The organism is Rhizobium sp. CF142 (genome assembly GCF_000281145.1).
Taxonomy (GTDB): domain Bacteria; phylum Pseudomonadota; class Alphaproteobacteria; order Rhizobiales; family Rhizobiaceae; genus Rhizobium.
Window position 1 is genome coordinate 57,672 of the sequence record NZ_AJWE01000010.1, and the last position, 57,671, is coordinate 115,342.

Below are 57,671 nucleotides of genomic sequence, written 5' to 3' on the forward strand. Positions count from 1 at the left end.
ATATGGGGTTTGAGATAGGGCTTCCACGTCTCGGCCTGGCCGTAACCGGAAACGCCTTCATCGGTGACGATACGCACGATTGGGCTCTTGCCGATGATGGCGCATTTGAGGTCCACGATCTTCATATCCGCTCCTCCCTTTATTGCCTTGTCTGATGTTCGCGGCGTTGCGCCTGATTGGCTCCAACGGCGATTGACAAGCCTCCGGTTATTCTATTATCATTCATTAGAGAACTTTTTAAGTTCAAATAAGAAACAATTGAAGAGAGCGATTGTTTCTTAACGTGCTTGCAAAGTGGGCTTAGCTGGAGGAGGCAGGCCATGGTTACGCAGCATGCGGAGATCGCAGGCAAGGCCGAGCGATTCAGAGAGCTTTATACTGCCGCAGTCTACGACATACTGGACGAGATGGGGCTGCCCAATCAATGCATGGATCTCGGCATTCATGCGCTCGACCGCTCGATGCGTATTGCCGGCCCTGCCTTCACGGTCGCCGTGACAGCCGACATGCGCAACGACGATGAGTATGATCTCGAAGAGGTCAAAACCTTCACCTTTTTCCGCCGCATGTATCCGGGCTGTGTCGTGTTGATCTCGGCCGCTGGCGAGCGCAAGGCCGGCCATTGGGGCGAACTGATGAGCACCGCATCGAAAGCGCGCGGGGCCGCCGGTGTCGTCATTGACGGCGGAATCCGGGATGGCAATATCCTCATGGGAATGGAGGACTGGCCGGTCTTTACTCGCTATCTTTCGCCGATCGAGTCACGCGGCAGAACCCGCATCAGCGGTATCGAAGTCCCTGTCGCGGTGACCGGCACCCTGACGTCGCAGATCCGGGTCAATTCCGGCGACTGGCTGTTCGGCGACATGGATGGCGTGATGGTCATCCCCGCCGATAAGGTCGATGCCGTTCTTATGCGTGCAGAAGAAATTCTGACGATCGAGAACCGCTCGCGCAATGAAATCCGTGCCGGCGGCGATGTCGCCGATATCTATGCGAAATACGGACGGCTTTGAGCCGTTCGCACCATTTGAACGACTGTCAGAACAAGAAGAAAAGCGGCGCGTGCAATCTGCTGCCGGGAGGAAAACATGAAAATCACGGCGCAGAAGGTCTTCGTCGCCAATGTTTCGCGGACCAACTTCGTCTTTGTGAAGCTCTACACAGACGATGGCCTCGAAGGCGTCGGCGAGGCGACGCTCGAATGGAAGACCAAGACGGTCGTTTCCGCCCTGGAGGAACTGGAGCGTGTGCTGATCGGGCGCGACCCGTTTGCCGTCGATGCGATCATCGAGCAGCTGCACCGCGATTCCTATTGGCGGACCGGCGCGGTTTTCCGCACCGCCCTCGGCGCGATCGAGGCGGCACTTCTCGATATCAAGGGCAAGGCTCTCGGTGTTCCGGTCTTCGAGCTGCTCGGCGGCAAATATCGCGACCGGGTCGAATGCTACGCCAATCACTGGTTCTTCGGCGCGGCTACGCCTGAACAATATGCGCAAAAGGCCCGCGAGGCGGTTGCCATGGGATACCGCGCCCTCAAATGGGATCCTTTCGATGTCGCCGATCTTGAAATGAACGGCAAGCAGCGCCGCCAGACGATCGATATCGTCGCAGCCGTGCGCGATGCGGTCGGGCCGGATGTCGATTTGATGCTCGATGTGCACGGCCGGCTGAACGTGCCGACGGCGATCGCCATGTGCCGCGAGCTTTCTCGGTTTGATCTCCGCTGGATCGAGGAGCCGACGCCGCCGGAAAGCATTGATGCCTTGGCCGAGGTGCGCGCCGCAAGCTCCATGCCGATCGCAGCAGGCGAACGCTGGTATGAACCTACGCGCTTCCTTGAAGCGCTGGCCAAGAAGGCGGTGGACGTGTTGCAGCCGGATGTCTCCCATGCCGGCGGCCTCGGGGAGACGAAGCGGATCGCGCATATGGCGCATTATCATCTCATTCCGGTCGCCCCGCACAACCCGGTCGGCCCGATCATGAATGCGATGACCCTGCATATGTCGGTTGCTATTCCGAATTTCTCGGTGTTCGAAACCGTGTCGATCGACGTGCCCTGGCGCAAGGAACTGGTTCGCGAGACGCTGCAATTCGAAGACGGCGCGATCCTTGCACCGACGGCACCGGGGCTGGGCGTCGAGCTGAACGAGGAGGCCTGCGCGCGCTATCCGTACGCGCCATCTGACGTGCCGTTGTTCGACGGCAGTATGAACACGAGCGGTGTCGCGACAGGGGCTGCGACCTTCACGCAGGCCGAAAGAGGCGGACGCGATTGACAGCTAGTGCCTCGCACCACAAAGTTATATAATGAAATGGTGGAAGTTCACATTTGAATAGATCGATGTCTGCATAGGTCGCAAGAAAAGTGTGGCCGGGGGGGGGAGAGGAGCCACCTTGGCGGATACCGGTAACAAAAGAGGTCTGAGGAGACGGGCGCGACTGACATGTCGCACGAAGGAGGAGGCAATGGACAAGGTGAAGATGACGGTCATGACGACCGTTGCAGTCTCGGCACTTTTATTCGCATGCAGCAGCGCATCGGCCGGTGAGGTGGTCTGGTGGACGCCGAACTGGGGCCAGGCGCGAGCGGAGAAGCTGGCTGCCGATTTCCAGAAGGCAAATCCCGATATTACGATCAAGATGGAGATCACGACGGCAAACGGTCTGCCGCAGCGTATCCTGACCGCGCTGCAATCGGGTGCTACGCCAGATATCATAGAGGTGCAGCATCCCTGGGTTCAGGGCTATGCGCATAACGGTCTGGTACTGCCGGTTGACGATGTCATTGAGGACAAGGACGATTACAACAAGGCCGCGATCAACTACGACACCTATGAAGGCAAGCTCTACGGCATCCCCTACCGCATTGAATGCGTTGGCGTGCTTTACAATATCGGCGACTTTCAAGCTGCCGGTCTCGACCCTGCCAACCCGCCACAGACCTGGGATCAGTGGACAGATGCAGCGAAGAAGCTGACGTCGGGCGGCAAGTTCGGCATGGCGATCACCGGCGGCGGGGAGGTTGGCAACACGGTCACCCGCCTGCTTCCGCTGATCTGGATGAACGGTGGCAACGTCATCAGCGCCGATGGAAAGACCGCCCTGGTCAATTCGCCGGAGGCCGTTGCCGCCGTCAAATTCTATACGGATTTCTACAAGAACAAATACTCGCCGGACTCGACGCTGCAGAACGATGGCATCGCCAACCGCCAGCTCTTCATCGCCAACAAGGTATCGATGTATCAGGCGGGCCAGTTCGACATAGCCCCGATCATGCAGGCGAAACCCGACATGAAGCTTGGGGCGATGGCAACGCCGCATCCGGAGGGAAAGCAGACCGCCGGCATCATCGGCGGCTGGAGCTATGTGATACCGAAGGACACCAAGAACCCTGACGATGCCAGGAAGTTCATCAAGTTCCTCGCTACATCAGACAATCAGGGCTTCTTCACCGACACGTTCCCGGCCCGCGCTTCGGCGCTGTCTCAGCAACGATTCCAGGATCCGATGCTGAAACAGTTCGCGGCGATGCTTCCCTTTGGCCGACCTGCGCCGAATACGCCCCGCTGGGTGGAAATTTCGCAAGCTCTGTTCGACGGCGTGCAGCGTGTGCTCTCGGGTGATCAGGATCCACAAGCGTCCATGGATCAGGCGAAAGACGAAATTCAAGCTCTGCTCGACAGCTGAGCGAGCAGAGGCGGAGCGATATGGTTTCAAAGCGGGCGGCATGAACTGCCGCCCGCGCCGCTCACACAAACCTTGTGACAGTCCCGCTGCACCACAGGAAAGGTCGACCCATGGGCCGCCCATCTACAGGTCTTCTGTTTGTCATGCCCGCCATGATCGTGCTGGCCATGCTGATCGCCTATCCGATCGCCTACACAGTCCTGCTTAGCGCTACCAATGCGCAGGGCGCCTTCACGGGCAGGAATTTCGTCAATGTGCTGCGACCGCCGGTCACGCGGCAGGCCTTCGTCAACCTGATCTATTTCGTCGGCGGCTCTATCGTCTTTCAGGTCGTGCTCGGCACAGCTACCGCTATCCTGCTCAACCAGCATTTTACCGGACGCGCGATCCTGCGCTCCATAACGCTCATTCCTTGGGTCGTTCCCGGCATCGTTGCGGCGACCACCTGGGCATGGATGTTCCACACCGAATTCGGCATCATCAATTATATGATGACCGGCGCCGGCATCATCCCGGCACCAATCAGCTGGCTGACGGATAGCGGTACCGTCATGCCCGTGCTGATCGCCATCAATGTCTGGAAACTATTCCCCTTCGTAGCCATCATGGTTCTGGCCGGCCTGCAGGCGATCCCGAAGGAGCTTTACGAGGCTGCCAAGGTCGATGGCGCCAACTTCTGGGAAGAGGTCTGGTATGTGACGTTACCGCAGGTGCGTCCGGTCATCACGGCAGTGACACTGCTGCTGGTGATCTGGGGTCTCAACTCGATCACGCTGATCTATGCGATCACCAAGGGCGGGCCTGCCAACAAGACGCTGATCACGCCGATCCAGATTTTCCGGCTTGCCTTCGAAAGCTTCCAGTTCAATCAGGCGGCGGCGCTCTCTGTCATCTTCTTCCTGGTGGCTGCGGTTCTCGTGGCAATCTACCTGAAGGTGCTGGCGGCAAGGCCAGGAGAGGCTTGATGGTGAGAAGAAGCCGGCTTGGAACGCTGATGATTGCAGTCTGCTCGCTGATCCTGGTGGCCGTCTGCCTCTTTCCGTTCGCCTGGATGGCGCTGTCCTCGATCAAGACGCTTCCGGAACTCTACACGGTGCCGCCGCATTGGCTGCCGTCCGCGCCGACGATCGGCAACTATATCAACGTCATCTTCAGCTCGAATATTCCGCGCTATTTCCTGAACAGCGTCATCATCTCGGTCGGTTCCACGGGGCTTGCGCTGATCCTGGCGATCTTTGCCTCCTATGGCTTTGCCAGGTTCGAATTCCGCGGCAGGCGTTTTCTGCAATCGCTCGTGCTGATCGGCCAATTGCTGCCGACCGCGGCAATCATCGTGCCGCTCTTCATCACGCTGCGCTATCTGCACCTGGTCAACACCTACTGGGGCCTGATCCTGGTCTACATGATCATCACCCTGCCGCTCAGCGTCTGGATGCTGACCAGCTATTTCCGGGCGATACCCGTCGAACTGGAGGAGGCGGCGACGATCGACGGCGCCTCTCGCCTCGGCGTGCTCTTCCGCATCACGCTTCCGCTGTCGACGCCGGGCCTGGTGGCTGTCGTGGTCTATGCTTTCGTAACCACTTGGAACGAGTTCATCTTCGCGCTCTGCTTTGCGACGGATTCCTCGGTCAAAACCCTGCCGATCGGACTTGCGGAATTCTCGACCGAGTTCAACACCGATTGGGGAGCGGTGATGGCCGCCTCCATGGTGATGACGGTGCCGATCGCTCTCCTGTTCCTCTTCTTCCAGAACCTTTTCGTCGGTGGGCTGACGGCGGGGGCGACCAAGGGCTAAATTGACCTTCCGCTCAGAGTGAGGACTGTGCACGCTCGGCAGGTTCGGCTTCAACCGAAAGCGCTTCGCCAATCGCGTAGAAATGGCCGCCCGCGACGTGATGCAGACTGCGCCATTCAGGGCCGGCCGTTTCAAAGTGCCAGCGTCCATCGCGGAACACACGATCGTCTGCCCATGCTGCCGTTACTTCACCGATGAACAGGTCGTAGGCAGCCTCGATGTGAGGCTCATTGATCAGTTTGCAGGCGAGCCAAGCCGAGCAGCCTTCCACGAAGGGCAGGTCCTGTCCCGGCACATCGAAAATCGTTACTCCTGACTTCTGCAATTTGTCCGGCTCCTCAAACAGGCTGCGGTTCCCGACCTCGTGTGTCATCGAGAGCTGGGCAACCGTTGGCACCTGTATGACGAAACGTCCGCTTGCCTCGAGCAGCGTGCGCGTTTGGGCAATCTTGTCGACGACGACGGTCAGCTTCGGCGGATCGATATCGAGCGCGCAGCACCATGCAGCAGCCATGACATTGTCGATGCCGTTGTGGCGGGCCGACACCAGGATCGTTGGCCCGTAGTTGATCAGGCGAAAGGCCTTTTTGAGTTCAACAGCCTTCATATGTTCGTTCATTTGAAGCCCATAGTGGCGAAATTGCAGTCCCGGATATGTCTCCACGCCTTAAGACGAAGTGAGGCGCTGCGAAAGTGCGTGATTTCTAATGACGCCCGGAGAATCTGATCGCAGCGTATCATAGCTGGTTTGCATGGGTAGGAGATCAGGTCGCACCGCGACCCTGTGTTAGAAAGCGAGCGCAGCGCTCGCGAAGAATAAATCTCTCATGCTGGTGTCAGCCGTGCTTCTGAAGATGTGCGAATAGCCGAGATCCGCGTTGATCGTCCCGCCTGTCAGACGACTTCCAACTGTCCAGCTGGCAATGTCGCCGCTTTCGATACTGAAGCGCTCCTGCCCGAAAACATGGCCGTAATCGATTCCGGCATAGGGCCGCAATTCACCCAGCCTGTTGACGAGAAGCGCATTGCTTGCCCATGGCTGCGTGCGCCATACGATCTCGTTGCGCATGAAGACGCCATTATTGCCAAACAGCACGCTGTCGCGGGTGCCGCGTATGTTGCTGTAGCCGCCAAGAGAGATTTGCTCGGCCCCGAACAGATTGTCCGGCGAATATTGCCCGTTGATAACAGTGGCATACTGCAAGTGCTGACCGGAGATTTCGAAGGGTGTCGTGACATTGAGCGTAGCGGAAAATTTTGAGAATTCCGGCTCGGCATCAGCGGCTGCCGGCTCGCCACGCTTGACCGCGTCGAAGATATCGAGCCCTTGGCTATAGCCGAGATCGAAAACCCAGACCCCACCGAGCATCCGGCGAGAATGGGAGATGCCGAGACTGCCGACGCTATATTGGCGGCTGCCGACCTCGATGCGGCTGCCCATCAGGAAATTGTCGGTCTGTTTGTAGTTGAGAGCGGTATTCAGCGTCGTGATGGAGTCCTTATCGCGCATCAGCACGCGATCAAGGCTGAAACCGAACTGGCCTGAATCGCCCGAAGTTTCGATATCGGTGAAGTTGCCGGGAATCGTGCTATTGTAGCGATACCAGGAACCGTTTAGGCTCAGCGTCCAATAGCCGTAAGGCACGCTGAACGAGCCGGAAATGCTATTGCTTCGGCCCACCCCGTCATTCGGCCAAGGATAGTCCGGTCCGGTGTGCTGATAGGAAAGCGAGAGAAGATCGTTCAGGTCGAACAGGTCGTCCATGCTGAATGATAGCGACGTTTGGGAATAGCCCGTCGAAGCCTGACCGAGATTGTTGTTTGCGGCCGAGAGATGCCATGGCTTGTCCGGCTTGTTCTGGACGTTGAGGATTGACTCGCCCGGATGCGCGCCCGGCAACATCGCTGTCTTTGCGTTGTTGGAGGAGAGCCGGTTGATCTGGTCAAGGCCTTGTTCGACGTCCCGAATATTGACCGGCCTGCCTCGCATTCCCGGAAAAGCTGTTGCCAGCGCGCCACCGGCGGTGACCGGCTTGCCATTCAAGTAAATATCCGAAAGCGATCCTTCCGTTGCGACAAGACGCAGTGTCTTCGTCGCGGCGATGTCCTGCTCGGGAACATAGAAGCGTGAGGTGATGTAGCCCTTGTCTACATAGAGAAAGGTCAGGCCCTTCAGCAGGGTGTTGATGTCGGCAAGGCCTATGCAGCTGTTTTTATAGCGTTCGAGAACTGGCGCGAGTGCTGTCTGCGGCAGCAGTGTAACGCCTTGCACCTCGACATGCGAAATACCGAAGCACGGTCCCTCGCTCTTATCGACCTGCGGTGGTGCTTCTGCCACGGAATCCTCAGGCGTGGCAGCCTGGAGGGCATTGAGCCGCTGCGCACGTTTCAGGTCGGTCTGCCGGCGCATGAACTCGTCTGCAGGCGATCTCGGCGGTTCGGCCGATTGCGCAAAACCTTTGCCTGCCGCAAAGTTTGCTATGGCGAAAGCCGCGAGCCAAGACATCAGGGGAATGCTTCGCATGAGGCGCTTCTATGTCCTGGACGGTTTTTGAAGTTCGGCAAGAGCCTTGGTCAGGCCCTTCAGCGAAAAGCGCAAATTGATGTTCTGCCCGTTCATCAGGCGCAGTCGCGCTGCGCCGGAGCTTCCCTTTTGCAGAGCGTTGAGCATCTCCCTGCTCAGCGCTTGCTGTGCCCAGCAACCTGCCTGATTGCAATTGCGATAGGGGATGTTGACAACATCCTTGCCGTCTGCCGCAAGGCCGAGCCCCACGGGCAGAACTACGTTCAGCGGGACTAATGCGGTCAAAAGCAGACCGGTACCAGAGGATGTCTTTCCGGTGGCAGGGGCGGTTTTTGCGATCGCCAGTGTCAGGACATTGGCATCCTTCTCTCCCTCCTTGACCTGGGCGATCTGCGCAACTTCGCACTGCCTCACGCTCTTGCCGTCGCCTGTATCGGCGTCAACGCAGCGATAGTACCAATCATCGAAACGTGTCGATTGGATAGGAGGCTCCGCAGCAATGGCACTCGGTCCCCGCATCACGATCGGTCCAGCAGACAAGAGCGCTGCAGTAGTACCCAGAACGACCATTCCTTTCGCGCAATAACGCAATCCCATGCCCCACCGTCTTATCTTCGCAAATGTCGCAAACGCTCGCCAGGCGAGCAATTTCCGGCTTATGACAATCCTCGTAAAGATTGAATCTTTCGCCAAACTGAACGCCGTCTCAACAAAAGGTTGCTCGCCATTCCTATCGACGGATTCCATAGTGGGCTTGGCATTGAATTCCGATTTATCATATTGATTTATATGAATATTTTTGAGTATAGGCTACGAGCTCTGATCGGTATTGTCTGAAATCGTCGACATCGCATTAAGAAAATCATCATCTTAAGATTGAACAGATTTTCTGTACACGTTGACTTTCGCCATTAGGTTGTCGCATTGGCTAATTTCCCGTTTGCTGCGTTGCAACCGGGTTGGTCGATGACAGAGGTTGTGACAGCATGGGCAAGTCCGGGTTGCTTTTTTCCGTTTGGCGCGGAGTTCCCGTCGGATCCACAAAGCGCAAAGAGCGGCATGCTTCTTCCGGTCTGGCGCGCAGGGCACTTGCAACGTTTCTAAGCGGCCTTCTCCTGTTTCAACCGGCCTTGCTGCAAGCCCAGCAGGTGACGCCGGATGCGGGCGCACCGGCCGCAAACCGGCCCGACATCGGGGCGGCGCCAAACGGCATTCCATTAATCGATATCGTGACGCCGAACAGTGCCGGCCTTTCCCACAATAAATACGGCGACTTCAATGTCGGAACGCCTGGTCTGATTTTGAATAACTACAACGCCGAGATTGGCAATTCCAAGCTCGGCGGCGTCACGCCAGGCAACCCGAACCTGCGCAACAGCGGCCCGGCCTCGGTCATCCTGAATGAAGTCACCAGCGGCAATCGAAGCGCGTTGGAAGGGCCGGTCGAAGTGTTCGGCGGGCGCGCCGATGTCGTTATCGCCAATCCGAATGGCATCACATGCTCAGGTTGCGGCTTCATCAACACGCCGCACGCAACCTTGACCACTGGCAAGCCGGACATTGACGCCAGTGGAAAACTGTCCGGCTTCACGGTTCAGGGCGGCGATGTGATCTTTGGAGCCAAAGGCGGCAATTTCGCAGGCGGTGACGGCGCGGTCGATCTCTTCGATGTCGTCTCCCGTAAAGTGAGTGTCGACGGCCCGGTGGCCGGCAAAGCCATGCGCTTCGCCGTCGGCCGCAACAGGTTCGACTACGCGACGGGCGAGGCGACTGCGCTTGACGGGGCGGCCGATGCCGGAGAATTCGCCATTGATGGTTCCGCGCTCGGTGCCATGCAGGCCGACAGCATCAAGATCGTCGTGACCGACAAGGGGGCAGGGGTGCGCATGCGCGCCGACATGGCCGCCAATGCTGGTGATCTCACGCTGTCGGCAGATGGCAAGATTTCGCTCGGCAACGCATCGGGCCGTGACGGTGTGAAAATCCGTTCGAACCGGCAGGTGGAGGCCAAGAAGCTCACGTCCAAGAAAAGCGTCGTCGTCGATGCTGCTGCCGGCATGACGCTTGAGACTGTCGCCGCTGATGAGGATGTCGCTCTTGCCAACGGCACCGGTCTTCTAACGATCGACAGCGAAGTTGCAGCGCTTGGAAAGCTGACGTTGAATTCGTCGGGGGCGATCGCAGCCGGCAATATTTCGGCGGGCAAGGACGCCGATATCAAGGCAGGGCAGGGCATTGCCGCGGACCAGATCATCGCCGACGGTGCCGTACAACTAACCTCGACATCTGGCGATATCGCAATCTCCGGACTGGGCAAGGCCGGCGGTGGTGATCTGACGGTGAATGCAGCCTCGGGTGCAATCAGCGCCGGCTCGCTGATCAGCTTCAACAACACGATGCTATCGGCCGGAGCGGACATTGCCATTACCGGAGATCTGCTGTCGGGCGGGACGCTGACTGCACGAGCGCGCGCATTGGCGCTTGGCAAGGTCGTATCGGGGGTGGATTTCGAGGCGAGCGCCGCGGCTAGCGGCCCGCTCGTGATGAAGGGGGGCGTGGGTAGCGCGAAGCTCGAGGCAACAGGAGGATCGGTCAGCGCCGATCAGATCGTCAGCGATGGTGATCTGACGGTTCACGCGCAAAAGAATATTTCCTACGACAGCCTGCAGAGCTTCGCCAAGGCCGAGCTCGGGGCCGATCAGGGCGCCATCAGTCTCGATCACAAGACCGTCGCCAAAGGCGATATCACGCTTTCGCTCCAGAGCCTGGATCTCAGCGGAAATCGCGGCAAGATCGCCACATCAGGTACGCTGATCGTCAATGCCGATAGTGCCAATCTTTCCTCGAGTTCCCTGACTTTCGGTGGCGTGGCGCTCAATCTGTCCGGCTCGGCCAACATGGCAGGCACCACTCTGCGTGCGCTTTCCTCGGACGGAGGCACCGGCAATATCGCGGTTAAGGCGCAGACCGTTTCCACGACCGCTTCCACATCCCTTCTGGCTGCCAACGATATGACGCTGACATTGGCATCACTCGCCAATGCCGGACAAATGGCAGCCGGGCGTGATCTTACGCTGACCACCGGCGGCAATTTCTCCAACACGGCAACCGGTCTCGTCTATGCCGGCCAGGACGGGCGCTTCTATGTGCCGGGCGACCTCGTCAATGACCAGGGAGCGATCGTTGTCGGCCGGGATCTGACGATTGCCGCCGATGCCGCCGGCGGTCGCAATCATTCGATTACCAATATCTCCGGCCTTATCCAGGCCGGCAATGACGTCTCGCTCATCACCGATAATCTCACCAACAAGCGGCTCAATCTCCCGGGTCTGAAATCCGTCCGGATCGACTCGGATACGCTGGCGGCATTCCGCCTGAACCAGGCCGTCGCCGGCCAGCCGTTCATGCAGCTCTATCAGGGCTCGAACGATGACAGTCCGAGCGATTATCTCTTCCCGGATCTGCCGCGCCAGCAATGGGAAGCCTATCAGGACAAGCTCTGGTCGGAAGCGCGCCTCGCCGACGGCACATCCTTCCGTGCATGGACCTGGATAACGGAAGTCGGCCCCAGCAGTTCGGATTCGATCCGTGACTGGATCCAGACTCGTGTGCCGCGCGACGCAAACGGCAATATCACGCTCGATCCGAACAACCCGTCGAAATATTTCATCGTCTCAAAGCAGGGAAAGCCGAGGGATACGAGCACGATCTATACCTGGGACGACAGTGCCCGCATCGGGCAGAGCGTCTACGAGGATGTTTTCGATGGCGCGCTTGCTTCGGAGGCGCTCATTCGCTCCGGCAGAAACCTGCTGATCGATTCCACGGTTCTCAATAACGCGAGCAGCTCGATCGAAGCACAGGGCAATGCCGTTCTTCGCGGCGGCACGCTCAACAACCAGGGTGTCATGGGCACCCGCCAGACCGTCGTCGAATGCTTTGCGCAAGGGGCGTGCGAGGCCTACGACGCGAGCGGCAATCGCAATCCATCCAAGGACATGGCGGCGGGAACCTCGGTCCTCACCAAGACTGAGGCGGTCGGGCTGGCTTCGGCCAACATTAAGGCCGCAGGTGCACTGGATGTCAGCTTTGGCACTCTCAACAACAGCGTCGGCAGCGGTTCGATTGCAGGACATACAGGTCTTGCGGCCGGCTCGAACGCTGCCAATCCCACGGCCGCTTTGAACGGCCTGACGGCGGGCGGAGCGCTCTTCGCACCGAACGCAGCTCTTGGCGCAAGCGCCTCCAGACCCAATTCCGGCGGTTTTGGCGGAACGATCCCGGGCCAGGTCTTCCTCTATGAAACCCGCGCCGATTTCCTCGATGTCGGCAAATTCTACGGTTCTGGCTATTTCATCGACCGTATCGGCTATGCGCCGGATCGCGAGGTGCCGTTCCTTGGCGATGCCTATTTCGAGAACCAGCTTGTCGACCAGCAGCTTCGCCAGCTCGTTGGCGAAGGCCTCGGCAAGGGCTCGTTCGTTCCCGGCAGCGACGCGATCGAGCAAATGAAGAGCCTGCTCGACAATGGCCTGGAGTTCGCGAAAGCGCATAATCTCGCCATCGGTGAGGAAATATCTCCGGAGCTTGCGGCGAACCTGACCGAAACGATGGTCTGGTACGAAAAGAAGACGGTGCAGGGGGTCGAGGTACTCGTCCCGACCGTTTACGTCGCCAATACCGACAAGGCAAAGCTGACGGTTGCCGGCGCCTTGATTTCCGGCAGCTCGGTGTCGATCGATGCGGGTACGGTTGCCAATTCCGGCGCTCTCGTCGCCAAGAACGACCTTGGCGTGAATGCAACCGATATCTCGGCCAACGGCGGCAGCTTCAAGGCGGGCAATGACCTGTCGCTGGAGGCGTCGCAGAATCTCACTCTGGCGGCGCAGACGGTGACGGTTGGCGGCCATGACGTCGTCAATCCGAACGCCATGGTGGAAACGGGCGGCGATGCGAAACTTGCCGCCGGCGAGGCCCTCAAGCTGCAGGGCGCCGGCATCGAGACCGGCGGCAAGGCCGAACTCTCCGGCCGCGACGTGACGCTCGAGGCGCAGAAGGTCGACAATAACGGTTCGCAGAATGCGACCGGAACCCGCATCAATGCGGATGGCGACATCTCCATCACAGCACAAAACGATGTGAACGTGATCGGCAGTTCGGCCAAGGCCGGCGGCGCGCTCAATGTCACCGCCGAAAACGGTTCCGTCAACATCGTCACGACCGATGTGACGCGCCAGACCGATGACGGCTATACGAAGACGCGTTCGACGACGCAGCAGGAGTCCCAGCTCGTCGCCGGCGGCAATGCCACGATCAAGGCGGACAAGGATATCCTGCTTTCCGGCTCGTCCATAAAGACGGATGGCAATACCGCGATCGAGGCCGGCCACGACATTAATATCGCCGCTGCGCAGAACACCACCTCGCTCGCCTACGGGAAGAACTCCGGCGAACTCACCACCCATCTCGGTTCGCAGATCACCTCGAAGGGCGATGTCTCGGTCTCGGCCGGGACCAAGGGCGAAGGCAATCTCGCTGTCATCGGCAGCGGCATCGAGGCGGATAAGTCCGTCGATCTCAAAGCCGCCGGCAACGTGACGATCGCTGAAGCGCGCGACAGCGAAAGCTACGAGTTCCACAACAAGTCGGGCGGAAACGCGACGACCGACGCCACGCTTAACCGTGAGCTGGCCGCCGGCTCGTCGATCAGCGGCAAGACCGGCGTCTCCATCTCGTCCGGCAAGGATACGGTCATTTCCGCCTCCGGGCTTCAGGCCGGCGATGAGGATCACAAGGCCGATCTTAATATCCGTTCCGGCGGCAATCTCATCGTCTCCTCGGGCAAGGATGTCGTCGATGAAACGATCAACTCCAAGGGCAAGGGGTTCCTGTCTTCGCGGAATTGGCACTATGACGGCTATGATGAAACGATAGTTGCCGCTCAACTTGGTGCCTCCGGCAATGTGAAGCTCGATGCCGGCCGCAATGTTGCCATCGCCGGCTCCTCGGTCACGGCCGATGAGGCCATCTCTATCGAGGGTGACAGTGTCTCGATCCTTGGTGCGCAAGAAACTCATCAACACGAACTAGCACAGAAGAGTTCCGGAATCGGCGCAGGGTCCGGCGGCGGCTTCTATTCGATATGGGGCAAGGAGGAGAAGACAAACAAATCGTCCTCCACGAACAACGCGTCATCACAGCTTTCGGCCGGCACTGATGTCACGATCAAGGCGCGTGACACCGACATTAATATCGTTGGCTCGAAGGTCGATGCCGGCAATGACATTGTGCTCGATGCGGCGCGCGACGTGAACATTCTTCCCGGAGCCGAAAGCCAGGCGTCGGAAGAAAAGGAGAAGCGCTCCGGCTTCGGCATCCAGCTCAGCGGAGGCAGTGGCGGCGCCTCCATCGGCATCGGTTATGGAAAGGTGAGCGACGAGACGCGCCAGAGCGCCGCAACCAACGCCGGATCTACCCTCAGCGCCGGCCGCGATGTCATCATTACCGCCGGACGTGATGCCAACCTTCAGGCAGCTCAGGTCGAAGCTGAGCGTGATGTCCTGATCACGGCGGAACGTGATGTAAATCTTCTATCGGCCCAGGATGTTACCAACTACGACCATGTCCACGAGGAACTGTTTGCCGGCATCACCGCTCAGGTTTCGACGGGTCTGGTAAGCGCAGGGCAGAGCATAGCCAATGCGGCCGATAAGATCGCCAACGTGTCCGACGGCTACTCTACCGCCAATGCAGCCTTCGCCGGTCTGAAAGCCTACGACGCGATCAAGGATCTGCAGGCAATCGCGGGCGGCACCGGCAATATCGCCTCTGCCTCCCTCAGCGTTGGTTTCGAATATTCGAAATCCCGTGAGAATGCGGAAACCTCTACGCCCGTCGTCACCGGCATCCGCGCCGGCCAGTCGGTCACCATCGAGGCAACGTCCGGCGACATCAACAGCCACGGCGCCCAAATCGTCGCGGGCTATGATGAGAATGGCCGGCCGACGCTTTCCGACAGCGACAAGGTGGGTGATATCACGCTGAAGGCCGGCAATGACATCAACCTGGAAAGCGCGCAGGCTACCAGCAACTCATCGTCCAGCAGTACGTCGGCTGGCGCCAGCATCGGTCTTTCAGCGGGGTTGACGCTGAATGGTATTGGCGTCGGCGTCAGCGGCAGTGCCCATGCCGGCGCCGGAAAATCGAAGGGTGAGGGGACGACGCAGGTCAATACCCATGTAACTGGATCCGGCGACATCAACCTCCAATCGGGTCGCGATACCAACCTCAATGGCGCGGTCGTCTCCGGCGATACGGTAACCGCCGACGTTGGGCGTGACCTCAACATCATTTCTGTCCCTGACACCGGCAAGAGTTCCAATTCATCTGTTTCGCTCGGTATCGGCTTCGGTGGGCCTCTCGACGGTGGCCTTTCACTCAGCGGAATCTCACCGGGTGGTGGTCTTGGTTCCGGCAAGACCAACTGGATCAGCGAGCAGTCGGGGCTTGTCTCGTCGGGTTGGATGGATGTCACGGTCGGCGGCAACACACATCTTGGTGCTGGCAAGATTATTTCCGAAAGTGGCGACCTGATACTCGATACCGGCACGCTGACTTTTGAGAATTTCGAGGGAGCAAAAGGATATGAAGGTTTCGACCTCACGGCCAATATCGACCTGAGCGGAAAGGGGCCGCAGCGGCCCGATCAGACATCTCAGCCGCGCACGAGCGTCGAGGGTTCTTATCAGCTCGATGACACCCGTCAGGAAGTTCGAGCCACAGTCGGCCCAGGCGAGATCATCATCCGGGATGAGCAGAAGCAGGCGGCACTGGAAGCGCAAGGCGCGACCTCGCCTTTGGATGAGCTCAATCGGGACCCTGAAGATGCCTATGAAATCACGAAGGACGTACATGTTGGCATCGAGTTCTATCTCTCTGACACGAGCCTGAATGGACTGGGACGGGGTCTGAGCGGGGCACTTGCCCCCGGTGGTTTCGTGGACAAATACATTCTCGGACGCGAACTCACGCCCGAAGAACAAGCCCAGGTCAAGGCAGGCATCCAGGCGCTGGCGAATGGTGGTGAATTCGTTGGCTGCGGCCAGCAGCAGGGCTTCAATCTCCTCGACTGGATCATAACCCCCGCATACGCCTATGAGACGAGCTGCAGCATCCGTCAGCATGACGGAAGCTTGATAGAGCTCGGCATAAAAACCTATCAAGAGTGCAAGGACGCGATCTATGCGTATCTCAACAGCCTAAGCCCTACGCAGCGTGTTGCGGTCCTGCGTTCCGCCGGTTTCGCTATTGGAAGCAGCAATGCTCCAAACATGGAACTTGCCCAAATGGACCAATGGCTTTTCACTGCAATCGAAGAGTTGGATGGACAGCCGCGCGGCGAAAACTTCCGACAATTTCTGGAAGGCAACGCAGAGGGCTACGCGTTCGCCGAGAAGATGGGGGCTGAGCGCTGGGCAATCTGGGACAATGCGTCGCTTACTTGGCCTGAAAAGGTGGAGGCTCTCGCCAACACCGGACTCGATATCAACACGATTGTTGCAATGGCCATATTGGGAGGTGTTACGGGTAAGGGTAACATCGGACCATTCTATAAGACGAATAAGGAGGCCAGAATAGCGGCTGAAGCTCTTGGCTTCGCAAAGATAAACGAAACGATCCACGGAGGTCAGGCGGTTTATAAAAAAGGAAACCTGTATATCACCAGAGACCTCGATGGCCACAACGGCGGCGCTTGGAAGATGGCCACATCGGTTAAAAATCTTGGAACTAAAGAAAATAGACTTGGTACTTACGACGAGAACCTTAACCGCATAGGTGATTAAATGGATATCGACGAAGATAATAGGAAAAGCTGGACGGAGAAAGGAAAGACAATTCGATCCTTAATAAAGGAACTTCAGTCCTTTGAAAATCAGGACCTACCTGTGGTTCTTTCCATTGATGGAGGTGAACAGATCAAACCAGTTAGCCTGGTAGGAAAAAAAGACAATCAGTGTTTGATTGCATTTGTTCCAACCTCAAAATGAACGCCCCGAGCCCGGACGGCAGCATCTTTCTACCGCTGAGAGTTTTTTGGCGATACTGACGTCGGGGGAAAGCTATCGAAGTATTTCCAGGACGTGTTATTAGTTTCATATTCAACAAAAATGAATAAATGAATCAGCAATATGCAAAAGACGTCGTTGACGACATTTATGACGAGGGCGATCGCGATATAATATTCTTTGGCCACATATTAAGCTTTGTCACATACGATAAAGATGACAAGCCGTACGATAAATCGCCAGATGAGGTATACAATGACGCGAAAGAGTTGTCGAAATTCCTAATTTCAAATGGCGATTTCAGTCCAGGATTGTCTGTTCGACAGCCGGATGGATCTTTTAAGAATGTTCTCTTCGAGGGCGGATTTGACGAATTCAATACCTATTTGAACAATGTACTTTCTGAAGGCGGCATTGATTGTATAGATCTCATCGCCGGTCCCTGGCTCATGAAAAATAACATCGGCGAGTCTGCACCAATTGTCCCAGGCTATGTGGCTGATATATTTAGATGATTAAGGCATAGACTCGAGGACTCGGTGCAGCAGTGGTCGTCGGTCCGCCCGTTTCGGAGCCGTCTATTAAAAAGCCAACCGCCACGATTCATCGTCGATTCCGTCATTATGCGCCTTGAGGAAGGCGCATTTGTCGCCCGGATTGCCCCCGGTTCCGATAGCGGTCGAGGAGGCCCAGGGCTCTCGGACGAGGAAGAGAAATCCAACGAATTTCAGCTTCAGGTCCAGCACCGACGTCTGTCGAGAAACAGCAACCAAGCGATCCCCAGAAGACCAGAGAGCGCACTGACTACCGCAGTGCCGGAATAGCTGGTGATGGCTGTGCCGGCGGCAAAGAGAAGAGCGCTTAATCCGGCGCTGAGAAAGATGTTGACGGAAATAAGCGCGCTGCCGAGACCGGGCCGCTCGGCGATCAAATCCTGCAGATAGGTGATTGGAATGGAGATCAGTGACGCCGCGCCGATGCCACTGATCAAGGTGAGGGCATAGACATGCCAGGGCTCCTGGGCAAAGGCCAGTAGCAGCAGGTAGACGGCATAGATCAATGCCCCGGTGGCAAGGGCTGCGAGTTGGCTGATGCGGCGCAGCAGGCGCGACCAGACGATGATGAAGACCACCTCGAGGAGAGCGACGATCCCGACCAGAATACCGATATCGGCGACAGTGCCGCGTGCGGCGCCGGTTACGACGAGGGGGAAAATGGCGTCGTTCACATGCAATGTGCTGCTGATCAGGGCGATGGCCGTGATCCGGCTGAAGATTTTCGGAGAAATCACCTGGCCGAGTGCGGCGAGATAGGAGAGATGGTGGGTGGCGGCACGATCCGTGCCGCTCTGTCGGGGCAATAGGAAGCCGACGAGCCCCACGCAGACCAGGCAGGAAATGGCGGCGAAGAGATAGGCTGGCAACATGGTCGACGAGGAGGAGAGCAGAACCCCCGTGAGCCCGGGTACCAGGACCCAGGAAAGCGAGATCATCGCCCGCACGCCGGAATTGACGGTCGCCACGTCAGCGGGTGCCATCCCATGGGCTGCGGCCCGGACATTGGCAAAGAGCAACGAGTTCAGGCAACCATAGACCGGCAGCAGCAGAAGCGCGCTGAGGACAAATATGTCCTGCGTCGGGAAGAAGAAGACCGCGCCATAACCGACAACGCCGAAGGTCGCCGCAACAAGCATCATCGAACGATATTCACCGAGCCGGTCGGCAAGATTGCCGAGCAGAATACTGACGATCACGTTGACCGCCGCTGCGGCGAAGATCAGCGCGGCATAAAGCTCATTCGACAGGCCGAGTTCGCGGATGCCCACGACCGACCGATAGGGGGCCGTCGTCGCTCCGGCAACTCCGAACGTGAAGATGGCGATCATGCTCACCCGGATTGCAGGATTACGGAAAACGTCGGGAATCAAGCGGTTCATTATCGTCGCCAGCTGGCTTTGAGGGTATCCTTGTGCAGGCGGAGAAACCCGCGTTCGCACAAGGATCGTCATGATCAATCTCGGTCGCGCCTGAGGGTGGGAAGGCACGCATGCGGCGTGTAGCCGAAATCCTGATTCAAGGGAAAGACAAAGCCGCCGGCCTGACGCTCATCCGACATTCGATGCCTCGATCGACCAAACCCTCGACGAGGGCCGGCGATTATCACCCCCGATGTCAATTTTCATCGTTGCCAGCTCAAAGCTTCGGGCTAAGCGCCACGATCGCTGCGAAACGGTCCCAATCCTTCGACGCTTTCGGGGTCCATGCAGCTTCGGCAATTGCCGGAAGACGCGGGAAGACGAGGCGGTTGAAATAGCCGCGCGATAGGAAGTGCTCCGACCAGATACACGCCTGGACACCCTTTAGCTTGTGTTTCAGCGCTTCCGGAAATTCGCCGGCCGCTTCATAGGCATAGGTGTGGGCTGGCGGCACCGTGCCGGCCCAGCTCGCGCCCGGTTCCTGGAAGGCTTCGGCCTGGACCATGTCGAGATAGTAAGCCTGACCCGGCGTCATGACGACGTCATAGCCTTGTTCGGCGAGCTCGATGCCGACCTGCGGATTTTCCCAGGCCATCAAGAGGCTGTCCTTCGCCGCGACCCCGCCGCCATGGGCGACCTCGTTCCAGCCCGCGAGCTTGCGGCCGCGCTTGTCGAGCATCGTCTTGACCTGCTTCAGGAAGTAGGATTGCAGCCCGAACGTGCCCGAAATGCCTTCTTCGGCCATCAGCTTCCTGGCAAGGGGCGAGGCGAGCCAGGAGCCGTTCGCCACTTCGTCGCCGCCGATATGGATGTAAGGCGAAGGGAACAGCTCGACCATTTCGTCGAAGACCTTTTCCAGGAATTCGTAGGTCAGCGGCACAGCAGGATTCAGCGCGTTGTTCGGATAGCCCTGGACAGAATGGTAGCTATCCGGTGCCTCCTGGCCGTCTGTCAGTTCGGGTAGGGCAACCAGCGTCGCCGCATTATGGCCGGGGATATCGATCTCCGGAACTACCTCGACATGAAGGGAACTCGCATGTCCAACGATGTCCCTAACATCGTCCTGGGTATAAAAGCCGCCGACAGGCTCTGCGCCATTGCCAAGCTGCGGCAGCAGCGGTTCGTCCGGGCCTCGCAACACGCCCGTTGTCGTCAGTTGCGGATAGGCCTTGATCTCCAGACGCCAGGCCTCGTCATCGGTCAAATGCCAGTGGAAGATGTTGAGCTTGAACCAGGCAAGGATGTCGATCAGCCGCTTGACGTCATCAACCGGATAAAACTGCCTGGAAACGTCGAGATGGCAGCCGCGCCAGCTGTAGCGGGGCCAATCGGAAATCGTTCCGGAAACCGGGAAGCGGAATTTGCCCTTGCCGACCCGCGCACCGTTGAGCATCTGCGCGAGCGAGGTCAGGCCGTACTGGCGCCCAGCAGCGCCGGAATAAGAAAGTGTCACGCGATCGGCCGAGAAGGTCAGCCGGTAGGCTTCGGTCTCGAGCGAGGCATCCTTGCTGAAGGTGAGGGCGCGGCCCTGCGGCGAGGCGACCAGATTGAAAACCGAATGGTCGCTTTCGAAAAGGCGGCGGGTTAGCGAAATGCAGGCGGATATTGCCGACAATTCGTCTGCGCTGGCACCCTCCGGATAGAGGATGACCGGAAAACTATCGCCCAGTTTCGCATCGATTTCGGCCGGCCACGGCTGCAGCGCAAAAGGCAGATCGAGCCGGCCCTCGGGCAAAAGCACGGGCGGAGGCTCGCTGGTGCGGCCTTCGAGCAGCAGATCGGAAACGGAAACCGATACATGCGCTCCAGAAGACAGCGTCAGATAAGCGGACTTGGCGCCATCAGTGCAATGTCGTGCCGGGCGGTGCAGGCCGGCGACAGTGAAGGTCCAGCTTTCACCGGCAGCAAGGGTCAAGCCGACCGGCGGTTCGAATTCATGAAAATTGGCGTTGCGTCTCAGAAACGTGGCATTGCTGCACGCGGCGGCATTGATGACCCGCGTGAGCGAGGTGTAGACAAGCTTGAAACCGGAAAGCGCCTCACTGGAAAGATTGAACAGCGTGAAGGTGAACGCGCCATTTGGCCCGCCATTGGGGTTCCAGCTGCTTTCCAGGCGATAGTCGGCCGGTTTCATATCTCGTTCCTCTCGGTGTATCCTGTGATTTTCAGTAGTGCTCGGACTGGGAAAAAGTACGGGCAAGCTCGGCCTGGCCGGCTGTCAGGCCGCAGTCGACCGGCAGGCAGACGCCGGTAATCGCCGCAGCCTGGGGACCGGCCAGGAAGGCGACGGCATTGGCGACATCCTTCGGATCGACGACGCGCTGCAGCGGATACCAGCGACGGGCATCCTCAAAGACATTGGGATTGGCGGCCGCGCGGGCTTCCCAGGCCTGCGTCTTCACCGTCCCGGGGGCAACGGCATTCGCGCGGATGCCGAATTTTCCATATTCGACGGCGACCAGCCGGGTGAAATGCAAAAGGCCGGCCTTGGCGGCGCTGTAGGCCGGATGGCCGAACACGTTCATGCCGTTGACCGAGGCAATGTTGATCATGGAGCCTCGCGACGCTTTCAGCTGGTCTTCGACGGCCCGAAAGCAGAGAAATGCCGCTTCGAGGTTGAGCGCATTGTCGGCACGCCAGATCTCCGCCGTCGTATCATGCAGGCTGACAGCGCGGGCTGCACCCGCATTGTTGACGAGGGTGCGCAGGCTGCCGAGCTGGGCTGCGCGCCTGGCAAGAGCCGCAACACTCGTCTCGCTGGTCACATCGCATTCGACGGGAACGAAACGATCGGCCGGTCCAAGCCTGCCGGCAACGGCTGCCGCAGTGACGAGATCGATATCCGCAAGCAGAATGACGTCATGATCGGCGGCGAGTCGATCGGCGATCGCCGCGCCGATATCGCCTGCTGCTCCTGTCACAATGGCCACTGATTGCGTCATTGTCGCTCCCTCTTGTTGATCAGTCTCCGAGCAGCTGCTTGTCATCCCCATCGCGGTGTGTGACCAGCTGCTGCTTGATGCGTCTCAGCGTCGTCGTCGCCTTCGGTTGGATGGCATAGGCGACGAGGCTCGCCAGGATATCGACGGTTGCGATATAGGCGATACGCGTCGATGTCGGGCGGAAGATGTTCGTTCCTTCCGGAAGATCGATCGGCACGACGATCCCGGCGGCTCTCGCGACCGGGCTGTCGGTTTGCGTCAGCGCAATGGTCCTGACCTTGGCCTCGCGTGCCAGTGCAAAGGCCCGCACCAGCTCTGCGTTGCGCCCTGAAAAGGAAGAGCCGATGATCACATCACCGGCCTTCGCTGCCGCCGCCATCATCAGCTGCATGCTGTGGTCGGAACTGGAGGTGATCCTGAGACCAAGGCGAAAGAGCCGATTCTGTAGCTCATCGGCAATCATCGAGGAATTGCCGCCCGATCCGAAGGCATAGATCATCTCCGCCTTGGCGATCTGCGCAACAGCAGCCTCGATCGCGGTCAGGTCCAGCGAGCGATGCAACAGAAAAAGGGCGTTCTGCGCCTTGGTGATGATATCCTGAGCGACATCGGCCGGATCGCTGCTCTTTGATTCCGGCTTCAGATAACGCACGCCGACATGGGCGGTGCGGGCAAGCTGCACCTTGAAATCGGAAAAGCTGTCGCAGCCGAGGCGGCGGCAGAAACGTGTAACCGTCGGCGGTGAGACTTCTGCGCGTTCGGCAAGCTCGATGATCGAGGCATTCACCGCGAATTCGAAATCGTTGACGATGATGTCGGCGATGCGGCTCTCGGAGGCGGAGAGCCCGCTCCTGTCTTCCTGCAATGTGGAAAAGATATCCAAGCCGATCCTCCCGCCGATCCCTCAGTCAACTCTTCTTCTTATTATAGGCAACGCAGTCGATCTCGACCTTGCAATCCACCATCATCGACGATTGGACGCAGGCGCGGGCCGGCGGATGTGCGCCGAAATAATCCTGATAGATCTTGTTGAATGTCCAGAAGTCGCGCGGATCGTCCAGCCAGACGCCGACGCGTACCACGTCCTCGACGCCGTATCCGGCTTCATCGAGAATGGCGAGCACATTGGCGATCGTCTTATGCGTCTGGGCAACGATATTGCCGTCGATGATCTCGCCGTTTTCCATCGCCACCTGGCCGGAAACATAGAGCCAGCCATCGGCCTCGACCGCACGCGCGAAAGGCAGCGCCTTGCCGCCGGCGCCGGTCTGAACAGTGCCATATCGCTTGATGGACATGTCGGGATCCCTGCAAATTATTTTCTTGATAAGTTGACAAGGGACCATAGAAAGCAGATTTTGACCAGTGAAAAACGCCATTTATGAAAAGAATTTAAATCGGGAGCGAAGATGCGTGATCCTTTCAAGAATCCTTTTCCGTCCTCCGATACTGCACGGCACGCCATCTGGGAGATGCTCGTGCCCCGCGACATCGATGCATTTCTGGCAGCCGACTGGTCGATGGTCGAAGGTGATTTCGTCGAGGAAGGCTTCATCGGCATTGATGGCCGCAAGGAGATCAGCCCCGACAAGTGGCGTCTGGCATTTCCCGCACTTTCGGCCTATCGCGACGAGTGGCTGAGGCAGGCAAAGGATTTTGCCACACAGAGCTTCGCGGAGGATACCCGCACCGCGATCTTCACCACCACAACGCTCGAGGACATCGAGATCGAGGGCGACATGGCGCTTGTCCGCAAGAAGTTCGACGGCGGCCTGACGAAGAGTGATGGCACCCGCGATATCATGCAGTGGCAGACGCTCTATTATTGCAGGCTCCACCAGGGACGGTGGAAGATCTGCGGATTTACCGGCTACCTGCCGAACCCGATGGGTTGAGGCGGGACCGCAAAAACAAGGCCAACTCATTTGCGCATTTTCACGGCAGCACTGGCGACCGAAACCAATACGTTTTCCCCGATCTGTGTGGACCGCCGCGCTTTCGAAGCGTCTCTTTATGCCCCGCCCGGCCAGCATCCGGAAACGCCCACACTCTGCACCGCGCCGATCACTGTCGGTCGCCGCGTCGCCGCTGAAAAGGGCTGGGAGCTGATCGAGGGCACGGCAGCCTGGGCGGACCCGGCCGGCCTCGTCAACCGCCAGGCGTATGAAGAGCTGCGAGACGAAATCCTCGACCAGCTCCGTGCGGCAATGCCTGTCGATGCCGTGGTGATGGGCCTGCACGGGGCAATGGTGGCCGCGGGATATGAGGACACGGAAGGCGACCTCCTGACGCGCATTCGCGACATCGTCGGGGCTGATGTGCTGATCTGTGCCGAGCTCGACCCACATAGCCATTTGACCAGGAAGCGCATCGAGGCGCTGAATTTCGCGGTTTATTTCAAGGAATTTCCGCATACGGATTTCGTCGACCGCGCCGAGGATCTCTGGCGCATCGCCGTCGATGCGCTTGAGGGCAGGGTCAAGCCGGTCAATTCGATATTCGACTGCCGGATGATTGATGTCTTCCCGACCTCGCGCGATCCGATGCGCTCCTTCGTCGACAAGATCATGCGGATCGAGAAGGAAGATCCGGAAATCCTGTCGATCTCCGTGGTCCACGGCTTCATGGTCGGCGATGTGCCCGAGATGGGCACCAAGCTGCTTGTCGTCACCGACGACAATCCGCAGAAGGGTGCGGCGCTGGCGCGCGAACTCGGCATGGAACTGTTTACCAAGCGCGGCACCTTCATGGTGCCGCAGATCGATGAGAAGGAAGCTGTGTCCCGGGCGATGGCCGCCAAAACCTGGCCGGTCGTCATTGCCGATGTCTGGGACAATCCGGGCGGCGGAACCGCCGGCGATGCCACCGTCATTCTCGAAGAGCTTCTGGCCCGCGGTGTGGAAAGTGCTGCGATCGGCACCATCTGGGATCCGATCGCCGTTCAGATCTGTTTTGCCGCTGGCGAGGGGGCCGAAATTCCGCTGCGCTTCGGCGCAAAGTCTGCACCCGGGACCGGTAATCCCGTCGACGGCATGGTGAAGGTCGTCAAACTGGTGAAGAATGCCGAGATGCAGTTCGGCGAAAGCCTCGCGCCTTTCGGTGATGCGGCCCATATCGTCCTTGATGGTATCGACATCATTCTGAACTCGACGCGGGCGCAGAGCTTCGATCCGAGCCTGTTTTCGGTGATGGGCATCGATCCGACCAGGCAGAAGATCCTGGTGATCAAATCGACCAACCATTTCTTCGCATCCTTCTCGAAGATCGCCGCTGAAATACTCTACTGTTCGGCAGGAACCCCCTATCCCAACAATCCGGCGACGACCCACTATCGCCGGGCGCCGAAGACCATCTGGCCGATCGTGGCCGATCCTCATGGAACCGAACGCGGAGCTGCCTGAGATGCATGACAACCGGTTTGCCGTCGTTGCCAAGGCTGGAGACAGGATCGCGGATCTTTCCACGCCCCGCCCGATCATCGACGAAGACAGACTGGCCGCCAACATATCCAGGGTCCAGTCCTATATGGACGAGCACGGGCTGAATTTCCGCCCGCATATCAAGACGCATAAGATACCTGCGCTCGCAGCTGCCCAGGTCGCGGCCGGCGCTAAGGGTATCAATTGTCAGAAGGTGACAGAGGCAGAGGTCTTTGCCGAAGCCGGTTTCGAAGACATCCTGATCACCTTCAACATTATCGGAGCCTCGAAGCTCGAACGGCTCGCTGCCCTGAACGATCGCATTTCCGGTCTCAAGGTGGTTGCCGATAGCGACGTGACGGTAGATGGTCTGTCATCACATTTTTCTGGCCGCAAACCGCTGATCGTCCTCGTCGAGTGCGACACCGGCGGCGCACGCTGCGGCGTCCAGACGCCCGAGCAGGCGGCATCGCTTGGCAAGCGCGTCGCTGCGGCCGATGGGCTGACATTCGGCGGTATTCTCACCTATCCGAAGCCGCAATCGGCCGATGCCGTCGAAGCTTTCATCCAGGCTACCCTGAAACAGCTGGCGGAAGAGGGCATTGCCTGCCCGATCGTCAGCAATGGCGGCACGCCCAGTCTCTTTCAGGCGCATCTGGTCAAATCGGCGACGGAGCACCGAGCCGGGACCTATATTTACAATGACCGTCAGATGATAAGGATGGGACATTGCACACAAGACGATTGCGCAATGCATGTCCTGGCAACTGTCGTGTCACGGCCGAATGCGGACCGCGCCGTTATCGACGCAGGTTCGAAGGCGCTAACCTCCGATCTTCAGGGCTTTGCCGATTTCGGCCTCGTCGTCGGATATCCCGAGGCTAGAATTACCAGTCTCTCGGAAGAGCACGGCGTCATTGACCTTTCGGCCTGCACCGGTGCGCGGCCGCAGATCGGCGAAAAGCTCTCCATCATCCCGAACCACACGTGCGTGGTTTCGAACCTGTTCGACACGATGGTCTTCCATCGCAACGGCATCGTCACGCGCGTCGAGGACGTCGCAGCGCGCGGGCTCGTCTGGTAAGTATCGCCTAGTTGACGGCCGCTCAGGCCGTTGCCGGAGCCAGCAGGTTCATGTCGATATCGGTGAGCTCGACGCGGCGTTCGAAAGCGACACCTTCCTCGTTAAAGAGATGGCAATCGGCGGCATTGATGCCGACGGCAACCGGCACGTCGGTGCGAATGCCGACACTGCCGGGCAGCATGGCGCAGAAGTTCTCCGTCTCGCCGCCGAGCGCAACATAGGCCACAGTATTTGCGCCAAGCCGTTCGATGACGCTGGGTGCAACCGTCAGCGAAATGTCGCCGGCTCCGAGCTGGATATGCTCCGGCCGGATGCCGAGCGTCATCATCTTGCCGACCATGCCATCGCGCGGCGTCACAGGCAGGGTTGCCGGCTGGCCGCGATAGTCCACGGTCACGCCGGCCTCGCTTGCAGATGTGCACGTAACGGGTAGGAAATTCATTTTCGGATTGCCGATGAAGCCGGCGACGAACTGGTTGGCGGGCTTGTGGTAGAGCTCGAGCGGTGCACCGGTCTGTGAAATATTGCCGGCATCCAGCACGACGATGCGATCGGCCATCGTCATGGCTTCCACCTGGTCGTGCGTCACATAGATCATGGTTGCCTTCAGCTGCCGGTGCAGCTTGGCAAGTTCGATGCGCATATCGGCGCGAAGGGCGGCGTCAAGATTGGACAGCGGCTCGTCAAAAAGGAAGATTTTCGGCTCGCGGACGATGGCGCGGCCGATTGCGACGCGCTGGCGCTGTCCGCCCGAGAGCATGCCGGGCTTCTGCTGCAGCCGCGTTTCGAGATGCAGGATGCGTGCGGCATTCTCCACCTTGGCCTTGAGCTTTTCCTCCTCCATCTTTTCCACGCGAAGAGGGAAGGCGATGTTTTCGAAAACCGTCATATGCGGGTAGAGCGCATAGGATTGGAAGACCATGGCGATGCCGCGCTTGACCGGCGGCAGGTCGTTGACCCGGACGCCATTGATGATGATGTCGCCCTTGGTCGTCGCGTCAAGACCTGCGATCATGCGCAGGAGGGTGGACTTGCCGCATCCCGAAGGCCCGACGAAGACAACGAACTCGCCGTCCCTGACGTCGAGCTCGACGCCTTTGAGAACTTCGTAGTCGCCATAGAATTTTTGAACCTTGTTGAGCTGAAGCTGTCCCAAAAATCTGTCTCCGATCCCAGCCTGAACGCGCATGAATTGGTCGGTGAGGATCGCAGATCGTCGACCTGCGATCCTCGACGTCGATTTACTTGAAGGTCTCAATTTCGCCTGCAGCCTTCTTCAGAGCGGCTTCAGGCTCGGCCTTGCCGGTGACGACGGACTGGACCATCTCGATCATCGAGTTCTGGAAGCCCTTGTAGTCGGTGAAGAGCGGCTCGGGACCACCGAAGGCGATGCCATCGATGAACGGCTTCCACGACGGATCGGCCTTGACGAATTCGTCGACCTTGGCGGACGGACGCAGCGGAGTCAGGCCTGCACCGCCCTGGAGTTCGTATTCACCCTGCGGACCCGGCGAGGTGATGTACTTGGCGAATTCTGCCGCCTTTTCTTCGACGCCCGTGCCCTTGAATACTGCGAGGCTGTCGGTGATTAGCAGCGTGCCTTCACCCTTGGCCGAAGGGCCGAGCGGTAGCGGCGCGACGCCCCAGTTGATCTTAGTGTTCTTGAGGCGGGCAGCAGCGCCCGAACCGGCCTGTATCATGCCGACCTTGCCGTCGAGGAAGATGGCGCGGATTTCATTTTGTTCGTAGGCGGTTGCGCCTTCGACGGAGTAGGGCGTGATCTCCTTGTAGGCCTGCAGGGCAGCCAGCACTTCCGGGCTGTCCATCACGATCTTGTCGCCGTCGATGACCTTGCCGTTATTGGTGTAAACCCAATGCATGAACTGGTGCATGGTGTTGTCGAAAGTCTTGGCCGGAAGGCCGTAGCCTGCGATACCGGTCTTTTCCTTGATGACCTTGGCATCGGCGATTTCTTCAGCCCAGGTCTTCGGCGGCGTTTCCGGGTCGAGGCCGGCCTGCTTGAAGAGATCCTTGTTCCAGTAGAGGGCCTTGGTCGAGAATGCGACCGGCACGCCCCACTGCGTATCGTTAAAGGTGACGGTATCGACGATGTTGGGATAGTAGCTTTTCTTCTCTTCGTCGGTCATCGGCACCGGAACGATCAAATCGTTCTGGGCGAATTCCTTGAGCGTACGCGAGCCCACATAGGCCATGCCGACCGGCGTGCCTGCTGCAGCAAGCGTCGTCGCCTTGTCCTGGCACTGTTCCCAGCCGACAACTTCCGGCGTCACCTTCCAGCCGGGATTCTTGCCTTCCCATTCCTTGATGTACTTCTCATGGATGGGGTCGATCTTGTCGCCGCAATAGATCCAGCTGATTTCCTGGTCAGCGGCATGAGCAGTCATGGTACCGAGCGCGGTGGAGCCGAGCAGGGCGAGGGCCATGAGCCCGGTCTTGAATTGGATTGTCACTTTTTAGCTCCCGTTTTCTCTGGTGGTTCTGGTTTTGTCTTACTGTTTCACCGCGCCGGCGGTCAGACCGCTGACGAGATACCGTTGAAGGAAGAAAATCACGATCATTGCGGGCGCGATGCCAACGAAACTTGCAGCCATCAGCTCATTCCAAACGACTTCCTGACGGCCGAAATATGCGAAGAGTCCGACTGGCAGCGGTGCGAATTCGGTCTTGGAATTGAAGGTCAGGGCGTAGATGAACTGCTGGGCGTAGGATCCGATGAAGGTGGTGATCGCCACCACTGTAACGCCGGGCATGGCGATCGGCAGGATGACGCGCCGCAGCGTGTAGAAATGGCTGGCGCCGTCGACGAAGGCCGCTTCATCCAATTCCTTCGGAATGCGCATCATATAGGTGCGCAGCAGCCAGATCGCCGAGGGGATCAGGAAGGCGATGCCCGGGACCATGATGGCGAAATAGGTGTTCAACAGCCCGAAGGAGCGCATCAGCCGGAAGAGCGGAATGAGCAATACGGCGCCCGAAAACATGTTGACCGCCAGGAACGCGCCGAGCAGCAGCCCGGCCCCTTTGAATTCGAAGCGCGCGAAGGCGTAGGAGGCCGGAACGACGAGGATCAGCACAGCGGTGGTGACGACGGTCGAGATGAAGAAGGAATTGAAAATATAGCGCCCAAAGCCCGGTACGCTGACCCACATCGTCCGGTAGGCCTCAAACGAGCCGTTTTCGGGAATGAACCGGTAGGGGGAGGAAAACAGCTGGCTGAGAGGTTTCAGCGAGACGAGAAAACCCTCGACGAAGGGGGCGAGAACGAAGGTGAGGAACACCAGGATACCGGCATAGATGCCGATGACTTCATACCATTTGTACCGATTGATCAGCAGATGGGGTGTATTCATCGCTTGTCTCCGGAAGCAAGGCGGCTGGTAATGCGGAAGTAGCAGACGCAGAAGATCGACAGGAAGATGCAGATCAGCACGGCGCGCGCGGCGCCTTCGCCATATTTGTTCGAACCGATCGCGGTGCGATAGGTATCGATGATCATCGTCGTGGTCTCGCCGCTCGGGCCGCCCCGCGTCAGGATCCAGATAATGTCGAAGGAGTTGAAGGTGGATATCAGCGACAGCATCGACATGGTGATCATCGAGGGTACGATCAGTGGCAGAGTGATGCGACGGAAACGATAGAAGCGCCCGGCGCCATCCGTCCAGGCTGCCTCATAGAGATCCTGCGGGATTGCCTGCATAGCGGCCAGCATATAGAGCGTCACCATCGGAACGCCGATCCATACATCGGTAATGATCGTCGCCCAGAAGGCAGTCGATCCTTCGGCAAGGAAGGCGACAGGGCCGGAGGCGAGGCCGAAGCGCTGAAGCATGCCGGAAATCATCCCGAACTGGCCGTTATACATCCAGCCCCACATGAAGATGCCGATTGCCATCGGAACGATCCATGGCGGCATGGTCAGCACGCGAAAGAGCGCGCGGCCGGGCACTGCGGCGTTCAGCATGGTGGCGCCGAAGACGCCGATGATCATCTTGATCGAGACCGAGAAAAACGTCCAGATGAAGGTCCGGATGATGACCTCGGCGAAGGTCGAATTGAAGATCTTGCCGTAGTTGACCCAGCCCACCCAGTTGGTGGTCTTCTTCAGCGATGCGTCAGTGAACGACAGGATGAAGGTGTCGAGTAGCGGATAGGCAACAATCACAGTGACGTAGAGGACGGCTGGAAAGAGAAGGAGCCAGGCGAAGATGACCGTGCTGCGTTGAACACCCATCTTCTCGCCTCCTCAAGCCGCCCTTGCGTGGAGCGCCTCGTCGAAGCGGTCCCAGATGGGACGCAGATCGACGACCGCCTTTTTCATCCTCGCCTCGTCCATGGCGAGGGCGAGAATACCCGCCTCCAATGCGTTGAGCGTGGAGACCGGCAGTTCCGAACCAATGCGCACGCTTTGCAGAATATCGGCGGCCATCTGCTCGTCGGCGCCGTAATGCTGCGACAGCTCGGTCGCGGCATATTTGTTTTCGACGATCTTGTTGCCGGTCAGCTGCTCATGGACGTCGAGATAGCCACGGACGAAGTCGCCCTCGGCCATGCCGCGCGAGCCCATGATGGCGAAGCGGCGGAACTGGTCGGGAACGTTCAGATTGGTGTGGAAGTTCATGCCGACGCCGTTGGCGTATTCGACGATCGCCACCTGATAATCGATGATGTCGGCGTCGCTGTCGAACACCTTGTCCGAGCCCATCCAGCCGCTAGGCTTGCGGTGGAAGAGCTCAAGATCGTTGATGCCTTCGCGTGCCGGATCGTTGGAGGGAATAAAGCTCTTGCGGCCGCCGAAGCTTGCGACGCGTTCGGGGCGAGCGCCGATCACACCATTATAAAGGTCGAGGTCGTGGCAGCATTTTTCCAGCATGAAACTGCCGGAATAGCGCTCGTAGCGGCGCCAGTCGCGCATGAAGAAGGCGCCATGATAGGGCTCGATATGTTCGGAGGCTTCGATCGAGACGATATGGCCGAGCTTGCCTTCGGCCTGGATGGCGCGCAGGTCCTTATAAAGAGGAGAGTAGCGCAACACGAGACCGACCATCAGCCGCTCATGGCCGAACTTGGCCATCAGATGGGCAAGTTCGATGCTCTCGGCGATCGTGGTAACGATCGGTTTTTCGCAGAAAACCTTGAGGCCAGCCTCAAGACCGAGGCGGATATGATCGAGATGCATGTGGTTGGGAGAGCCGATCATCAGCAGATCAAGCTTTTCGGAGGCGAGGAGCTCCTGCGGCGAACCATAGACCTTGCCGACAGAGACGCCCTTTTCCGTCAGTCCGGGAAGCCCTGCGGGGTCCGGATCGACGTAACCGACGATCTCGAAACTGCTGTCGATTGCCTTAAAGACATAGCCAAGATAGCCGAGCCGGAATCCCAGCCCTATGATTCCCACTTTCATGCCAACAATGTTCCCAATTCGTAATTTATTTTCTTCAGGTTGGGACAAAAAACAAAGGCCGTCAACTGAAAACGGGGTTCAGAGCTAATTGATGAAATTAATTTTCATCAATTAGCTCCGTGGTTCTCGACTAGGTTGAAGGTCGTCATCCTTGCTCCCAACGTTGGCGTTGACCAGAATGTCGAGAGGCGAGACTGTCGCATCTCTAACTGGCCCAACTGCCGCATTACTAAATAGCCACTGTATGTGACGTGGCGGCGAAGTTGGAATGTCGGTCTTTGCGCAAAATGGAAATGCCGCTGCAGGGCATGACGATCGGCCCCGATGTGACCGGTAGCAAGATCAGACCGGGGCGGCTGAGACACACCCCTTCGGCTTTGGCTTTGAGACTATGCGATCGGCGGTTCAATCCGCAGCGTTCGGGCGACGAAGAGAGCTCGAGGCGGGCTTTAGGGTTTCAAGTCATAGGCTTGGTGAGATGCACGAAGCTCTGCCAAAGTCTTGCCGACGCAGCTGCCGCCACTTGCGCCGCCGGTTGCCTTCGCTTGACCGTCCAAGGTGATCGTACCGCCCATGCGTTCGGATGCCACATAGGTTGCGACACCGTCCTCTGAAATACGTGATATGTAGAAAACGTGATAGGTTTCCTTGTACTTGCACTGGATAAGTATTGGAAATTGGTCAAACGGAGAGGTCTGCGCCTCAACAGTCGCGAGTGGAAGGCCCGTTAGCGCTATCAGGCTTGCGAGGACCGCTTTGGCTGATGCGTTCAATCTTCGACCGGATGCATGCGTCATTGTTCAATCCCCTTTTTCAAGATCGACCTTCGAAATCCACTGCAGCTAGATCGTCAATGCGACGAGCGCATCACGGTCGAGAAGTCGGACAATGCGTTGCAGTTTGCCGTTGAGGCAAAGAATTCGTTTTTCGCGTAGTTTCGTAAAGCAACGGGCAACGGTCTCGACCGTCAGCCCGAGATAGTCGGCAATATCGCTGCGCGACATCATCATATCGAATTCGCAATCTCCGGGATGACGATCAGCCGTTTCATAAACAAAGGCGGCGACCCGCTTCAGTGCGCTTTGCTCCGTGATGAGGAGCTGTTTGTGCTGTGCCTTCGCGAGGTTCGTCAGGGCAATGTGGAGAAGGTCTATGGGGACGACTGCCTCCTGATTGGCGCGAAAGGGCTTTATACAGGTTTCACAGACGGCCTCTGCGAAATCAGTTCGTACATTGCCTGTCTCGAGCCCGAACCATTCGCCCTTGCCGCAAAAGGACAGAATATAACGCTGCCCGCTTGCCGTGAGGCGATAAATCCGCACCGCGCCCGCTTCGACCTGATAGATCGCAAACGCGTGTTCACCTTCGCTATAGATCGTCTCGTCGGCCTTGAGCCGGATCGATTGATCCCTAGCCACTCCGGCAACGCTTCCATAGCGATGGCCAGAAACTGTCGTGTGCTTTGCGATCATTTGGTTTTGAAGCATATGCGTTGCTCCCATCCGTATCGCAGCATAGGCAATCGCTGCCCGCCCCGGTATTCGATATATTCCTTACGTATTGCTACGGAAGCCCCGAACCACCAATAGGTGTATAAAGCCATTCCCCTTGATGAGAGCAATACGAAGGTATTGCGGGAGGTCTGGATGGTATCGGAAAAGGGAGGGGAAAAACAAGCACTTCAAGACTCTGCAAGCGTGCGTGCGCAGCTTGACCTTATACTCGCCAGTCCGGAATTCCTTGCCCCGGAGCGCGGGCGCCGCTTCCTGCAATATATCGTTGAAGAGACACTTGAAGGGCGCAGCGAACAGCTCAAGGCCTATACGATTGCACAAGCGGTTTTTGGTCGTGATGCATCCTTCGATGCACAGAATGATCCAGTTGTCCGCATCGAGGCGGGGCGGATCCGTCGAGCGCTCGAACGATACTACTTGGTCTGCGGAAGCGGTGACCCAATCCGGATTACCGTCCCCAAAGGAGGTTATGCGCCGCACTTTTCGAGCGCAGAAGACAGTTCGTATGTAGCAGAAATTTCCGCCCCGCAGAACCGCGAGAGCAAGCGGCGCGCCACCGGGCAGGAGCGGGCAGTGAGCTATCGTGATCTCCTCTTGCCGATCGGCGTCCCCGCGCTGTTTGGGGCAATGGCCATACTCGCTCTTGTTCGTCCGCTTGAAGCCTATCTCTTCCCACCAGAGACGTCGCCGGCGCCTGCCGCATCAAAGTCGGAGAGCAAGGTCAGGGTTGCGGTCGAACCCTTCGTCGCTCTCGGCGGCAGTGCGCAGGGACCTGATTTCGTGAAGGGATTGGCCGATCAGCTGATTGCAAAGCTCATGAAGGTGGAGAGCCTTACTGTGCTTGCTCCAGGCCGATCCGGGACGGAAATGACCGGTTCGCTCTTCAGCCTGCAGGGAAGCGCGCTCATCGAGGGTACGATCCTTCATCTGCATGTCCGCCTGATAAATGCCGCCGATGGCGCGGTCACCTGGGCAAATCAATATGATCGAGATCTACGCGGCCAGGCCATTCTCGACGTCGAGGACGAGATCGCCACACAAATCGCGGTGACTATTTCGAACAACCACAGGCTGAACGACGCGGGCGCCGATCCGTAGCTGCCTTATCTTGCTGACAGGGGGCTGATAACCAATCCCGAGGCGCGCAGCCCGTTCAGGAACCGCTCCTGATCCTCCGGCAGCTGCAGGCGGAGCGAGACCTCCTGGCGTATGTCAGTCATCAAAATGGGCGCGTGAATATTGAGCCAATCCTTTTCCAGCATGGCTTCATCAGTCTTTCCCGCAGCACCGAGAATGGACAGCAGCACAAGGCGATGCATGGGATTATCATCGAGATCGGACCTTCGCGACCACTTCTCCGCCTCTTCGAGATCTCCTTCCATGAATGCGCACAAAGCCATACCGACCTCGTAGTAACCTCTGGTACCGATACCCTTGTTGAGGGCGATCGACAGCAACTCGCAGCCTGACTGCCATTTCCCAGACATCGCCAATCGCAAGCCGTACTCGCCTGCGACTTCCACATCATCAGGGTTTGCAGCATAGGCTGCGGTGCCTGCCTTTAAGGCTTCGTCGATATCCCCCCTGAAGAAGCTCACCAGCATCTGCGCCTGCAGCACGCGGGGACTGTCCGGCGCGAGCGATGCTGCCCGCTTCACCGCAGCGCTCGCCAGCGCGAGAGGCTGGGTCGACGATACTGTACCGAGCGTATGGCGGAATCTGATTTCGTCGAGATAGACCATAGACAGCAGCGCCCAGGACGTCGCATTGTCGGGGAAGCGCTGGGTGGCCTGTTGCAGGCATTCGCGCGCCGCGCTGTGACTTTGCGCTGTCATGGTCTGACGATAGCTGGAATAGACGAATGTACATTCATGGGCACTTCGGTCTTCCATCTGTGCCGTTCGCGCTATCATATCCGTGTCGGTCTGAAAGATGGCGCCATAGGGCTGTGCGATCGCATCGGCGATTTTTCGCGCGAAATTGCCTTGAATCACAAGCTGGTTCTGGTTCTGAAGATCCCCATCGAAATTATTGGCCCAGATGACGGCTCCATCCACTTGATGCACCAGCCTGGCAGCAGCACGCAGCCTGCTTCCATCGATCTGGACATTACCCTGCAGTATGTAGTCGGCAGCTGATACGCGCTCATCACGGAGCGGATCAGCGACGACGACGATGTCATCGAACTGGGCGAGTTGTCCGATAATATCGTCCCTCAGGCCACGCGCGATATCCGAGCCAACGTCCGCTGGGCTGCTTTCGGCAAAAAACTCGACGATCACCTTTGGCTCAGGACGTGTCAGCGGCAATGCAGCGGTCGGAGCATCACGCGAAGACAATGCGAACGTGAGGGCTAGGAGCAGAAGAGCGAGGACAACGGCCAGCGCAGTCACGAGACCAATGAGGGTGACCAACCCCGGCCGAGGTGCTTCCTCAAGCGAATGACTTTGATCTTCGTACTCAACATTCTGCGCATTGTCCGAGGTTTCGACGGGCTCAGTCGGAGTGGGCGCATCCCGCGCATATTCGAAATGCGGGACATATCCGCCTTTGGGCACAGTAATGACGACGTCATCCCTCTCGCCTGCGACGAGATAATAACGCTCGAGCGCCTTTCGTATTCGGCCAGCCTCGATCCGGACAACCGGATCATTCTGCGGGTCGAATGAAGCCTCCCGGCCAAAGACCACATTTGCTATCGTAAATGCTTTCAAGAAGTCCGATCGACCGGCAAGCGTCTCGTTGACGACAAATTCCAGGAAATTTCGCCCGCGCTTCGGCGCGTGAAATTCCTCGCTTGTAAGGATTCGTTCGACCTGTCGGCAAACTTCGTCAGCCGTCGGCCCAAGACTGCTGAAAGCATTGACCTTTGCGCTTCTCATGACCGTCCCTACGACAAAGATCACGCAACTATATAAGTCAATTCTAACGCATCATACCCCACAAGACCGAGGTTGCAAGATTTGCTTTAGGATTATCGAATATAAGTTGACCAGCTGCCGATCGGCAAAGCCTTCGCAGTTTCAGACGATTGCGTCGCAGCGTCGATGGTAATGGCCATGCGCATGAGCTCCGCCAGATTGCGCGCGCCCATTTTAGCCATCACATTGGCGCGGTGGACCTCCACCGTGCGCGAGCTAATGCCAAGCTGGAACGCAATCATCTTGTTCTGTAAGCCATCGAGCACGCCGGTCAGAACCTGGTATTCACGCTCCGTGAGCTGGCGGAGCCGTGCGGCGACGCCCCCGGAATCAGGTAAAACGCCGCCGGCCCGCCTCTGTCCCATCGCTCCATTGATGGCCGCAATAAGCACGTCCTCCTTCAGAGGTTTCTCCAGGAAATCGAATGCCCCCGCCTTCATTGCCTGTACAGCCGCGGCAATATCTCCCTGGCCGGTAATGACGATCGCCGGCACGTCCATACTGAGACGCTGCAGGCGATGGAGCAATTCGATGCCGTTAATATGCGGCATGCACAGATCGGTGACCAGACAACTTCGCCCCGACAGCGGCAGAAGTTCCAGGAAGGCTTTCGCACAGCTATGTGCACGAACAGCAAAGCCTGCCGACACCAGCAAAAACGTTAGAGAGCGCCGGAGCGACTCCTCGTCGTCCACGAGATGGATCGTAAGGTCATTCGCCATCGATTGTGGTCTCCGCCAGCGGAAGCGAAAATGAGAGGATAGAGCCTCCCTGTATTCCCTTGCGCGCGCTGATGTGGCCTCCATGGGCTTCGATGATGCGTTTGGACAATGCCAGGCCCATGCCAAGTCCCCGCGGTTTACTAGTCACGAAAGGACGAAACAGCGCCTCTTCGATCTCGGCGGCAATTCCGCAGCCATTGTCGGATACGTCGACAATCAGATGCGAGAAATCGTCGGTCCTGGTGTGGATCGCGATAGTCGGCTGCTCGACGCCGTCGGTCGCCTCCACGGCATTATGAAGAAGATTGATCAGCACCTGGACGATCTGGACGCGATCTGCGACCACGATGTCCCGCTCTGCTTCGAGCTGCAAATCGATGTGAAGGCCTTTCCGGCTTGATCCGGTGAGCCCAAGCGTCGTCGCTTCGGGGATCAACGCGTGCATCGCCTCCAGTCGTTTCTCGCCGCCGCCGCGCTTTGCAAATTCCCGGACGTTCTTGACGATCGTTCCCGCCCACAAGGCGTGCTGCGTGATTTCCGACAGGGCCTCACGAAGCTCCACGCCGTGCCGGCGGCAGTCGTTCGTCATAAGGCGCCTGCAACCTTCAGAGTAAGCGGCGATCGAGGACAGCGGTTGGGCCAGTTCGTGTGCCAGCGTCGCTGTCATTTCCCCAAGCGCGACTATTCTTGCAAGACGCGCCAGCTCACGTTGAAGCTCCTGAACCTGCTGCAATGTCTCGCGCTCCGTCCGGAAGTCCTCAAAGATCGCCGCAACGAAGGTTCGTCCTTCGCCTTGTTCTCGGATGATGGTCAGGGCAGTTGGAAACTGAACGCCGGTTTTGGTCGTCGCCAGACCAGCACGCACCGCGCCCTGGTCTGCCCAGCGTCCCTTGATCTGAACATCCGGCGTTGAAGACCAGACAAAGTCGATCTTGCGGTTGAGCAGTTCACCTTCTTCATAACCGAACAGGGTCACCGCAGCCCCATTACAGGCTGAAATTCTATTGTTGTCCGTCATGAAAAACACTGCGTCAGGTATGTGTTCGTAGAGTTGTCGAATCCAGTTCGCCTGTGGCCCGTTCTTTTTGCACGAACCTCGCGCGGACTTATGGCGCGCTATTCGCGACCCTATGAACGAGGTTCGTCCCGTCAGGCATGAGACAAGGGGACTGAATTCGGTAACATGCGGCGCCTCCATCTTGGTGGACATGATGGTCTCCTCCGCGCTTTGAGAAGTGATCCAGTGCCTCGACGGCCTTTCACTCCTCAACAATGACAGGAGTTTACCATCTTTGGATGGGGGATCAGTGTAGTATCGCGTAGACTCTATTGGTCTTTTTCTACAACCGGACCTGCTGAAAGCCCGGCGAGCCGACGCTTTGGGCCGGCCTCATCTCCATTGATCCGGCTCAATGCCTCTGGCTCGTTGTTCCGCTACTCTGGGACGCGATGGGTTTACAGCCATTTTGAGGGAGCTGGAAGATGAGGAAGTTCGCCCTTGCCATTGCTATTGCGACCGCTGCGTCGTTGGTGACCCCTGTCGGCGCCCAGCAGAGCCGCAAGGAATTCCGGCGCATGAACTGGGCCGAAAACCTGCCGGAGCACATCAGAGCCTATCACGACAAGCGGTTTTCCATTGTCAGTTTTCGAACCGCAGTCGAAGTCGGCGCGATGCCGAGGCCGGGCAGCGCTGAACATGTCAAGGAAATCCGAACGGCGATCCGTTCCAACCCATGGCTCGTTCAGCAGCTGAAGGCCAAGAAATTGACACCCGACCAGATCGAATGGGTGACGCGCGCCCGCAACGGCAATCTGACGTTCTACATCGAATGAGCGGGCACGCAGGTTTCCGACGAAGAAGTCTGCGCTGTCGCGAATCCATCGAAAGGCAGGTCATAGCGGAGGTCTTTGCGGCATCCGCGCGCTGGCAGAAAAAACCACGCCGGCCGAGCGACTGGCACGCCGAAACAGGGCCTCTTGTCGGTCGACGCTCGCGCATCGTCGGGGAGGGTTCGGTGATGTGGCGATTGGTCGTCGAAGCTCCGTTCGAAGAGGATATAGAACTCGCCGTCATCGACGACGAAGGCGTCCATGCCTTGGTTTTTCCCTGCCAGCGTCTGCCTGGCGGATGGGCAAATGCCCTGACCGGCGAGATGCTCGATCTCCACCCGACCCATTGGCGCGCATGGCAGATGCAGCGATGCAACACGTCTGACCTTCACTGAACAGGCTGCATTCTCCTCATCCCGGATGGTCGGAAATTGCAAATGCTGCACCGCACCTTGTCTGCAATCAATGACATCGCCGTGTCTGCCCAAGTAGGCTTTCAAACAGGCTGGATGTGTTCAAGGGCCGGCGGCGGCGCCGTCATCCTTTGGGGGAAGGAGGACCGCATGCGTGGTTTCGGTGTTCATTCTGAGGTCGGAAAGCTGAGAACCGTCATGGTCTGCCGACCGTCTCTGGCGCACCAGCGGCTGACGCCCGCGAATTGCCATGACCTTCTTTTCGACGATGTCTTGTGGGTGCATGAGGCCCAGAAGGATCACTATGATTTTGTCCTGAAGATGCAGGAAAGAGGGGTCGAAGTTCTTGAGACCCATGACCTGCTTGACCAGACGTTTTCAAACAAACAAGCGCGCGATTTCATACTGGATCGACGCATCACCCCGAACGTGCTCGGCTCCCAGATCGCCGAGGCGATGCGGCCATGGCTCGACGAGATGCCGGCCAAACAGCTTGCAGCCTTCATGATCGGCGGCATTGCGATCTCCGACCTGCCCGACGTCAAAGCGAAGTCGCTGATGCTGAGTGCCCTTCCGGAAACCGATTTCGTCATCCCGCCGATCCCCAACACCCTATTCCAGCGCGACCCCTCGTGCTGGATCTATGGTGGGGTGACCTGCAACCCGATGTTCTGGCCGGCCAGACGCGCGGAGACGCTGATCCAGCGCGCGATCTACAAGTTTCACCCTATATTCCAAGGCGGCGATTTCCGGATCTGGTGGGGCGATTCCGATAATCAGTTCGCTAATGCCTCGATGGAGGGCGGTGACGTCATGCCGATTGGCAATGGCACCGTTCTGATCGGCATGGGCGAACGAACCACCTATCAGGCCGTTGGCCAGCTGGCGCAGGCCCTGTTCAAAAACAAGGCCGCAAAGCGAGTGATCGCCTGCCTGATGCCGAAGAGCCGCGCAGCCATGCATCTCGATACGGTTTTCAGCTTTTGTGATCGCGATCTTGTCACGCTCTTTGCCGAGGTCGTCGATCAGATCCGCTGCTACAGCATGTATCCGGTAGACGACGACGGCACATTCGAGATCCATCCCGAAAGCCAGCCGATGCTCGATGTCGTCGCCGAAGCGCTCGATCTGCCGCTATTACGCACGGTTGAAACAGGCGGCAATTCCTATCAGGCCGAACGCGAGCAATGGGATGACGGCAACAATGTCGTTGCACTCGAACCCGGTGTCGTCGTCGCCTACGACCGGAATACCTATACGAATACGCTGCTGCGCAAGGCGGGCATCGAGGTCATCACCATCCGCGGTTCCGAACTCGGTCGCGGTCGCGGTGGCGGGCACTGCATGACGTGCCCTATCTGGCGCGACCCGGCTTGATGACGTTTTCACCCACGAAACAGACTGACGGAGCAAGACCATGAGCTTCAATCTGCGCAATCGCTCGCTTCTGACCGTGCAGGATTACACTCCGCGGGAGTTCCGCTATCTCCTTGATCTCGCGCGCGATCTGAAGCGGGCCAAATATGCCCGCACTGAGCAGGAGCACCTGAAAGGCAAGGAAATCTGCCTGATCTTCGAGAAAACCTCGACGAGAACGAGGTGCGCCTTCGAAGTTGCCTGCTCGGACCAGGGCGCCAACGTCACCTATCTCGATCCGTCCGGCTCGCAGATCGGGCATAAGGAATCCTTCAAGGATACGGCACGAGTGCTCGGCCGCATGTATGACGCTATTGAATATCGCGGTTCCGCTCAGAAGGGCGTCGAGACGCTGGCACAATACGCCGGAGTGCCCGTCTATAACGGCCTGACGGATGAATATCATCCGACGCAGATGATTGCCGACGTCATGACCATGCGTGAACACAGCGACAAGCCGATCACCGCCATCAAATATGCCTATGTCGGCGACACGCGCTCGAATATGGGGCATTCACTGCTGATCGTCGGCTGCCTGCTCGGCATGGATGTGCGCATCTGCGGCCCGAGATCGCTGTGGCCGTCTGACGAATATATGAAGATCGCCAAGGATCTGCAGCAGGCCTCGGGCGCACGCCTGCTGGTCACCGAGGATCCCAGAGAGGCCGTCAAGGACGTCGATTTCATCCACACGGATGTCTGGGTTTCGATGGGCGAGCCAAAAGATGTCTGGCGTGAACGCATCAAGCTGCTCACCCCCTACCAGGTCAATCAGGACCTGATGAAAGCGACGGGTAATCCGCAGACCAAGTTCATGCATTGCCTGCCGGCGTTCCACGATACCGAAACCACGCTTGGCAAGCAGATCGCCGAAGACTACGGCATGGCGAACGGCCTCGAAGTCACGAACGACGTCTTCGAGTCCGAGGCCAATGTCGCCTTCGAGCAGGCGGAAAACCGCCTGCATACGATCAAGGCCCTGCTTGTGGCTACCTTGGGAGATTAACATGCGTGTAGTCATTGCGCTGGGCGGCAATGCGCTTCTTCGGCGCGGGGAGCCTATGACTGCCGATACCCAGAGGCAAAATGCGCGCACCGCGGCCCAGGCGATCGCGCCCCTGGCGGCGGAACACGAGCTTGTCATAACACACGGCAACGGGCCACAGGTCGGGCTGCTTGCGCTTCAGGGGGCGGCCTATAAACCCGAGGAGGCCTATCCGCTCGACGTTCTCGGCGCCGAGACCGAAGGTATGATCGGCTACATGCTGGAGCAGGAGCTTGGCAATCTCCTGCCGTTCGAGCAGCCCTTGGCGACGCTCCTCACCATGGTCGAAGTCGATGCCGACGACCCCGGCTTTCAGAACCCGACGAAATTCGTTGGTCCGGTCTACGACAAATCCGAGGCGGACCGGATACGCACGGAAAAGGGTTGGGTCTTCAAGCAAGATGGCGAAAAATGGCGTCGCGTCGTCGCCTCGCCGGCGCCGAAACGCATCTTCGAGATCCGCCCGGTCCGCTGGCTCCTGGAACAGCGCACGATCGTTATCTGTGCAGGCGGTGGCGGCATACCGACCATGTATGAAAAGGGTGCCGATCGGAATCTGATCGGCGTCGAAGCCGTGATCGACAAGGATCTCTGCTCGGAGCTTCTGGCCCGCGAGCTTTATGCCGATCTCCTGATCATGGCGACCGATGCCGAGGCCGTCTATACCGATTGGGGCAAGCCGTCCCAGAAGGCGATCCATCGCGCTCGTCCCGATGATCTGACGCAGTTTTCCTTCCCGGCCGGCTCGATGGGGCCGAAGGTGGAGGCAGCCTGTCATTTCGCCCGCGCCAACGGCAAGGCGGCGGCGATAGGCTCTCTTGCCGACATCGCCGGAATGGTGCGCGGCGAGCAAGGGACGATCATCGATGGCGGCTTTGATGGCCTGAACTGGTACTGATTTTCCAAGATACCCTATCCTGAGACGGCCGGGCGCGTTGCTGCACCCGGTCCTGTCTCTTTGTCCGTCGTTCCAGCAGCGTTTCGCCTTTGCCAGACATAGACGGGGATTCCAAGCATCAGAAGTACCAGACCGTAGAGCACCGGTTCGGCGCCAGAGCCGTAAAGGGTGAAGATCGCGAAGATAAAGGCGATGACTTCGATCACGGTGACCCTTGGCATTCGCCCAAGCCTTGCGCCTGCAACAAGGGTTCCGGCAAGCGAACAGAAGGCATAGGGAACGACGGCAGCCATCGTGCTCAACCCGACCATCAGACGATAGACCGCGGCGAAACCCTCCGAGCCGAGCGCCTGGACGAGCACCAGGATCGTCGCAAACGAGGCAGAGATGACCATCCCCCATGCCGGCACGCCACGCTGGGACAGTCGGGCAAACAGTGGCGGAAACAGTCCATCGCGGGCAGCCGCCATTGGAACCTGTCCCATCAGCAGGGTCCAGCCGTTCAGCGCACCGATCGAGGAGACCAGCACGGCGATCGAGATCACCAATTCACCGGACCGTCCCCACATGACCGCAGCGGCCTGAGAGAAAGGCGCGACCGAGTGAATGAGCTCTTCACGGGGAAGGAGGCCCATCACCACGACGGTGCCGAGCACGTAAAGAGTGGCGGCGATCGAGATCCCAAGTACAGTTGAACGGGGAATGGTCCGTTCTGCATTCTCCACATCGCCGGCAGGAACGGTCGCCGATTCCAACCCCAGATAGGCAAACATTGTCAGCGGCGCCAGCGTTGCAAATGACTGCAGCAGCGGCTGGCCACTCGGATTGAATTCCGAGAAATGCGATGTGTCGATGTAGAGAAGGCCGATGATGGCAACGGCGCCGAACGGGAGAAGCTTGGCATATGTCGTCACCTGTGCGAACAGACCCGCCGCGTGAACACCGCGAAGATTGACGAGCACGATCGCCCAGATCACGCCGAGCGTCAGCACAGTCGCAGTGAAGCGGTTACTGAGGGCAGGGAAGAGGTCGACCATCACGCCGGTAAAGGCGATCGCGATGACCGGCAGTGACGTCCAGATCGAAATCCAGTAACCCCAGGCGATCAGAAAGCCAGCAAAATCGCCGTAGGCGAGCCTGGTATAGGCGTAGGGGCCGCCGACAGCGGGCACCAGTCTCGCGAGCCGGGCGAAGGTGAGGCCGAGGCAGATCGCCCCGGCACCCATGAGGATCCAGACAATGATCGCCAGGTTGCCGTAGGGTGCCACCGCGGCCGGCGAAAGATAAAAGCCCGATCCCACCATGTTTCCGACCACGATAGCGGTGCAGGCGGCAAGTCCGAGGCTTTTGCCATTCGACGAGGTTGTCATGACGTCCCTCCCGTGAGTCGGCTTCCGGGAGCCGATGGCTCTTCGAACCGCGATTGTCGTTGCAAAAATGGGCTGCCGCAATCCGGATCAATGCGTAGTCTGCCGGACTGGTCTAGCCTTCACCATAGAGATAAAGCAGCTAGAATGACGGGGCCGGAGGTGAAGTGATGTTGTTGGGCGAGCAGGGGTTTCTCAGGGTCTCCATTGCAGCGACCGTTGTCGTCGCGACGCTCGGCGTTGTCTTCGGCATACTCTCAGGCTCGTTCTCGATCGCCTTCGATGGCGTTTATTCCTTGGCGGATGCGGTGATGACCGGATTTGCGCTCTGGGTCTCGAGCCTCATCATCAAATCGACGCAGAGCGACGCCGAGTCTGGCAGGATTCGAAACCGTTTTACCATGGGCTTCTGGCATCTGGAGCCGATCGTCCTCATGCTCAACGGCTGCCTGCTAATGACGGTCGGCGTCTACGCGTTGATCGGCGCGATCATCAGCATCCTGAACGGCGGCCATGAACTGCAGTTCGGCATGGCGGTGGCCTATTCCGCGGCGACCATGCTCGTATGCGCTGTCATGGCCTTCATTGGCATCAGGCTGAACCGCAGCATCAAATCCGATTTTATCTCGCTCGACATCAAGGCCTGGATCATGTCGGGCGGGATCGCGTTTGCGCTGCTCGTCGCGTTTTTGATCGGCATCGCCGTACAGGCGACATCAGTTGCCTGGCTTGCCAGCTACATGGACCCGGCGGTCCTCGCTCTCGTATGTCTTGTCATGATCCCGCTCCCGATCAGCACCGTCTGGAAGGCGCTGAGCGAAATCCTGCTGATTGCCCCTGTCGATCTGCAGGAACATGTCGATCGCGTTGCTTCGGACACGGTTCGCCGCCTCGGCTTCCTGTCACACCGTGCCTACGTCGCCCAGGTCGGCCGCGCAAAACAGATCGAACTGTATTTCATTGTGCCCGAAGGGCTTCCCGCAAAGACCGTGGAGGAGTGGGATGCACTTCGCGACGAGATCGGGAATGCGATTGGCGACGAGAGTGCCAATCGCTGGCTGACGATCGCCTTCACCGCCGATCGGGAATGGGCGGAGTAGCGCGCATCCACGCTCCGCCATCGGCCTCGAAATGCTTCGCATCACGTTGATTGCAATCAACGACGCTGCACTACCCGTCATGTACGATCCCTCCGACCTGAGATGCATGCGACTGCTTGGCGGCCGCAGCCTTTGACATCAGGTTTCTGGAGGAACGCATGGATTTCCAGACGGCATTTCCGATCGCTGTTATCGACGAGGATTTTGACGGCAAGAGCGCTGCCGGCCGTGGTATGCGCGATCTCGCCGGAGCCATTGAGAGAGAAGGTTTCCGAATCGTCTCCGGCGTTTCCTACGAGGACGCTCGTCGTCTGGTCCATGTCTTCAACACCGAATCCTGCTGGCTGGTCTCCGTGGACGGAACCGAGGACAAGGCTACGCGCTGGCAGGTGCTGGGAGAGGTCCTGGCCGCAAAACGGCAAAGAAATGACCGGCTGCCGATCTTCCTCTTCGGCGATGATACAACCGCCGAAGACGTTCCAGCCGCAGTGCTGCGCCACGCCAATGCCTTTTTCCGGCTATTCGAGGATTCGGCGGAATTCATGGCCCGCGCCATCGCGCAGGCCGCCCGCAATTATCTCGACCGGCTGCCGCCGCCAATGTTCAAGGCGCTGATGGATTATACGCTGGAGGGCGCCTATTCCTGGCACACACCCGGCCACGGCGGCGGTGTCGCTTTCCGCAAAAGTCCGGTCGGCCAGCTCTTCTATACGTTCTTCGGCGAAAACACGCTGCGTTCCGATATTTCCGTATCGGTAGGCAGCGTTGGCTCGCTTCTCGATCATGTCGGTCCTATCGCCGAGGGCGAGCGGAATGCGGCGCGCATATTCGGCACGGATGAGACCCTGTTCGTCGTTGGCGGCACTTCGACCGCAAACAAGATCGTCTGGCACGGCATGGTCGGACGCGGCGATCTCGTGCTCTGCGACCGCAACTGCCACAAGTCGATCCTGCACTCGCTCATCATGACGGGTGCAACGCCCATCTATCTGACGCCGTCCCGCAACGGGCTCGGCATTATCGGTCCGATTTCCAAGGACCAGTTCACGCCTGAGGCAATCGCCAGCAAGGTCGCAGCAAGTCCCTTTGCCGGGCAGACGAGCGGCAAGGTCCGGCTGATGGTCATCACCAACTCGACCTATGACGGGCTCTGCTACAATGTCGATGCAATCAAGGCTTCGCTGCGTGCCGCGGTCGAGGTGCTGCACTTCGACGAGGCCTGGTATGCTTATGCCAATTTCCACGAATTCTACGATGGCTTCCACGGAATTTCGTCGAACCAACCCGCGCGCTCGCAAAACGCCATCACCTTTGCAACGCACTCGACCCACAAGCTGTTGGCCGCCTTTTCTCAGGCATCGATGATCCATATCCAGCATGCCGAGAACAAGCGTCTCGACATCACACGCTTCAACGAAGCGTTCATGATGCACACCTCGACCTCGCCGCAATATGGCATCATCGCCTCCTGCGATGTCGCGGCCGCGATGATGGAACAGCCTGCCGGGCGCGCGCTGGTGCAGGAGACGATCGACGAGGCGATCAGCTTCCGCCGGGCCATGAACGCGGTAAGAAAACAAACAGAGGGCAGTTGGTGGTTCGACGTCTGGGAGCCGACGGTTGCAGAGCAGACCCCGAGCGATACCCATGCCGACTGGGTTCTGAAGCCGGATGATGCCTGGCATGGCTTTACCGGGCTTGCCGAAAACCACGTCATGGTCGACCCGATTAAGGTCACTATCCTCTCTCCCGGTCTCTCGGCAAGCGGGGTGATGGATGAGCACGGGATACCGGCCGCCGTCATTACCAAGTTCCTGTCCTCCCGACGTATCGAGATCGAAAAGACCGGCCTTTATTCCTTTCTCGTACTCTTCTCCATGGGTATTACCCGCGGCAAGTGGAGCACGCTCGTCACCGAGCTCCTCAATTTCAAGGACCTCTATGACGCCAATGCGCCATTGACTCGGGCGCTGCCGGCGCTGGCAGCCGCCCATCCGGAAGCCTATGCCGGCATGGGGCTGAAAGATCTCTGCGAGCAGATCCATGCGATCTATCGCAAGGACGATGTGCCGAAGGCGCAGCGCGAGATGTACACGGTCCTGCCCGAAATGGCATTGCGGCCTGCCGACGCTTACGATCGGCTGGTCAAGGGCGGAATCGAGAGTGTCGAGATCGACAATCTCATGGATCGCATCCTCGCTGTCATGATCGTTCCCTATCCGCCCGGAATCCCGCTGATCATGCCAGGCGAGCGGATCACCCAGTCGACGAAGTCCATTCAGGACTACCTGCTCTACGCCCGTGATTTCGACAGCAAGTTCCCCGGGTTCGAAACCGATATCCACGGCCTGCGCTTCGCGCCTGGTGACCGCGGACGCCGCTATCTTGTCGATTGCATTGCAGGGGAGGGGCAGGAATGATCCCGCGCGACGTGAAATCTCCGACGGTCGCCATACCGTTTCACAAGATGCTGAAGATCGTCGCCATTATAGACCGCGATAATTCTCAGGCTCAAGAGCTGGTGTCACAGATCACCGCCCAAGGCTTTGAAGTGGAGTTGCGCGACGACTATTCGGCCGATGTATCTGAGGATGCCGACGTCGGTGCCTATATCGGCTCAGTCGAGGGCGGTAAGCTGCCGGCGGCTCGCAGCTTTCTTCGTTCCGTCAGGGATATCGGCTTTCGCACGCCGATATGGGCAATGGCGGATACCCTGACGATCGCGGATATGGATGTCGTGGAGATGGCCGGCGAGGTGGATGGTTTCGTCTATCTCGGCCAGCAGACGCCGACATTCTATGCCAAGCAGATCGTTTCCAGCGCGGTCAACTATGGCAAGTCGCTGCTGCCGCCATTCTTTGGCGGCATGATGGCCTATGACGGCGAGGCGAACATCGCCTTCGATTGCCCGGGGCATCAGGGCGGCCAGTTCTATCGAAAGTCCCCGGCCGGACAGCTCTTCTTCAAATATTTCGGGGAGAGCATTTTCCGCAACGACCTCTGCAACGCGGATGTCGATCTCGGCGATCTCCTGATACATGAAGGCCCTGCCGTCGAAGCACAGAAACTGGCGGCCCGCATCTTTGGCGCTGACAGGACCTATTTTATCCTCAACGGAACGAGCACCTCCAACAAGGTGGTTGCCAATGCGGTGCTGCGCAGCGGCGATCTCGTACTCTTCGACCGCAACAATCACAAATCCCTGCATCAGGGCGCTCTTGTGCAGGCAGGCGCCATCCCGATCTATCTGCCGACCGCCCGCAATTCCTTCGGCATGATTGGCGCGGTCGACTGGGCGGCCTGGGACGAGGCCTGGCTGCGGCAGAAAATAGAGGAACATCCACTCGTCGGCGACAAAAGCCGTGCGAAGGCGGAACGACCTTTCCGCCTGGCCTGCATCCAGCTCGCGACCTATGACGGCACGATCTACAATGTCAGCCAAGTGATGGAGAAGATCGGCCATCTCTGCGACTACGTGCTCTGGGATGAGGCCTGGATCGGCTACAATGCCTTCCACCCGCTCTTCGAGGGCCATAGTCCGATGCGGCTAAAGGACTTGTCGGCCGATATGCCGGGGCTGTTTTCCACCCAGTCGGTTCATAAGCAAGGTGCAGGTTTCTCCCAGGCATCGCAGATCCACAAGCGGGACGAACATATCAGTGGCCAGCGCAGGTTCGTCGAACACAAGCGTTTCAATGAATCGCTGCTGATGCATGTATCGACCTCTCCCTTCTATCCGCTTTTCGCCTCCCTCGATGTCAACGCCAAGGTGCATGAGGGCAAGGCCGGTGAGATGCTCTGGGACCACTGCATCGAACTCGGGATCGAGGTGCGCAAGAAGCTGCGCGGCTTCGTGGATCATTACGAGACCAAAGCCGCAAGCGTAGAAGAACAGTGGTTCTTCGATCCCTTCGTACCAGACAGGGTCCAGGTCTCAGGCTCGAAACATACCGGCGATCTCGCCGACACCAGATGGGAAGATGTCCCAACGCAGGTACTGAAACGCGAGCAGCAATGCTGGCGGTTCGATCCGGAGGCAAAATGGCATGGTTATGCAGGCTACGCGCCCGGTTATACCATGGTCGACCCCAACAAGCTCACAATACTCACACCCGGCATTGACCGGAAGACCGGCGACTATCGCGAATTCGGCATCCCGGCGACTGTCGTCGCCAACTATCTGCGCGAGCAGCGCGTCGTGCCGGAAAAATGCGACTTGAACAGTCTCCTCTTCCTGCTGACCCCGGCCGAGGACGAGAGCAAGCTGAACACGCTCGTTGCCAAGCTCGTCAAGTTCAAGAACTTGTGGGACCGCGACGCGCCGCTGCAGGAAGTGCTGCCCACCGTGTATGCGGCCAATCGCGAGCGTTATGCCGGTTATGCGGTCCGTCAGGTCTGCCTCGAGATGCATTCCTTTTACCGAGAGGCCGGCGTCAAGGAACTGCAGCGCCTTTGCTTCCGCTCCGAAAGCTTCCCGGAACCGGCAATCGCCCCCAAGCAGGCCTATGAGGCGCTGGTCGCCAATAATGTCGACTATGTGCCGCTGACGGAGGCCGCCGGCCGCATTTCCGCGACGTTGGCACTGATCTATCCGCCGGGCATAGGCGTGATCGTGCCAGGCGAGCGCTGGGACGACAGAGCGCGGCCGATGCGGGATTATTTTCTGGCTTTCGAAGAATCCTTCAACCGGTTTCCGGGCTTCAACTACGAGGTCCAGGGCGTGTTCCAGGAGCGGATCGATGGGCGGATCAAATTCCACACATATGTCGTGCGCGAGTAGGGGGTAGGGAGGATTTCATCATGACCGACAACACGATGCATCTCGCAACTGACGCTACGGCCAAGAAGAAGATGAACCTCGTGCAGCTCACCTTCATTGTTGCTGTCAACATGATGGGGTCGGGCATCATCATGCTGCCCGCCAACATGGCGCAGGTCGGTGCAATCTCGCTCCTTTCCTGGCTCGTGACCGCCGTCGGCTCGATGGCAATCGCTTATGGCTTCGCTCAGGCCGGGCTCTTCAATCAGCGCCCCGGAGGCATGTCCGCCTATGCGGAAGATGCCTATGGGAAAGACGGCTACTTCATGGTGTTCTTCCTCTATTTCCTCTCACTTGCCGTCGGCAATGTGGCGATTGGCATTTCAGCTGTCGGTTATCTCGCCGGATTCTTTCCAGTGCTGACCTCCACACCGATCATGACCTGCCTGGCACTGATCGTGCTTCTGTGGCTGACCACTGCCGCCAATTTCGGCGGTCCGCGCATCACCGGCCGCATAGGCTCCATCACGGTCTGGGGTGTCATCCTTCCCGTTGGTCTGCTGTCGATCATCGGCTGGCTTTGGTTCAGTTCCAGCACCTTTGCCGCAGCTTGGAATCCGAAAGGTCTGACGCTGGTGCAAGGGATGGGATCGAGCATCTCGCTGACGCTCTGGGCCTTCCTCGGCATGGAGTCTGCCGCGCAGAATTCCGATGCTGTAGAAAACCCGAAGCGCGACGTGCCGCTTGCCTGCATGTTCGGCACGCTGGGTGCTGCTGTCATCTACATCCTGTCGACGACGGTCATTCAGGGTATCGTGCCGAATGCGGATCTCGCCACCTCCACAGGGCCGTTTGCGCTCGCTTACGCCACCATGTTTAATCCGACGATCGGTTCGATCATCATGGCGCTGGCGGTATTGGCCTGCCTCGGCTCGCTGCTCGGCTGGCAGTTTACGATAGCCCAGACGGCGAAAACCGCTGCCGACGAGCGGATGTTCCCATCCATATTCTCAAGGGTAAATGAGATGGGTGCGCCCGTGCGAGGCATGATCATTCTCGGCATCGTGCAGACATGCCTTGCCCTGATGACCATATCGCCGACGCTGAGCGAACAGTTTTCCGCGCTCGTCAACCTTGCGGTCGTCACCAACGTGCTGCCCTACATCATCGCGCTTTCCGCTCTGTTCGTCATGATGAAGGCAGCCCGGGTGCCTCAGGCGAAATATCGCCTGAATGCCACGATCGCCCTTGTGGGCATGGCCTATAGCGTCTTTGCCATCTACGCCTCCGGCAAGGATGCGGTGCTCGGCGGCATGATCGTCACAGGCATCGGTTTCATCATCTACGGCCTGATCGCCCCGCGTTTCGCCAGCGGCGTGAACCGGTCTCCGGCCGTCTAGTCGAGGGAGGACCAGATATGTTGCAAAGAATTGGTCACCGCGCGGCGATCGCCGCCTCCGTCCTCGCCGTGATGGCAGCATCCGCGCTCACCGCGCCCGCCCAAGCCCAGACGCTCGACCGCGTCAAGACGAGCAGCGCGCTGAAGCTTGGCTACGATCCGGATGCAAGGCCATTTTCCTTCAATGCGGAGCAGGGCAGGCCGGATGGTTATGCCGTCGTCCTCTGCAACAAGATTGCAGATAGTCTGAGGGCTCAGCTGAAGCTGTCGAAACTCGATGTGGAGTGGGTCTCCCTTTCAGGCGATGCCAAGGCGATGGCGATCGAGAGCGGCGCAGCCGATCTTGTGTGCGGGGCAGAGCCGGTGACATTGACGCGTCGCCAGCAGGTCTCGTTCTCGATCCCGATCTTCCCGAGCGGCACCGGTGCGCTGCTCAGCACCAGCTCTTCGCTGGCGCTGCGTGAGGTCCTGCAATATGGCGAGCCCTCGAGCCGTCCCGTCTGGCGCGGTTCACCGGCCCGCACGATCCTGGAACACAAGACATTCTCTTCGATCGCCGGTACGACGAGTGAAAGCTGGCTTACCGACAGGATCAAGACTTTCCAGCTCGCGGCGACCGCAACGCCGGTCAGCAACTATCAGCAGGGGATCGAGCGTGTCCTGGATGGCAGTTCGGCCGCACTTTTCGGCGATATGCCGATCCTCATGGATGCTGCCGCGCGCAGCGACAATTCCGGCAATCTCATCGTCCTTCCGCGCCACTTCACCTATGAGCCGCTTGGTCTCGAGCTGGCACGTGGCGACGAGGACTTTCGTCTCGCCGTCGACCGTGCGCTGAGCCAAACCTATGCCGCGCAGGATTTCCGGACATTCTTCACCACCTGGTTCGGGCCACCGGATGAAGCGACCGTGACATTCTTCCGGCAGACGGCGCTGCCGGAGTAGCACTGCGCATTGCGACGGATCATCGACGGCCGAAGAAGGCGGCGCGCCGGAGCAGGTCAACCAGACTTGAAACCCCTCTGTATGCCGAAGCGACAAACATGGATTCAGGTTACCGGATGGGAGTGGTGGGGTGAGCCTCCTTTGGAAAGAAATTCGTGACAACCCGATGCTGTGGCTGCTCGTCGCGGTACCTGTGGTCTTTATCGCCGCCAGCGTCGCCCCCGAGGCTCATACTCTGCTTTTCATCCTGTCGGTGCTTGCCGTGATACCGCTCGCCGGTCTTCTCAGCCATGCGACCGAATCCGTTGCGGCAAAAACGGGCGACGCCGCTGGCGGGCTGCTCAACGCCACGCTTGGAAACCTGACGGAGCTCGTCATAGCGCTGGCTGCCCTTCGTGCCGGGCAATATACCCTCGTAAAATCATCCGTCGCCGGTGCGATCGTCGCGAATACGCTGTTCATGTTGGGGGCGTCGTTTTTGCTCGGCGGCCTCAAACATCACAGCCAGGAGTTCAACCGAGCCAATGCGCGCCTTCAGGCGGGCCTGCTCTTCCTCGCCACGATCGGCCTGCTGATGCCGTCAGCGGTTGCTTCGATGGATTCCGCCTCGGCGGCGGCGGTCTTAAATAAGCTAAGCTTCGGCCTGGCGATCCTGCTCATCGTCGGATACGGGCTGGGGTTGCTGTTCACTCTCAAAACACATCGCGAGTTTTTTGCTGCAGCCGAGCACGCCCAGGCGGAAGAACCGCCGTGGCCGATTGGCATCGCCCTGGCCACACTTGCCGGTGTCACCGTACTCGTCGCCCTGGTCAGCGAGATCTTCGTGGAATCCGTGCAGGAGGCTGCCAAGGTTTTCGGGATGACGCCTGCCTTTGTCGGCTTCATCGTCGTCGCACTGGTTGGCGGCGCAGCCGAAATGGCTTCGGCATTTTCCGGTGCGCGCAAGAACCGTCTCGACCTGAGCGTGGGCGTTGCGCTTGGAAGCGCGTCGCAGATCGCGCTGTTCGTCGCGCCCGTGCTGGTATTGTTGAGCTATCTGATCGGCCCGACGCCGATGGATTTGCAGTTTGCACCTGGCGTCGTGGTCATGGTTTTCCTGGCGACGATCACGGCGATGTTCGTCACCAATAGCGGGCGTTCGGCATGGTTCGTCGGCATGCTGGTGCTGATGGTTTACATGATTTTCGCCATGACGCTCTATGTTTTGCCCGATCAGACGTTATGAGGCGGAGCTGCGGGAACAAAACATGCCCAAAAAACCTGGCCATGAATTGACCCATAGACAAATGCGGCGTCTGTTCTTCGTCGCACTTGTAAGGCAGCTTCGAGTGATCTGGCCAATCGTGTCCGGAGTGGTCTTGGTAATGATCGGATGCGGGCTTGCAATCTGGCGCATAGAAGACTGGCGCATCGATGAAGCTCTTTATTTCACGTTCGTCACGGGCCTGACCATCGGCTACGGCGATTTTACCCCCAAACATGTTTCGGCGCGGATATTGTCGTTGGTGATCGGTTTTGCAGGAATTGTGCTGACCGGCATTGTCGCTGCCGTCACCGTAAAAGCTTTGAATGCCGACGATTGGGAACCTTGATTCCGCGTTCGGCTACGCTCTTATCCTCTGGATCGCGCAATTCAATCTGGTGCGAAGTGATCCAATCGAACCGTCCTTGCGAATAATTTCCGGGCAATTCATCGGGAACGAGCGGCGTTTCCACCGAGTTCCTACGATTTGCGGGGTGCGCAGATATACGGAGCTACTTTATGAGCCGAGAGCGTGGACGAAGGAAATTGATGCTCCGACTTCCCGATATCCGTCATCGTCTCGTTGGCATTACCGGCGAGACACTTGGGGAGATGTTTGAGGCCTACGATCTTGCCGTCGATGCGCTGGATCGTTTCCGAACCCAGCACCCGAGAGAAGAAAAGCTGATTACCGAATATGAGCAGCTTTGCCTTGAAATAGAGCGGGAGGTTCTCGTCTATTGCGCTGACCGCTGAACCTGTCCGTCGAAACCGGCGGCAGGATCATGATCGAGTCCGCCTGCTGTGGTTGCAGGCAAGGCCCAGGCTCGCAACAATTCATAGAAGACACTAAGGACCACTGGCCCCAGGAACAGGCCAAGAAGCCCGTGCGAGAGCGTACCGCCGATGACCCCGATCAGGATGACGAGCATCGGGGTCGAGAGACCGCGCGCCATCAATATGGGCTTCAGGACATTGTCGACGACCGTGATCGGTATCGCGAGACAGGTAAAGACAAGAGCGACGGCCGACGGCCAGGAAAACCATGCCCAGATGATCATGGGCAGAAGCACGAGCCCGGGACCCAGCTGCATCAAGCAGAGCATGAAAACGGCGAAGGTCAGCGCACCGCGTGCCGGAATGTCGAAGAAGGCAAAGCATAGGCCGCAAAGCAGCGTCTGCAGGAAGGCGACGCCGATGACGCCCCGCGAGACGTTCCGCACCGTCGTTCCTGCAAGCCGGGCAAAGCCGACACCCTTTTCACCAGCGATCCGGTTTGCGAGCAGCTGAATTGCCGATGCCAGTTTCGCGGCCCGCGTGAGAAACAGGCCGGAAAGCATGATAGAGGCGACGAAGCTCAAGACGCCGCCGCCGATCGACGCGAGTTTTGTCACGACAACGCCCATCACCTCGCGGATGGGCGCCTGAAACTTGATGATGGTGGAGGCCATATCGCCGGCAATCTGGTTCCAGGCATTGTGAAGCCGCTCCCCGACGACGGGCCATTCCTTGATGGCTGCCGGTGCTGCAGGCAAGGTGAACTCTCCCGTCCACAACTTGCCGATCAACGCCTGCACAGTATCTGCGAAATTGACCGCGACGAGGGCGAGCGGCGCGATGATCAGGACGAGACAACCGACGACGATGACGAGCGCCGCAATCACCGGCCTGTTGCCGATCAGTCGCGAGAGTGCGTCGAACATCGGAAACAGCGCCACCGCAAGAATGCCTGACCAGATGACGATCAGCGCGAAGGGAGCGACTAGCTCCAGGGTCCAATAGGCGAAAAGCCCGATGATGCCCAATCGGACGAGATCGCTGACGCGCGCCTCTACCGAAATCTGCCCCGCACTGCTCTCTTGCGGGGTCTGATCGTTGACCTGCTCCATGGCTGCATCCATCCCGGCGTGCCCAGCCGGACCCATCGTCATGACGTCGTGTCGGGAACCACATGCCGGATCGTGTGATCCTCGACATAGGCCGATGGGCGTTTCTGGCGTTTTCCAAGGTCTGGCGCTTCGAATTTCACGCGTTCATAGGGGATCGATTGCAGGATATGCGAGATGCAGTTGATCCGCGCCCGCTTCTTGTCGTCGGAAGGTACGATCCACCACGGCGCGTGATTGCTGTCCGTCATCCTCAGCATCTCGTCATAGACGCGCGTGTAGTCCCACCAGCGCTGGTAGGATTCGACATCCATGGGGCTGAGCTTCCATTGCCGCAACGGATCGTCGATCCTGCGTCTGAAACGCCGTTCCTGCTCTTCCTCGCTGACCGTCAGAAAATACTTGAGCAGAATGACGCCGCTCTCGACGATTGCGGCCTCGAAACGCGGCGCCAGTTCGAGGAAACGCTGCGCTTTCTTCTCGCTGCAGAAGCCCATGACCCGATCGACGCCGGCGCGGTTATACCAACTGCGATCGAAAATCACGACTTCGCCGGCGGCCGGCAGATAGGCGATGTAGCGCTGCATGTAGATCTGCGATTTCTCGCGATCGGTCGGCGCGGGCAGGGCGATCACGCGAAAGACACGCGGACTGACCTTTTCCGTTATACGCTTGATCATGCCACCCTTGCCGGCGGCGTCACGCCCCTCGAAGACGATGACGATCCGCGCGCCGGATTTCTTGACCCAGGCTTGCAGATGGGCCAGTTCCACTTGCAGACGGGTGATTTCCTTCTCGTAATCCCACGACTTCTTTTTCTTTTTGCCCTTGCCGGTGCTGGATGCTTCACCATCGGCTAGTTTGGCCTCGTAATTCTCGTCCATGTCTCTCCCTCCTCCTGTGATTAAGGGGCAGTGCTCGCCGGTGCGGCATTGCCGATCTGGTCGATATCGCCGATCAGCGTCCGCAGGGCTTCTTCTCTGCCGTTGAAAATATTGTCGGCGCCGACGATCTTGATGACCCCGGCCCGTTCGAGAATGGCGCGGCTTTCAACGCTGAGATCGGCAAACGCAAAGATGATGCTTCGCTGCACAAGGAGTTCCGCCACCGCCTCAAGCGCGGTGGCGCCCGTGCTGTCGATTTGCGTAATGGCGCTGGCGTCGAGCACCAGGCATTTGGTGTTGGCGGGAAGCTCCTTTGCTACCGACATCAGCCGAATACGGACATAATCTGCGTTGTAGAACAGGATACTGCCCTGGACCGCGAAGACGGCGGCGCCCGGGACGGGGCGGGCTTCCGGGTAGCGCTGAAGATCGAAGAACCCATGCCGACCTTCGATGCGGCCAAGCAGACCGTCGCGCGGAAACATGGTCTGACGCAGCAGATAGACGAAGGTCGCGGCGACGGCGACAATCACGCCGTTGAGGACGCCGAAGCTGATCGCTCCCCACATGGCTATGAGTGCGAAGACGAACTCCATGCGGCTGATGCGCCAGATCTTCTTAAGTTCGTGAATATCGATGAGGCTGATGGCCGCCGTTGCAAGGATTGCCGCAAGCGCGGGAATTGGGAGGACGCGCAAAGCGGCATGAAGGAAAACCAGTGCCGCGATCAGGGTAGCGGCCGAAATCAATCCGGCGAGTTGCGAGACACCACCCGTCGACAGGTTTATGGCGGTACGGGAATCCGATACGCTGACCGGAAACGAGCCGAACAGGCCGGGTGCGATATTGGCGGCACCCAATCCAATCAGCTCCTGATTGGCATCGACCTCCTCACCAGTACGCGCCCCGAAGCTTCGCGCCGCTACGATGCCGGCGCCAAAGCTGACGAGAAAGATCGCGGCCGAACCGAGGACAATCTTATCGAGGGGCATCTGACGAAGTGCCGGCAGGGAGAAGGTCGGTAGTCCGCGCGGTATGTCGCCGACGACGGCAATGCCGCGGCCGCGGAAGTCGAAGATCGCCGACAGAATGACCGAGATAACGACAACAAGAACAGGGCCTGGAACCCTGAAATGGAAGACCCGGACGATCCAGAGCAATGCGAACATGGCGAGGCCGAGGACGAGCGAAGGCCAGTGGATCAGACCGCTCTTGGCAAGCATTTCGACCAGCGGCGGGATCAATCCCTCCGATTCGATCTTCACGCCTGTGAACCGACCGATCTGTCCGACAAGAATCGAGAGCGACACGCCGGCGAAGAAGCCGACCAGGATGGGACGGGAGAGGAAACTCGCGAGAACGCCGAGCCTCAGCAGCTTCGCGGCGATGCAGCATATGCCAACCCCCAGC

General features: G+C 58.7%; 48 protein-coding genes (2 of these 48 cut by a window edge). 25 read left to right on the forward strand and 23 right to left on the reverse strand.

The features are described 5' to 3' along the window. Window positions 1-125, reverse strand: the 5' end (the start) of a protein-coding gene (locus PMI11_RS02865) for a mandelate racemase/muconate lactonizing enzyme family protein (protein WP_007813090.1). It extends 1,069 nt beyond the left edge of the window; 125 of the gene's 1,194 nt are visible here — the first part of the coding sequence; it begins with the start codon at window positions 123-125; its stop codon lies off the left edge, out of view. A 195-nt stretch (window positions 126-320) separates the two neighbouring features. Between PMI11_RS02865 and PMI11_RS02870 the strand changes: the two genes are divergently transcribed. The 5 genes from PMI11_RS02870 to PMI11_RS02890 all read left to right on the forward strand — a co-directional run bounded on the left by PMI11_RS02870 (window position 321) and on the right by PMI11_RS02890 (window position 5,488). Next, window positions 321-1,016, forward strand: coding sequence for an RraA family protein (locus PMI11_RS02870; RefSeq protein WP_007813092.1), 696 nt, complete (start codon window positions 321-323; stop codon window positions 1,014-1,016). 54 nt (window positions 1,017-1,070) lie between these two features. After that, a complete protein-coding gene (locus PMI11_RS02875) occupies window positions 1,071-2,279 on the forward strand; it encodes a mandelate racemase/muconate lactonizing enzyme family protein (protein ID WP_280110096.1) in 1,209 nt (402 codons plus the stop codon). A gap of 190 nt (window positions 2,280-2,469) precedes the next feature. Next, the gene (locus tag PMI11_RS02880) at window positions 2,470-3,690 is read left to right on the forward strand and encodes an ABC transporter substrate-binding protein (RefSeq protein ID WP_007813096.1); all 1,221 of its coding nucleotides are present in this window, start codon (window positions 2,470-2,472) and stop codon (window positions 3,688-3,690) included. A 110-nt stretch (window positions 3,691-3,800) separates the two neighbouring features. After that, entirely contained in the window at window positions 3,801-4,655 is an 855-nt protein-coding gene (locus PMI11_RS02885; RefSeq protein WP_007813097.1) for a carbohydrate ABC transporter permease, read from the forward strand. Further along, complete coding sequence (locus tag PMI11_RS02890; protein WP_007813104.1) at window positions 4,655-5,488, forward strand: carbohydrate ABC transporter permease; 834 nt, start codon at window positions 4,655-4,657, stop codon at window positions 5,486-5,488. The genes PMI11_RS02885 and PMI11_RS02890 overlap by 1 nt, the downstream gene beginning before the upstream one ends. A gap of 13 nt (window positions 5,489-5,501) precedes the next feature. On the opposite strand, the gene PMI11_RS02895 is transcribed toward PMI11_RS02890, so the two are convergent. From PMI11_RS02895 to PMI11_RS02905, 3 genes are all read right to left on the reverse strand, one after another. After that, window positions 5,502-6,095: a flavin reductase family protein gene (locus PMI11_RS02895; RefSeq protein ID WP_244430526.1), complete on the reverse strand. Its 594-nt coding sequence runs from the start codon at window positions 6,093-6,095 to the stop codon at window positions 5,502-5,504. A 180-nt stretch (window positions 6,096-6,275) separates the two neighbouring features. Then, window positions 6,276-8,012, reverse strand: a complete 1,737-nt coding sequence (locus PMI11_RS02900) for a ShlB/FhaC/HecB family hemolysin secretion/activation protein (RefSeq protein WP_007813108.1) — start codon at window positions 8,010-8,012, stop codon at window positions 6,276-6,278. Between the two features lie 9 nt (window positions 8,013-8,021). After that, window positions 8,022-8,759 carry an invasion associated locus B family protein gene (locus PMI11_RS02905; protein WP_244430527.1) on the reverse strand — a complete coding sequence of 246 codons (738 nt, stop codon included), beginning with the start codon at window positions 8,757-8,759 and terminating at the stop codon, window positions 8,022-8,024. Window positions 8,760-9,142: 383 nt separating this feature from the next. On the opposite strand from PMI11_RS02905, the gene PMI11_RS02910 reads away from it, so the two are divergent. The 3 genes from PMI11_RS02910 to PMI11_RS02920 all read left to right on the forward strand — a co-directional run bounded on the left by PMI11_RS02910 (window position 9,143) and on the right by PMI11_RS02920 (window position 17,592). After that, entirely contained in the window at window positions 9,143-16,855 is a 7,713-nt protein-coding gene (locus PMI11_RS02910; RefSeq protein WP_162137069.1) for a hemagglutinin repeat-containing protein, read from the forward strand. Next, window positions 16,856-17,059 (forward strand): hypothetical protein, encoded by a 204-nt coding sequence (locus PMI11_RS02915; RefSeq protein ID WP_025669820.1) that lies wholly within the window; start codon window positions 16,856-16,858, stop codon window positions 17,057-17,059. A 128-nt stretch (window positions 17,060-17,187) separates the two neighbouring features. Then, window positions 17,188-17,592 (forward strand): hypothetical protein, encoded by a 405-nt coding sequence (locus PMI11_RS02920; protein WP_007813114.1) that lies wholly within the window; start codon window positions 17,188-17,190, stop codon window positions 17,590-17,592. Between the two features lie 218 nt (window positions 17,593-17,810). On the opposite strand, the gene PMI11_RS02925 is transcribed toward PMI11_RS02920, so the two are convergent. The 5 genes from PMI11_RS02925 to PMI11_RS02945 all read right to left on the reverse strand — a co-directional run bounded on the left by PMI11_RS02925 (window position 17,811) and on the right by PMI11_RS02945 (window position 23,292). Continuing rightward, entirely contained in the window at window positions 17,811-19,085 is a 1,275-nt protein-coding gene (locus PMI11_RS02925; RefSeq protein WP_007813116.1) for an MFS transporter, read from the reverse strand. A gap of 184 nt (window positions 19,086-19,269) precedes the next feature. Beyond that, window positions 19,270-21,186 carry a beta-N-acetylhexosaminidase gene (locus PMI11_RS02930; protein ID WP_007813119.1) on the reverse strand — a complete coding sequence of 639 codons (1,917 nt, stop codon included), beginning with the start codon at window positions 21,184-21,186 and terminating at the stop codon, window positions 19,270-19,272. Between the two features lie 31 nt (window positions 21,187-21,217). Further along, window positions 21,218-21,994, reverse strand: a complete 777-nt coding sequence (locus PMI11_RS02935) for an SDR family oxidoreductase (RefSeq protein ID WP_007813121.1) — start codon at window positions 21,992-21,994, stop codon at window positions 21,218-21,220. A gap of 19 nt (window positions 21,995-22,013) precedes the next feature. Next, window positions 22,014-22,877: a MurR/RpiR family transcriptional regulator gene (locus PMI11_RS02940; protein ID WP_007813123.1), complete on the reverse strand. Its 864-nt coding sequence runs from the start codon at window positions 22,875-22,877 to the stop codon at window positions 22,014-22,016. A 25-nt stretch (window positions 22,878-22,902) separates the two neighbouring features. After that, on the reverse strand, window positions 22,903-23,292 hold the full coding sequence (locus PMI11_RS02945; protein WP_007813124.1) for a RidA family protein: 390 nt from the start codon (window positions 23,290-23,292) through the stop codon (window positions 22,903-22,905). Between the two features lie 111 nt (window positions 23,293-23,403). Here PMI11_RS02945 and PMI11_RS02950 point away from each other — a divergent pair, with 111 nt between their 5' ends. The 3 genes from PMI11_RS02950 to PMI11_RS02960 are packed head-to-tail and all read left to right on the forward strand — an operon-like array spanning window position 23,404 to window position 26,497. Further along, window positions 23,404-23,889 (forward strand): hypothetical protein, encoded by a 486-nt coding sequence (locus PMI11_RS02950; protein ID WP_007813126.1) that lies wholly within the window; start codon window positions 23,404-23,406, stop codon window positions 23,887-23,889. Between the two features lie 30 nt (window positions 23,890-23,919). After that, on the forward strand, window positions 23,920-25,395 hold the full coding sequence (locus PMI11_RS02955) for a M81 family metallopeptidase (protein ID WP_007813128.1): 1,476 nt from the start codon (window positions 23,920-23,922) through the stop codon (window positions 25,393-25,395). Between the two features lies 1 nt (window position 25,396). After that, a complete protein-coding gene (locus PMI11_RS02960; RefSeq protein WP_007813131.1) occupies window positions 25,397-26,497 on the forward strand; it encodes a D-TA family PLP-dependent enzyme in 1,101 nt (366 codons plus the stop codon). A gap of 22 nt (window positions 26,498-26,519) precedes the next feature. On the opposite strand, the gene ugpC is transcribed toward PMI11_RS02960, so the two are convergent. From ugpC to PMI11_RS02995, 7 genes are all read right to left on the reverse strand, one after another. After that, window positions 26,520-27,653 (reverse strand): ABC transporter ATP-binding protein, encoded by a 1,134-nt coding sequence (gene ugpC / locus PMI11_RS02965; protein WP_007813133.1) that lies wholly within the window; start codon window positions 27,651-27,653, stop codon window positions 26,520-26,522. A gap of 85 nt (window positions 27,654-27,738) precedes the next feature. After that, window positions 27,739-28,968 carry an ABC transporter substrate-binding protein gene (locus tag PMI11_RS02970; protein ID WP_007813135.1) on the reverse strand — a complete coding sequence of 410 codons (1,230 nt, stop codon included), beginning with the start codon at window positions 28,966-28,968 and terminating at the stop codon, window positions 27,739-27,741. Between the two features lie 39 nt (window positions 28,969-29,007). After that, on the reverse strand, window positions 29,008-29,868 hold the full coding sequence (locus tag PMI11_RS02975) for a carbohydrate ABC transporter permease (RefSeq protein WP_007813137.1): 861 nt from the start codon (window positions 29,866-29,868) through the stop codon (window positions 29,008-29,010). Further along, on the reverse strand, window positions 29,865-30,749 hold the full coding sequence (locus PMI11_RS02980) for a carbohydrate ABC transporter permease (RefSeq protein ID WP_007813139.1): 885 nt from the start codon (window positions 30,747-30,749) through the stop codon (window positions 29,865-29,867). Before PMI11_RS02980 ends, PMI11_RS02975 begins: the two co-directional genes overlap by 4 nt. Before the next feature lie 12 nt (window positions 30,750-30,761). After that, a complete protein-coding gene (locus tag PMI11_RS02985; RefSeq protein WP_007813141.1) occupies window positions 30,762-31,919 on the reverse strand; it encodes a Gfo/Idh/MocA family protein in 1,158 nt (385 codons plus the stop codon). Window positions 31,920-32,368: 449 nt separating this feature from the next. Then, on the reverse strand, window positions 32,369-32,716 hold the full coding sequence (locus PMI11_RS02990; RefSeq protein ID WP_007813143.1) for a hypothetical protein: 348 nt from the start codon (window positions 32,714-32,716) through the stop codon (window positions 32,369-32,371). 45 nt (window positions 32,717-32,761) lie between these two features. Then, on the reverse strand, window positions 32,762-33,406 hold the full coding sequence (locus PMI11_RS02995; protein ID WP_007813145.1) for a helix-turn-helix domain-containing protein: 645 nt from the start codon (window positions 33,404-33,406) through the stop codon (window positions 32,762-32,764). Between the two features lie 159 nt (window positions 33,407-33,565). Here PMI11_RS02995 and PMI11_RS03000 point away from each other — a divergent pair, with 159 nt between their 5' ends. Beyond that, window positions 33,566-34,531 carry a hypothetical protein gene (locus PMI11_RS03000; protein WP_007813147.1) on the forward strand — a complete coding sequence of 322 codons (966 nt, stop codon included), beginning with the start codon at window positions 33,566-33,568 and terminating at the stop codon, window positions 34,529-34,531. Window positions 34,532-34,536: 5 nt separating this feature from the next. Here PMI11_RS03000 and PMI11_RS03005 read toward each other — a convergent pair whose 3' ends face one another. The 3 genes from PMI11_RS03005 to PMI11_RS03015 all read right to left on the reverse strand — a co-directional run bounded on the left by PMI11_RS03005 (window position 34,537) and on the right by PMI11_RS03015 (window position 38,286). Beyond that, window positions 34,537-36,315 (reverse strand): hypothetical protein, encoded by a 1,779-nt coding sequence (locus PMI11_RS03005; protein WP_007813149.1) that lies wholly within the window; start codon window positions 36,313-36,315, stop codon window positions 34,537-34,539. 92 nt (window positions 36,316-36,407) lie between these two features. Beyond that, a complete protein-coding gene (locus PMI11_RS03010; protein WP_007813151.1) occupies window positions 36,408-37,076 on the reverse strand; it encodes a response regulator transcription factor in 669 nt (222 codons plus the stop codon). Beyond that, entirely contained in the window at window positions 37,066-38,286 is a 1,221-nt protein-coding gene (locus PMI11_RS03015; RefSeq protein WP_007813153.1) for a sensor histidine kinase, read from the reverse strand. The genes PMI11_RS03010 and PMI11_RS03015 overlap by 11 nt, the downstream gene beginning before the upstream one ends. A gap of 272 nt (window positions 38,287-38,558) precedes the next feature. On the opposite strand from PMI11_RS03015, the gene PMI11_RS03020 reads away from it, so the two are divergent. The 5 genes from PMI11_RS03020 (at window position 38,559) to arcC (ending at window position 42,678) form a co-directional block, all read left to right on the forward strand. After that, window positions 38,559-38,909: a hypothetical protein gene (locus tag PMI11_RS03020; RefSeq protein WP_007813156.1), complete on the forward strand. Its 351-nt coding sequence runs from the start codon at window positions 38,559-38,561 to the stop codon at window positions 38,907-38,909. Window positions 38,910-39,094: 185 nt separating this feature from the next. Beyond that, entirely contained in the window at window positions 39,095-39,301 is a 207-nt protein-coding gene (locus tag PMI11_RS03025) for a hypothetical protein (RefSeq protein ID WP_007813158.1), read from the forward strand. 168 nt (window positions 39,302-39,469) lie between these two features. Continuing rightward, entirely contained in the window at window positions 39,470-40,696 is a 1,227-nt protein-coding gene (gene arcA / locus PMI11_RS03030; protein WP_037070604.1) for an arginine deiminase, read from the forward strand. Window positions 40,697-40,736: 40 nt separating this feature from the next. Continuing rightward, window positions 40,737-41,741, forward strand: coding sequence for an ornithine carbamoyltransferase (locus PMI11_RS03035; protein ID WP_007813161.1), 1,005 nt, complete (start codon window positions 40,737-40,739; stop codon window positions 41,739-41,741). Window position 41,742: 1 nt separating this feature from the next. Beyond that, complete coding sequence (arcC, locus tag PMI11_RS03040) at window positions 41,743-42,678, forward strand: carbamate kinase (protein WP_007813162.1); 936 nt, start codon at window positions 41,743-41,745, stop codon at window positions 42,676-42,678. Window positions 42,679-42,692: 14 nt separating this feature from the next. Here arcC and PMI11_RS03045 read toward each other — a convergent pair whose 3' ends face one another. After that, complete coding sequence (locus PMI11_RS03045; protein WP_007813164.1) at window positions 42,693-44,048, reverse strand: amino acid permease; 1,356 nt, start codon at window positions 44,046-44,048, stop codon at window positions 42,693-42,695. Between the two features lie 167 nt (window positions 44,049-44,215). Between PMI11_RS03045 and PMI11_RS03050 the strand changes: the two genes are divergently transcribed. The 8 genes from PMI11_RS03050 (at window position 44,216) to PMI11_RS03085 (ending at window position 54,247) form a co-directional block, all read left to right on the forward strand. Further along, window positions 44,216-45,145: a cation diffusion facilitator family transporter gene (locus tag PMI11_RS03050; protein ID WP_007813166.1), complete on the forward strand. Its 930-nt coding sequence runs from the start codon at window positions 44,216-44,218 to the stop codon at window positions 45,143-45,145. 158 nt (window positions 45,146-45,303) lie between these two features. Continuing rightward, complete coding sequence (locus PMI11_RS03055; RefSeq protein ID WP_007813168.1) at window positions 45,304-47,565, forward strand: Orn/Lys/Arg decarboxylase N-terminal domain-containing protein; 2,262 nt, start codon at window positions 45,304-45,306, stop codon at window positions 47,563-47,565. Then, entirely contained in the window at window positions 47,562-49,925 is a 2,364-nt protein-coding gene (gene speC, locus PMI11_RS03060) for an ornithine decarboxylase (RefSeq protein ID WP_007813170.1), read from the forward strand. Before PMI11_RS03055 ends, speC begins: the two co-directional genes overlap by 4 nt. 20 nt (window positions 49,926-49,945) lie before the next feature. Further along, on the forward strand, window positions 49,946-51,304 hold the full coding sequence (potE, locus tag PMI11_RS03065; protein WP_007813172.1) for a putrescine-ornithine antiporter: 1,359 nt from the start codon (window positions 49,946-49,948) through the stop codon (window positions 51,302-51,304). 71 nt (window positions 51,305-51,375) lie between these two features. Next, complete coding sequence (locus PMI11_RS03070; RefSeq protein WP_244430529.1) at window positions 51,376-52,248, forward strand: amino acid ABC transporter substrate-binding protein; 873 nt, start codon at window positions 51,376-51,378, stop codon at window positions 52,246-52,248. A gap of 130 nt (window positions 52,249-52,378) precedes the next feature. Next, on the forward strand, window positions 52,379-53,473 hold the full coding sequence (gene cax, locus PMI11_RS03075) for a calcium/proton exchanger (protein WP_007813177.1): 1,095 nt from the start codon (window positions 52,379-52,381) through the stop codon (window positions 53,471-53,473). Window positions 53,474-53,495: 22 nt separating this feature from the next. Beyond that, window positions 53,496-53,840 (forward strand): potassium channel family protein, encoded by a 345-nt coding sequence (locus PMI11_RS03080; RefSeq protein ID WP_037070586.1) that lies wholly within the window; start codon window positions 53,496-53,498, stop codon window positions 53,838-53,840. 170 nt (window positions 53,841-54,010) lie between these two features. Continuing rightward, window positions 54,011-54,247 (forward strand): hypothetical protein, encoded by a 237-nt coding sequence (locus PMI11_RS03085; protein WP_037070588.1) that lies wholly within the window; start codon window positions 54,011-54,013, stop codon window positions 54,245-54,247. On the opposite strand, the gene PMI11_RS03090 is transcribed toward PMI11_RS03085, so the two are convergent. The 3 genes in view from PMI11_RS03090 to PMI11_RS03100 are tightly spaced (at most 38 nt apart) and all read right to left on the reverse strand, a layout consistent with a single transcriptional unit that may run on beyond the window. Next, on the reverse strand, window positions 54,229-55,380 hold the full coding sequence (locus PMI11_RS03090; protein ID WP_037070589.1) for an AI-2E family transporter: 1,152 nt from the start codon (window positions 55,378-55,380) through the stop codon (window positions 54,229-54,231). The genes PMI11_RS03085 and PMI11_RS03090 overlap by 19 nt on opposite strands. A 38-nt stretch (window positions 55,381-55,418) precedes the next feature. Beyond that, entirely contained in the window at window positions 55,419-56,261 is an 843-nt protein-coding gene (gene ppk2 / locus PMI11_RS03095; protein ID WP_007813186.1) for a polyphosphate kinase 2, read from the reverse strand. Window positions 56,262-56,281: 20 nt separating this feature from the next. After that, window positions 56,282-57,671, reverse strand: partial view of a SulP family inorganic anion transporter gene (locus PMI11_RS03100; protein ID WP_007813188.1) — the 3' portion only. Its footprint extends 329 nt past the window's final position; only the last 1,390 of its 1,719 coding nucleotides appear in the window; its start codon lies beyond the right edge, outside the window — the gene reads right to left on this strand; the stop codon is at window positions 56,282-56,284.

What these genes read in the sequence shown, in the direction of transcription:
- PMI11_RS02885 (WP_007813097.1), top strand. Translation starts at nt 3,801, where the DNA reads ATGGGCCGCCCATCTACAGGTCTTCTGTTTGTCATGCCCGCCATGATC.
- potE (WP_007813172.1), top strand. Translation starts at nt 49,946, where the DNA reads ATGACCGACAACACGATGCATCTCGCAACTGACGCTACGGCCAAGAAG.
- PMI11_RS02930 (WP_007813119.1), bottom strand. Translation starts at nt 21,186, where the DNA reads ATGAAACCGGCCGACTATCGCCTGGAAAGCAGCTGGAACCCCAATGGC.
- PMI11_RS02950 (WP_007813126.1), top strand. Translation starts at nt 23,404, where the DNA reads ATGCGTGATCCTTTCAAGAATCCTTTTCCGTCCTCCGATACTGCACGG.
- PMI11_RS02985 (WP_007813141.1), bottom strand. Translation starts at nt 31,919, where the DNA reads ATGAAAGTGGGAATCATAGGGCTGGGATTCCGGCTCGGCTATCTTGGC.
- PMI11_RS02975 (WP_007813137.1), bottom strand. Translation starts at nt 29,868, where the DNA reads ATGAATACACCCCATCTGCTGATCAATCGGTACAAATGGTATGAAGTC.
- PMI11_RS02900 (WP_007813108.1), bottom strand. Translation starts at nt 8,012, where the DNA reads ATGCGAAGCATTCCCCTGATGTCTTGGCTCGCGGCTTTCGCCATAGCA.
- PMI11_RS02915 (WP_025669820.1), top strand. Translation starts at nt 16,856, where the DNA reads ATGGATATCGACGAAGATAATAGGAAAAGCTGGACGGAGAAAGGAAAG.
- PMI11_RS03080 (WP_037070586.1), top strand. Translation starts at nt 53,496, where the DNA reads ATGCCCAAAAAACCTGGCCATGAATTGACCCATAGACAAATGCGGCGT.
- PMI11_RS03020 (WP_007813156.1), top strand. Translation starts at nt 38,559, where the DNA reads ATGAGGAAGTTCGCCCTTGCCATTGCTATTGCGACCGCTGCGTCGTTG.
- PMI11_RS02880 (WP_007813096.1), top strand. Translation starts at nt 2,470, where the DNA reads ATGGACAAGGTGAAGATGACGGTCATGACGACCGTTGCAGTCTCGGCA.
- ppk2 (WP_007813186.1), bottom strand. Translation starts at nt 56,261, where the DNA reads ATGGACGAGAATTACGAGGCCAAACTAGCCGATGGTGAAGCATCCAGC.
- PMI11_RS02870 (WP_007813092.1), top strand. Translation starts at nt 321, where the DNA reads ATGGTTACGCAGCATGCGGAGATCGCAGGCAAGGCCGAGCGATTCAGA.
- PMI11_RS03025 (WP_007813158.1), top strand. Translation starts at nt 39,095, where the DNA reads ATGTGGCGATTGGTCGTCGAAGCTCCGTTCGAAGAGGATATAGAACTC.
- PMI11_RS02980 (WP_007813139.1), bottom strand. Translation starts at nt 30,749, where the DNA reads ATGGGTGTTCAACGCAGCACGGTCATCTTCGCCTGGCTCCTTCTCTTT.
- PMI11_RS03050 (WP_007813166.1), top strand. Translation starts at nt 44,216, where the DNA reads ATGTTGTTGGGCGAGCAGGGGTTTCTCAGGGTCTCCATTGCAGCGACC.
- PMI11_RS02960 (WP_007813131.1), top strand. Translation starts at nt 25,397, where the DNA reads ATGCATGACAACCGGTTTGCCGTCGTTGCCAAGGCTGGAGACAGGATC.
- PMI11_RS03085 (WP_037070588.1), top strand. Translation starts at nt 54,011, where the DNA reads ATGAGCCGAGAGCGTGGACGAAGGAAATTGATGCTCCGACTTCCCGAT.
- PMI11_RS02905 (WP_244430527.1), bottom strand. Translation starts at nt 8,759, where the DNA reads ATGGAATCCGTCGATAGGAATGGCGAGCAACCTTTTGTTGAGACGGCG.
- PMI11_RS02995 (WP_007813145.1), bottom strand. Translation starts at nt 33,406, where the DNA reads ATGCTTCAAAACCAAATGATCGCAAAGCACACGACAGTTTCTGGCCAT.
- PMI11_RS03010 (WP_007813151.1), bottom strand. Translation starts at nt 37,076, where the DNA reads ATGGCGAATGACCTTACGATCCATCTCGTGGACGACGAGGAGTCGCTC.
- PMI11_RS02945 (WP_007813124.1), bottom strand. Translation starts at nt 23,292, where the DNA reads ATGTCCATCAAGCGATATGGCACTGTTCAGACCGGCGCCGGCGGCAAG.
- PMI11_RS02895 (WP_244430526.1), bottom strand. Translation starts at nt 6,095, where the DNA reads ATGAAGGCTGTTGAACTCAAAAAGGCCTTTCGCCTGATCAACTACGGG.
- PMI11_RS03035 (WP_007813161.1), top strand. Translation starts at nt 40,737, where the DNA reads ATGAGCTTCAATCTGCGCAATCGCTCGCTTCTGACCGTGCAGGATTAC.
- PMI11_RS02935 (WP_007813121.1), bottom strand. Translation starts at nt 21,994, where the DNA reads ATGACGCAATCAGTGGCCATTGTGACAGGAGCAGCAGGCGATATCGGC.
- arcC (WP_007813162.1), top strand. Translation starts at nt 41,743, where the DNA reads ATGCGTGTAGTCATTGCGCTGGGCGGCAATGCGCTTCTTCGGCGCGGG.
- PMI11_RS02990 (WP_007813143.1), bottom strand. Translation starts at nt 32,716, where the DNA reads ATGACGCATGCATCCGGTCGAAGATTGAACGCATCAGCCAAAGCGGTC.
- PMI11_RS02890 (WP_007813104.1), top strand. Translation starts at nt 4,655, where the DNA reads ATGGTGAGAAGAAGCCGGCTTGGAACGCTGATGATTGCAGTCTGCTCG.
- PMI11_RS03000 (WP_007813147.1), top strand. Translation starts at nt 33,566, where the DNA reads ATGGTATCGGAAAAGGGAGGGGAAAAACAAGCACTTCAAGACTCTGCA.
- PMI11_RS02925 (WP_007813116.1), bottom strand. Translation starts at nt 19,085, where the DNA reads ATGACGATCCTTGTGCGAACGCGGGTTTCTCCGCCTGCACAAGGATAC.
- PMI11_RS03015 (WP_007813153.1), bottom strand. Translation starts at nt 38,286, where the DNA reads ATGTCCACCAAGATGGAGGCGCCGCATGTTACCGAATTCAGTCCCCTT.
- PMI11_RS02920 (WP_007813114.1), top strand. Translation starts at nt 17,188, where the DNA reads ATGAATCAGCAATATGCAAAAGACGTCGTTGACGACATTTATGACGAG.
- arcA (WP_037070604.1), top strand. Translation starts at nt 39,470, where the DNA reads ATGCGTGGTTTCGGTGTTCATTCTGAGGTCGGAAAGCTGAGAACCGTC.
- PMI11_RS03045 (WP_007813164.1), bottom strand. Translation starts at nt 44,048, where the DNA reads ATGACAACCTCGTCGAATGGCAAAAGCCTCGGACTTGCCGCCTGCACC.
- PMI11_RS03090 (WP_037070589.1), bottom strand. Translation starts at nt 55,380, where the DNA reads ATGGAGCAGGTCAACGATCAGACCCCGCAAGAGAGCAGTGCGGGGCAG.
- PMI11_RS03005 (WP_007813149.1), bottom strand. Translation starts at nt 36,315, where the DNA reads ATGAGAAGCGCAAAGGTCAATGCTTTCAGCAGTCTTGGGCCGACGGCT.
- PMI11_RS03055 (WP_007813168.1), top strand. Translation starts at nt 45,304, where the DNA reads ATGGATTTCCAGACGGCATTTCCGATCGCTGTTATCGACGAGGATTTT.
- PMI11_RS03070 (WP_244430529.1), top strand. Translation starts at nt 51,376, where the DNA reads ATGGCAGCATCCGCGCTCACCGCGCCCGCCCAAGCCCAGACGCTCGAC.
- speC (WP_007813170.1), top strand. Translation starts at nt 47,562, where the DNA reads ATGATCCCGCGCGACGTGAAATCTCCGACGGTCGCCATACCGTTTCAC.